We start from the raw sequence: 57671 nt of genomic DNA on the forward strand, positions 1-57671 counted from the left end.
CGCGGCGGCTTTGCGCCGGCGGGCGCGGCGGCTTTGCGCCGGCGGGCGCGGCGGCTTTGCGCCGGCGGCGCGGCGGGCTCGCGGCAGGCTGTGGCCAACACCGCTCGACCCAGCGCTTCGATTCGGTAGGCCACGCCTCCCGCCATCGCGCATGCGGCACCGCATGGATTCGCCGCACGGCGGACCCGGGAAGCGGATCCGGGCGCTTGTTCGCCGGATTGCTCCTCAATGCCGGACAGGAGCGCCGCTATCGCGCGCTTTTCCGGGCCATTTCCGATCGTGCGGCCACACGCTCCGCTATTTGCGATTTCAGGGCTCAATATTGGCGCAATTACGGTCAATAACGGCTCTCATGGCCGCCAAATGCCGAAATCACGCTAATAAGCCGAAATAGCGGATCTCCTGTCCGCGAAAAAATCGCTGGCGTGATTAAGACCGACCATAGCCGAGGTATCGCGCCCGGCTCACAGCCGGCCACATCCTACCCGGCACGCGGCTGGACGCATCGTGCCAGCTCGCGCCAAAGATGCGCCTATCGCGCCCGTCGCGGCTCACTGCTTTCCGTGCCGAGAAGGCCGGCCGCTCGCGGCCGCCCTGTCCCGCCGCCGTCTCAACCGGCAGGCGTGCCCTTCTTGACGCCGGCGAGCAGCTTCTGGATATGCGCTTCGAATTTCTGCGGCTTCGTCGCGGGCGAGTAGCGTTTCACGACGCGGCCCTCCGTGTCTACGAGGAACTTCGTGAAGTTCCACTTGATGGATGAGCCGAAGAAGCCCGGCGCTTCCTGCTTCAAGTAGCGATACAACGGGTCCGCGTCCTCGCCGTTGACATCGATTTTGCCGAGCAGCGGGAACGTCACGCCGAAATTGATCTGACACGTCTCCTGCATCTCGCTGTCCTGTACCGGCTCCTGCTCGCGGAACTGGTTGCAGGGGAAGCCAAGCACGGTCAGCCCCTGCTCCCGGTACTTTTGGTGCAGCTCCTCAAGCCCCCGAAACTGCGGAGCAAGACCGCATTTCGTCGCAGTGTTGACGATCAGCAGCACCCGGCCGCGGTAATCGGCCAGCGGCATCGCTTCGCCGCGGGACGTCTTGACCGTGAAATCGTATACGTTCATCACGCATCACCTCGTTTAATTTTATACAATGTTATTTTAAACAATTCAAAACCGTTTGAAAAGCGGGAATTTCTCCGCGCGCCTTCCTTCGCGGATGGACGCCTCGGACGGTAATCGAAAAGGAGCGCCATCCGCAAGGACGCCGCTCCTAATTATGATGCCTCACACTATCGTATGCCAACCGTCTGCAGCTTATCGGCCTGCAGGTTACGCCGCCAGCCCCGCCGGCTGCTCGAACGCGAAGAGCTTGCCCTTCGCCTGCACGATGACCATCGCGCCAGCCTTCAGCGTCGGCCCGGTCACCTGCGCCTCTGTCCGTGCCCGCAGCAGCGTCCGTCCCGAGGCGAGGTCGACGACCGTCACCACGCCGTCCGTCTGGGCGACGTACAGGCCATGGCCGATGAGATCGAAGCGCGCGATCGGCTTCTCGAGCCCCGCGTTGTACGAGAGGCGCGCGCGGTCCGCCGTCTTCACGCCGTAGACGCCTTCCCCGTCGGAGAACAGCAGCCGCCCGTCGTACGGGCCGCCCGCGTATCGCAATCCTTTCGCCTGATTCGCGACGTAAACGTCGGGCCGGACCTTCGACGGGTCCGCGTTCAGGGGGTAGCGGTACACGACATGGCCGTAGGCGACGAAGACGTCGTCTCCCTGCAGCAGCAGCTGCCCCGGACCGTAATACACCACGGACGCCGGATTGACGCCTTCCGGGTTATACACACGGGTCTTGACGATCTTGCCGGTCGCGAGGTCGATGGCGTCCAGCGTCGTGAGCAGCGCGTGGTCCATGATCGTCTGCTCCCGCGCGGCGTACGCGATCCCGCCGCGCACCTCGATCGGCAGGCTTTCGTTCGCCAACTGCCACGCCTGCTTGCCGCTGCGGACGTCAATGGCGTGCAGCACATAGGAACTGTACGCGCCCGAATCGACGCTCGACGCCAAGAGGTAATGCCCCGCGAACCGCAGCTCGCCGTAGAAGTTCCCTTGCGTCCACAGGAAGGCGCCGTCGGCGAGCCGGAACGCCGTCACCTGTGCGCCCTGCACGTACAGCTGTCCGCCGTTTGCGTACAGCTTCCGAGCGTCCGGCACAAGCTTGCTCGCCGTCCAGACCGTTTTGCCGGTCTTGGCATCCAGCTCGACCGCCCGGCCGTCCGCGGACATGGCGAACACGCGTCCCCCGGAGGTCAGGAGCGGTCCCTTCAGATTCGCGCCGGAAGTCCAAAGCGTCTCGCCCGTGCCGGCCATAACCGCCGTCAGCTTTCCGCGTTCCAGGAAAAACACGCGCTGGCCGTCCGTCACGGCCGTCCCGCTGCCAGGCATCTCCCGGTCGCCCGGGTTATCGACGGCATGCGTCCAGGAGATGGTTGCTTCCGGCGCCTCAGCCGCGCCGGCGGCATCTCCCCGGCCGGACGAGGCATGTCCGCCCGCGCCGTCCGCCAGCACGGTCGTCGCGCTCCCCAAGATCGTTAACGCTAGCACGACCGAAGCCAGCTTCATCAGCCGCATGGCCGGCACCCCCTCTCCGTTCAAGTTGTCCACTAGACGGCTCCCTCGCGCGAAAGGTTTCGCTTTGGGTGTAATTACCTTCATTTTGCACAAATACGTCGACGCCCCGGCGGCCGTCAGACGTTCAGCTGCGCACGCATCGTTTTGCGGTACTCGCTCGGGCTCGAACCCGTGTACTGCTTGAACATCTTGGAGAATTGGTACAACGAGCTGCCAACCCGCTCGGCCGCCTCGGAGACGGACATGTTCGTCTGCACCATCCACTCCTTCGCCATTTCCATCCGCCGCTGGTTCATGTACTGCATCGGCGAACGCCCGGTCGCGGATTTGAAGAACCGGATGAAATAATTCGGATGGAAATGCGCCAGCTCCGCCAGCTGCTCGAGCGTCACGTCGTCCGCCAGGTGATGGTCGATGAAATCCAGCACGCGGCTGACCTTGTCCACGTGGCCGCCGGCCGGCTTGCGCAGGCTCGCGCCCCCGCCCTGCTCCAGAAATTCGCACAGCAGCTCCTGCAGCAGCAGCTTCGACCGCAAATTCGACGTCATCTCGCCGCCGCGAAAATGACGTACCAGCTCGCCGAACGCGCGCGCCGTCGCCGCGGGATCCGCGGCCGTGACGCAGCTCGGCGTCTCGAGCAGCTCGAACAGCTCCTGATCGCCGGATCGGGCGTTGAAATGACATAAATATTGCGGGAACTCGCGGTTGTCTACCGTCCGGACCGACAACGTCGTCCCGGCGGGCAGCACGACGAGCTGACCGGCCTGCGGATACAGCTCCTCTTCCCCGATTTTCAGATGCGCGCCTTCGCCCAAAAAATAATAAAGCCGGTTGAAGTCCGATAACACGTCCGATTGACGCCAGCTCGCCGCACTGTGAAAGTACGCGGCCTCCGATATATGCAGCTGCATGTTCGCGATATAGTTGCTAATGGCTTCCGTTTGCATGATTACCCTTCCCGTCCCCGTCCTATTGCCCCGAAGCGCCGCCGCGTCAACGGCCGGCGAGCCTCAGCTCGCCGCGCTTGCCGTCCCACACCGCCCGTACGCCCAGCTGCCTCAGCAGCCCCGCCGGAATCATCGAGACCCCGGAGAAGCTCCGCCGCACGGGCGCCAGCTCGACCGGCTTGCCGTCGATGGTGCCGCCGCCCTGCGCGAGCACCGCCGTCGAGCCGCCGTACGTCAGCGTCGTCGCGTAATCCGGCGCGACCGCGAAGCTGCCGCCCAGCGCTTGCAGGACTTCCCGCATCGGGACCGAGACATTGCCGTCGTCGATTCGGGCCGGGAACGGAGATAGGAGCCGTTTGCCGTTCACGTAGACGTCGATCGCCGGCTGAATGGGCGTCGGCGCGTACTGCATCCCGTCGCCGGACGGCCGGACGCTGCCCGTCTCGTTCCAATTGTCCGCGCCCCAGCCCCAGACGCGGCCTTTGGCGTCCAACGCGAGGTCATGGTACCCTCCCGACGCAATCGAGACGATCCCGGAAAGCCCCTTGACCCGGCCTACTTGCCCGTTCGGGCCTTTGCCGAACGTCCACACCTCGCCGTACTCGGTCAGCAGGAGGCCGTATCCGCCGGCCTGCACTTCCTTCGCCTTCAGCTGCGGATACAGCCGCGCCGGCTTGCCGTCGACGCGCGCCGCTTTGCCCTCGCGATGGAACGCGGACAGGTCCAGCTTCCACGTCCACGCGCCGCCGATGCGGTCCACGCCGTACAGCCGGCCGTAATTCGCTTGTGCCGACAGCTGCTTCATGGCCGGCAGTCCCGCCAGCTTGAACGGCGGCGCGAGCGCCGCGCCGCCGTTCGCGTCCCGGCGCACGCCGAGCCCCCATACGCCGCCGGACGCATCGAGCGCGAACGCCAGATCGCCGCAGGCGATCAGATTCGTCCATTTGTACGTGCCGGGCACGGCGGTTACGGCCGTCTTGCCGTCGGCGCCGGCATGCGACCAGGTTAGCAGCCGGCCGTCGCCGGTTAGGGCGATGCCGGTTCCCGCTTCCACGGCGGTCACGGCCGTGACATTGGCGAGACCCGGCACCTGCACCGGCAGCGTCGAAGCCCGCGGCGTCGGCTTCAAGCCGGGCACGGAGCCCCATTCCCAGACGGTGCCGTCCGCCTTAAGGGCGACGTTCATGCCGCTGCCGTTCGTCGCGATGGCGGCAATGCCGGACAAATTCGGCAGCCGGACCGGCGCCGCGATGCTCGTCACCGCGTTTTGCGCGAGCACGCCGATTTCGCCGAACAGGTTGCGGCCCCACGACCAGACGGTGCCGTCCGCGCGAAGGGCGGCGGAATAGTAGCTGCCGGCGATGATTTGGCTGAACGCCTTGCCGGCGGCGGGCGCTTGGGCCGGCGCTTGGGCCTGTGCGGGCGCTTGGGCCAGCGGGGCCGCTTGGAGCGGCTGCGCTGCGGATACGGGTGCCGCAGCGACGGCGCCCGACAGCGTCGCCGCCCCGAGCGCGGCCGAGAGCAATGTAGTATAACGATAGGCCATGTGCAGGCGCTCCTTTCGGTAGGTGAACCATCTTTTACACGTTGACGGCGAAGCCAGGAAAAAGGTTGCATGTCTTTCGCCATCCCGCGGCCATGCAGCGATTTGGCACCAACAAAAAGAAGCCCGCGGCGGCTGCGCCGGGGCCTCAAGGCCCGGAATCGCAACCGCCGCGGACTTCGCGGCGCCCCGTCTAGACGGGTTCCTGATTATTAAAATATTGGCACATCAGCAGCGGATTGCCGTCGCAATCCCGAAACGTGAACGCCGAATGAGAGCCATGGCGCGCGAGCGGGCCGACAGTCACGCCGCGGTCTTGCAGCATGCCCCGCGCCGCCTCGATATCATGCGTATCGAACGCGAAAGCCGCGCGTGGCGCCGGCTGCGCGGCTTCGTCCTTGAACAGGTGCATGACGTATTCCCCGCCGAGGCCGAGCTCGACGAAATCGTTCTTGCCGTATCCTCGCAGCTCGAGGCCGAGCTTCTCGCAGTACCAGGCGCTCGCGCGGTCCAAATCCCGGACGTACTGCATCACGCCGAACAATTCCCGCTTCACTAGCGGCTTCATAGGCGATCCCCTCGCTTTCTGCGACCGGTCGCGGGTCGCGCACAAGGCTCCTTCCCCGTATCGCCGCGATGCTACGCGTGCTTCTGCGAATCTGGCACGAGGCCGTGCAGCAGCTTCACCGCTTTGGCCGTGCCCGCCTTCTGCTCTTCCTGCCCCTCGTACTCGACGCTCAGCCAGCCCGTGTAGCCGATGCCCTCAAGCCGCGCGACGATGTCGGCCGCGCCGGCATCCCCTTCCGTCGGTGCGACACCGACGTAGTGCGCCTGGCCGCTTAGCGTGCGATACGTGCCCGGCGTGCCCTCGGGCACCCGCTTGAAATCCTTCGCGTGCACGTGCGAGATATACGGCCGAAGCTCCTCGAAGGACGGCTCCGGCTCCTGATCCACGAGCAGGAAATTGCCCATGTCGAACGTGCTGCGCAGCGCCGGCGAGTCCACCTGCCGGATCAGCTCCAGCACCTGCTCGCTCCGGCCGGCGAACACGCCGTGATTTTCGAGGCACAGGACGATGTCCCGGCTCTGCGCGTAAGCCGCGGCTGCCGTCAGCCCCTCGGCGATCCAGGTCTTGCCTTGGTCGTAGCCAATGCCGTCCTTGACGTCGCCGGCAAACACCCGCACGACCCGCGCGCCCAGCAGCGCCGCCATGTCGACCGAGTGCTTAATATCCGCGAGCGCGGCCTCGCGCTCCGCCTCCGACGGCCGGACGAAGTCGTTGCACGCCCCGAAGCAGGCCAGCGCAAGCCCCGTCCGGGCCAGCGCCTCGCGTACCGCCGGAACGTCGGTCTCGTCGTTCCAGAAGATGCTCAGCAGCTCGACGCCCTGCGCCCCGACGCTTGCCGCGTAGTCGATAAAGTCGGCATTGGTCCACGTGCCGTCCTGCAAATATTTATGGCAGCTCCATACGCTAATCGCGATTTTCATAGCCGCGTTCCCGCCTCTCCGGGCACCTTACCGGTACCGTTTAATGAATTCCACCGCTTTGCGGATATCCTGCTCCGGCTTGTCGCCGACCTCGCGCTCGATCGTCAGGTAGCCGCCGTAGCCGATCTCCTGCAGCGCCTTAAAATACGCGCCGAAATCAACGTCGCCCTCGCCGAGCGGCAGCTCCGCGAAATCCGGGCCGCCCGACGCCATCGCCGCGATCTGCTCGTGCGACATGCCCTCGTAGCCGAGGAAGCCGTACACCTCGCGCGGATCGACGGCACGCATCCGGCGGCCGTCCTTCACGTGCGTGTGCACGATGTAGTCCTTCAGCGTGTAGACGCCCTGCACGGGGTCGTCTCCGGTCACCATGACCATGTTCGCCGGGTCGAAATTGACCGATACGCCGTTCGTGCTCAGCGTGTCGAGGAACCGCTTCAGATGCGCCGCCGGCTCCGGTCCCGTCTCGATCGCGAAGTACGCGTTCATACTCTTCGCGTATTGGCCCAGCTCCTCGCAGGCGCTTTGCATGGCCGCGTAGACCGCGCCCTGCTCGTCCTCCGGCACGATGCCGATGTGCGTCGTGACGATCGGGGTGCCGAGCTCCACCGCGAGATCGAGAATCCGTTTCGACTTCTCGACCTTAAGCGGATTCGCCGCCGCGTCCTGGAAGCCGTGGCCGCCGAGGTCGCCGCACAGCGCCGAGATCTCGAGCCCCAAGTCCGCGATGAAGCCGCGCAGCTCCCGGCGTGCCGCCTGATCCAAGTGCGCCGGGTCCATCTCGCCGGACACCGCGTAGATTTGCACGCCTTCCGAGCCGACGTCCTTCGCCTTGCGCAGTCCTTCGCGCACGCCGACATTGAAGCTGTCGACGATGACGCCGATTTTATTAGTAAGCGGATTCGCCATGTCCATCTTCCTTTCGTCTCTTCGCAAATTACCCGCGCCGCGCCGGGCGGAAGCGAGCCATCTTCCCCGCGGCCGCTCCCGGCGCGCCGCTTGCCCGGCTGCCGGCCGGGCAGCCGGCAATGATACAACCGAACTTAGTCGAACCGAATCTCCCGGCCGGACGCCGCCGATTCGTACACCGCGCTCAGCATGCGCGTCACTTCCAGGCCGTCCTCCACGGGGCTGAGCGTCTCGCAGCGGCCGAGGCTGCTATTGACGAAATGCGCGATTTCCCGGCCGAATGCTTCCGTCGCGTCGAAGCTCGAGTTGTCGATCTGCGGCGTCACGTTGACGATCGTATCGTGCTTCTCCGACATGACGAGGAGCGCCGGCTCGACTTCCGCGCCGCCCTTGTCACCGTACAGCTTGATGTACAGCTCGTCCTTCGCCGCGTGCAGCGTGAAGCTGACGTCGACCATCAGCGACGCGCCGTTCTCGAAGCGGATGACCGCGTTCGCCGCGTCCTCCACGTCGTTGCGCGACGCGTCGTAATCCGCCGCTTTATAGAAGGAGAGGTTCTGGATGTGCGCCCGGTTGCCGAGCCGGTTGTACGTGTTCCCGCTGACGGAGACCACCTTCGGCCGGCCCATCAGGTACCAGCAGATGTCGATGATATGGACGCCGAGGTCGATCAGCGGCCCGCCGCCGGAACGCTCCTTGTCCGAAAACCAGCCGCCGGGATTGCCCAGCCTGCGCAGGCACGAGGCCTTGGCGTAGTAAATCTCGCCCAGCTCGCCCGCGTCGATGAACCGCTTCAGCACGTCGACGCTGCCGGCGTAACGCCGCACGAAGCCGACCTGCAGCACCTTGCCCGAGCGGCGGACCGCCTCCCGCACCCGCTCCGCGTCCTCGACCGTCCGCGTCATCGGCTTCTCGCACAAGACGTGCTTGCCCGCCTCCAGCGCGGCGATGCTGATCTCCGCGTGGGTGTTGTTCCACGTGCAGACGCTGACCGCGTCGATGCCAGGATCGGCCAGCAGCTCCCGGTAATCCGTGTACGTCCGCGCCGCGCCGTACTTGTCCGCCGCCGCTTGGGCGCGCTCCCCGTTCAAGTCGCAGATCGCCGCGATCTCCGCGTCCGGACACCGCTTGTACGCTTCCAAATGCAACCCCGAAATCGATCCCGCGCCGATGACGCCCACGCGCAGCTTGCCGTTCTCCGTCGCCATGATTAAAGGCTCCCTTCCCCTCCGGCCCTTCGCCGGCTATAATGGCCTTGCAAGATATTAGCATGACTATACTAATTAAACCTTTCTCTACCTTACCATGTCTTTTCCAACGGGAGAATGCACATTATGCCAACCTACATGGATAATATGATCAGCCCGCTGCCCATCCGGCTGTTCGGCGGCGTCATCGATTTGAAGAAGCTGCGCGTGCAGTCGCTCGTCATCCACGGCGCCGGCCATTTGCCCGGCCGCATCCAGCGGCGGACCGACGCCCGGTTCGAGCATTGGGCGTTCGTCTATATCGGCGGAGGGCGCGGCTATTACCAGGCGGGGAGCGGCCCGCGGCAGTCCGTGGAGGCCGGCTCGCTGTTCTGCCTGTACCCCGGCGAGACGTTCCAATACGGTCCGGAGGAAGGCGGCTTCTGGGACGAATACTACTTCTCGCTCGAGGGCGCGCGCGTTCAGGAATGGCTGGCCGGCTGGTACGGGGAGCCGGAGATCGTCAGGCCCGTCGGCACCGACGAGAGCTTCTTCGGCAAAATCGAACTCATCTTCCGGCTGCTCGACAGCGCTGTCCCCGCCAATCAGGACCGCGCCGCCCTCGCGCTGGAAGCGCTGCTCTTCGACATGTCGCTGCGGTACAGCCGGACCGAGACGGACAGCCGCGCCCTGTTCGTCCACCGGCTGCTCGACGATCTCGCCGAGGCCGTCTACGGCAAGCCGAGCGGAGCGGACATCGCCGCCAGGCACCACATCTCCGTCCCGACGCTGCGGCGGATCGTGCACGACTACACCGGCTACCCGCTCGGCGAATTCATGCACCGGCTGAAGGTCGCCGAGGCGAAGAAGCTCCTCTTGAACACCGACCGGACCGTCATGGACATCGCGGGGCTGCTGGGCTACTCCGACATGTTCTATTTCTCCCGGATCTTCAAGAAATTCGCGGACGCAGCGCCGACGGCGTACCGGTCGCAGATGGGACGCTGACGGCGCGCAGGCGAAGGCGGTATAGGGCGTCGAAGGGCGTTGGAACAGGCCGGAATAGGCCGGCAAGCAGCAGCGGGCGTTCATGACGCAAAAAAACCGCCCCTTCGCGGACGAAAGGGCGGTCATGGACGCACGCGGCGGATAGCGGACGTTAGTCCCGCTCCACCAGATTGCGCTGCAAGTAGTGCTCCAGCGCGTTGGTAATCTCGAATACCGTATGCGCGAGATCGTAATTCTCGAAGGCGTGCTCGCAGCTCGGCTGGTAGGCGATCGCCGACTCGTACTGGTTCATGCGCGCCTGCACGATGCCGGGCGCTAGTCCTGATTCCTTCAGGCGCTCCTCTACCGTGCGCCTGTCCGCGTAAATGAAAAGCCGGACGAGCCGGTCGCCGTACTGCTCCTTCAGCAGCTGCGCGCCTTCGGGATTGACGATCAGATAGATGCTGCCGCCCATGCCCAGGCGCTGCTCGATGTCGATGCCGCGCAGGCCGTAGCGGTTCCCGTTCAAGGCGATGCTCTCGATGAAATCGCCCGAGCTCTCGAGCTGCTCGTAAAGCTCGGGGGTAATGAAATGGTAATCCTGGCCGTTTACTTCGCCCGGCCGCGGCTTGCGCGTCGCGTACGAAAGCACCTTGGCGATGCCGAGCGTCGTGCCGACGCTGTCCGCCACCGTCTTGCGTCCGGAGCCGTCCGGTCCCGTGAATACGAAAATCAGCTTGCGATCCGGTTGATTGTTCATCGTCCCAGCCTCCCTGAAAATCGTTCGATTTGCGTGTCCGCCAATCCGCGTGACTGAACATCCGGCTTTCTTTCCAGCGATTTACATACTCCGATTATAACGTATGCCGCAAAAATCGGGCAATCCGCATTCGCCTTCCGCTTGACGAACCTTGCGGAATCAGTTATAGTAAATAAAAACATATGTTCGCGTTTCACTTACGACGGAAGCACCCGTAAGCAAAGGCATCCTGCCTTTCTTACGGGTTTTTTGCGTTCTGCCGAAGGAATGCGCGGCAAAGGAGGAAAAAATGTTTATGGTAAAGTCTATGAGAATGAGTGCGGTTTCATCCATCCTGCTTGCCCTGCTTGCCCTCGCCCTGCTGATTCCCGGCACGGCTTCCGCGGCTTCGGTCTCGATCTCCAAGACCGCCCAGACGGCGCTGTCCAAGCATATCGCCGCCGCGCCGGCGCCGACGAAGGACAAGCTGAACGCCCAGTACCTCGCCCTGCAGTCGTACCAGGGACAGGAGACGAGTCTGGACGAGCGCTACAAGTCGCTGCACGCCAGCAACGGCCAGCTGCTGGACGCCGTGAACAAGCGGATCAAGGCGATCGACGCCGAGAAGCTGGCCCGGCTCGCCAACGAAGCGAACGCGGCGCGCGAGAAGTACAAGCCGCTGTTCGCGCTCTACACGTCGCTTAACAAGCAAATCGCGGACGCCCGCAAGCTCAAGCTGAAGGAGTTGACCGCCGTCCTCTCGCGCCAGGCGGGGACGGTCAAGATTGCCGTGCAGCTGGCCCGCGAGGAGATCCGGATGCGCGACGACGCGCTGAAGACCGCCAAGGCGTCGACCGCCAAGACGGTCAAGGCGCTGAAAACGAAGCTCGCGGCGATCGACCCGCTGCACGCCCAGACGAAGACCGCGCAATCCGCCGTCTCCGGCATGAAGAAGAACATTCCCGGCGTCGTGAAGACGATGAACGCCTGCGTGAAGAGCGGCTCCTTCGCCGGCACGCTGGAGGCGCTGAACGCGCTCGTCTCGTCGTCCAAGGGCATCGTCGACTATAAGACCCGCATCGTCGGTTACGAGAACAGCGTCACCGCCGTCATCAAGGGCGTCAACGCTCAAATTCCGGCCAAGTAACGCCGCCTCCCGGCCGGGGAGCCAATTCGCGGTCATGCACGGATGGGCAGCCGAATACGCTAGAAGTGGCGTTCTATGGATTCTCCGGCCGATCAAGGGAGGGAAGCGCAATGCAAATCCATGTCGTCCGGGCCGGCCAAACTTTGTGGCGGCTGTCGCGGACATACGGCATTCCGGTGGACGCGATCGCGTCCGCCAACGAGCTGTCGCCCGAGCAGACGCTGGTGATCGGACAGGCTTTGGTCATCCCCATCGCGGGAAGCTACTACTTCGTCGTTCACGGAGACACGCTGGCGTCCGTCGCGGCCCGGTTCGGCACGACCGCCGCCCGGCTCGCCGGCGTCAACGACATTGCTGCAGGCGCGGCGCTCCAAGTCGGGACCAGGCTGTACATTCCGCCGGCGCCGAACCGGAAGGCGTATGTCAACGCGTACCTCGATCCGGGACCGTCGGCGGTATCCGCCGCGCTGACGGAAGCCGCCCGCGACGCGGCGCCTCTGCTGACGTACTTAGCCCCGTCGAGCTTCCGCATCCAGCGGGACGGGACGTTGAAGCCGCCGCCGCTCGGCGATCTCGCGAACATCGCGGCGCGGCGGCGGACCGCGATGATGATGGCTGTCACCAACCTCGAGGACGATCAGTTCAGCGACGAGCTCGGGCATTCGATCCTGAGCGACACCGCGCTGCAGGATAAGCTGATCGCCGATATCGTCGCGACGGCGAAGCGGCTGCGGTTCCTCGACGTCCATTTCGACCTGGAGCATCTTCTTCCGGCGGACCGCGAGGCGTACAATGCGTTTCTACGCAAGGCAGTCGTGCCGATCCACGCCGCGGGCCTGACCATGTCCACGGCGCTTGCGCCGAAGACGAGCGCGGACCAACCGGGCCAGTGGTACGAAGCCCACGATTACCGGGCGCACGGCGAAATCGCCGATTTCGTCGTCATCATGACGTACGAATGGGGCTACAGCGGCGGTCCGCCGATGCCGGTCTCGCCGATCGGCCCCGTCCGCGACGTGCTGAACTATGCGCTGACCGAGATGCCCGCGAACAAGATCCTCATGGGCCAAAACTTATACGGCTACGACTGGACGCTGCCCTATGTTCACGGCGGGCCGTACGCGAAGGCGATCAGCCCGCAGGCGGCCATCTCGCTCGCGCGGCAGCGGAACGCGGAGATTCTGTACGACGCGGAAGCCCAAGCGCCCTACTTTACGTATTGGGACGACAACCGCAAGGAGCACCGCGTCTGGTTCGAGGATGCCCGATCGATCCAGGCCAAGTTCGATCTGCTGAAGGAATTGAAGCTGCGGGGCATCAGCTACTGGAAGCTTGGCCTGAGCTTTCCCCAAAACTGGCTGCTGCTCGAAGACAATTTCTCCGTCGTGAAGCTGCTGCCTTGATGGGTGCCTTGATGGGTGCCTTGATGGGTGCCTATGGGTGCCTTGATGGGTGCCTTGATGGGTGCCTTGATGGGTGCCTTGATGAAGCTTTTAATGAAATAAAGACTCGCGTCCGCAACGAAAGCAGCCGACGCGAGTCTCTTTTTTTGCCGCGCCGCGCTCTCGGCCTGCTTGCCCGGAGGCGCTTCTTCCCGTGGCGCCAACCTCTCGCGCCGCGTCGGCATGCCGTGATCGCACGTCCGCATTCCGTCCGTTTGGACGGCGATGCGGGCTTTTTCGGGTCCGGCAGGCCGCCTTAGGTCGTAGCCGTTCCCCGCCTTAAGGCCAGATGCCAAAACCGCCGCGGGACCGTTTCGGCGATCCCCCGCTCCCTTTAAGATAAGGATATCGATAACACAGCTGCACAAACGCTCGCAAGCAAGCCTTCCACATAAGCACACACCAATAGAAGGAGAGGATTCGCATGAAAAAGCTGTACCGTTCCACGCTGAACCGTAAATTGACCGGACTCGCCGGCGGCATCGGCGATTGGCTTGGGGTCGACCCCACCATCGTCCGGCTGCTGTTTATCGTATCCGGCGTATTCAGCTTGGGCGCCACGCTGCTGGTCTACGTGATCGCCAGCGTGCTGGTGCCGAAAGCGCCGTTCGAAGTCATGACGCCGGATTATCCGTTCCGGTACTACGGTTAACCGCCCGCCGCGCGAAGCATCGCCGGATGATCTGGACGAACGCCTCATAACGAACGCCAAATTAGAACACCTTACCTAGGAGATGAGCGAAATGGGAATTTTGAACCGCCTGTTCAACATGACGCAAGCCGCCGCCAACGAGCTGCTTGACAAGCTGGAAGATCCAACCATGATGATGAACCAGTACGTGCGCCGCATGCAGGAGGAGATCGCGAACGCGCAGCATGAGCTGCTGAAGCAGGAGGCGCTCGCCAAGGGCGTGCAGCAGCAGGCGCAGGAAGCGGCCATCCTGGCGGAGCAAAGCGAAGCCCGCGCGCTGGACGCGATGAAGGCCGGACAGGAAGCCCATGCCCGCGAGGCGCTGACGGCGAAGCTGCATTACGAGGAGAAAGCAAGGGAATATGGCGCATGGCACGAGAACGCCAAACGCCAAATCGCCGAGCTGACGATCCGGCTGGAATCGGCCAAAGCCGAGCTGCCGCAGCTGCTGAAGAAGCGCGACGAGCTGGTCAACCGCCTGCAGCAAGCTGCCGCCAAATCGCGCACGTCCATGCCGAGCTTCAGCGTCGGCCCGAACATTCTGGATGGCGGCGGCGCGTCCCGCGGCTTCCAGCGCATGGAGGAGAAGATCGCGCAATGGGAAGCCCATATCGAAGCGTCCCGCGGTCCGTACGGCTCGCAAGGCTACGGCGCTTACGGCAGCGGCTCGACGTATGCCGGCATGCCGGGCGCGTCCAAGCCCTCGCTCGTCGACGAGCAGCTGGAGCAGCTCCGCAAGAAGCTGCCGACGGACGGCGAGTAATGCGTGCGCCATGCGCCGACGTTTGAGCAAAGAGCCCGGTCCCGTTCAACCGAACGGAACCGGGCTTTTTGACTATCGCTTTGCTGTCGGCACCGGCCATGCCGGCCGTGCCTTCCGCGCTACACTAGGAAGAACCCTTCCTCGTGCAAATACTGCTCCGCTTCCTCGTACGTTTCCAGCACCATTTCCAGGTTCGCGCCGGCATATACGTACCAGAGGTCGTCCTCGTGCTTCAAGGTGAGCGTCTGCTTGCCCGCGCCGTGCCATACCGTCGCGTTCGCCTTGCCGCCGCGCGCGGAGGCCGCCTGCTTGCGGGACGGCAGAGCCGGTTCGGGCTCGCGGACCGACAAGGAGCGGATCGATTCCGCCACGAGCTTGCGCAGCGCGGCCTCGTCGAAATCACGGACGTTCACGAAGCCCTTATCGTCCGTCTCGTAGCCGGTCAGCAGGCCGGCGAAGATGAAGCCGTTGCCGTTGGGATGCAGGTGGAAGGCCACGTTCTTCTTATCGTAGAGACTCTCCTCGTACTGATAGTTGACGCGTCCGAGCGACACGTCCTTCCGGCTGAGCTCGGGGAAGGACTCCATAATCGAAAGCTTCTGTTCGAAACTAAGCATAATCGCCTCCGGAATAACGGGAATAGAATTGCCTGTGATTATACCACAGCCGCCTTCGCAAGGCCAAAAACTGCCGTTCCGGTACAACGCGTTCTGTCGTACCGGCTGTTCTACACTATAGCTGCGCCAATCATCACGAGCCTTGCCGTTTGGGCATCGCGGGTGGTGGAATAGGCTTATCGGAATGCGTTTGCAAGAAAGGGTTGGTTCCATGAGCCATTTGCACCCGATCAGATGGTTCGACGGTCAGATCAGAGAAGGCCGGTACCGAGCAGCACAAGCGCTCACGGAGCGGTTCGAAATCTCGAGTCGCCAGGCGCCGCGCGACGTCGAGTACTTGGCCTATTCTTTATCAGCCCCCTTGCTTTACGTGGCGAAGCACCGCGGGTATTGCTGCGAGGATAAAACATACGCGCTTCCGCTTCTATATATGACGGATGAGGAGCAGAAGATTTTGAACGATTTATCACAACCCTACAGGAAGTACGATTACGACGGCGCCGCCTCCCTCAACCGGGTCGCCGGCCTGCTGGACCGCTTCGCGCTGGACGGCGGGGAGGGCGAGGTGCAGCGCCGGTGTTCGAAGCGCGGCCGCTGCGTGTATTTTCCCGAATCGGGGTATAGTATAGGAGGCAGCTGGAAAAATCGCGCTCCACATCACGCAGAAAGGCGGGGTTCGCCTATGAAGAAGCGAAACCGGGAGGGATACAGCGAAATGTACAACGAAACCTCGAACACCGTTGCCGGCATCAACACGCCGAAGGACCATGAAGGCTGCGGACCGATCGATATGGTTAGCGATGCGATCGAAGCGATCGTCGACAATGTCCAGCATACGTTCGACCACGGCGGCCGGCGCGACGAACATAGCGCTCTCGACGGCGAGACGGACGCGTACGACCACCACGAGCACATACAGCGGCATCAGCGCCATGACCGGCATTCCTATTGACCGGTACGCGCCGGCACGCAACTAAATCGCCCTCCGCTTAGGCCGAAGACCGGCCAAGGGAGAGGCGATTTTTCTTTTCGACTCTACATTATTCGCCGGGCGGCAGCGCGTTTCATGCCTGCCGCCCCAGACCGCGAAGCCGAGGCGCGAGGCCCGAGGCGCGGCGGCCCCAGCCGCGAGGTTGACCGAGCTCGGCCGAGCGGCGACTGGCACAACCGCGTTAAGCCTCCTCGTGCTGCGGCACCTCGCCCGCGCCGCCGGCCGCCGGACCGTTCAGCCCGAGCGATTCCGCCGCCCGCTCCATGTCCGCGATCAAATCCTGCGGACTCTCGAGGCCGACGTATAAGCGGACGATGCTGCCGTCCTCCGGCGCTTGACCGGCTAAATTGACGGTCACGAGACTCTCGAAGCCGCCCCAGCTCACGCCGATCTTGAAATACCGCAGCCGGTTCGCCCACTCCTTCATGACCGCCGGCGGCCGGCTCGTCAGGAACGAGAACAGGCTGCCGTAGCCCGCCATCTGGGTGCGCCCCAGCTCATGCTGCGGGTGCGACGGAAGGCCGGGATGATTCACCCGCTGCACGAACGGCAGCGAGCGGACATGCTCCGCGACGGTCAGGCCGCTCGCCTCGTGCCGCTGCATGCGCAGCGGCAGCGTCCGCAGCCCCTTGGCGGCGAGCGCCGCGGTTTGCGGCGTCATGATCGAGCCGAGCAGCATGTACTCGTGGTTGCCGATCGCGTCGACCAGCTCCCGAGAGCCCATAATGACGCCGCCGACGCAATCGCTGTGGCCGGCGATATACTTGGTGATGGAATGCACGACGAGATCGACGCCGAGCGCGAGCGGATTCTGGTACATCGGCGTCGCCCACGTATTGTCGATAATCGTCCGGGCGCCGATGCTGCGCGCGAGCGCCGCGCACTGCCGCAGGTCCTGCAGCTCGAAGCGCATCGTCGTCGGACTCTCGAGGTAGAACAGCTTCGTGTTCGGCCGCGCGGCTGCGCGCCAATTGTCGACTAGGCTGCCGTCGATGAACGTCGTCTCGACGCCGAACCGCTTCAGGTAGACGAACAGCAGCTCCCGCGTCGGGCCGTACGCCTGATCGACGCAGACGACGTGGTCGCCCTGCCCGACGGAGCCCATGATGGCCGCGGATATCGCGCCCATGCCGGACGCGAAGCATTTCGCCGCCTCCGCTCCCTCCAGCGCGGCGAGCTTCTGCTCCAGCGCCTCGACGGTCGGATTATTTCCTCGGGAATAAACGTGGTTCCGCATCAAATCCTTGAACGCGTCCTCGAACGCCGCGTACGTCTCGAACGCGAACAGGCTGTTCTGATAGAGCGGCACGTGAATCGCGCCGTGATGCCGGGAATCGAAAGGATCGTGAGCCGCTTGCGTGAATTGCCGTTCGAGGCGGCTCTCTCTGTCTTCGTGAGGTCGCTGGTCTTCGTTGTTCATCCTTTTTCGGCTCCTTGTGTCAGACCTTCAACGATGAAGCGCTGCGCGAATGCGAATATGATCACCGTCGGAATGATCGAAAGCACGACGCCGGCGGACATGGAGCCCCAGTCGACGTCGAACTTCAAGATGAAGGAGTTCATCGCGACCGGGAGCGTCTTCAGCTTGTCATCGTCGATGAACATCGCCGCCAGGAACAGTTCGTTCCAGTTTTGCACGAAGGCGAAAATGAACGTCGACGCGATCCCCGGCAGCATGACCGGAATGATGACGCGCAGGAGCGCCGACCAGCGCGAGCAGCCGTCGATCATCGCCGCTTCCTCAAGGCTGGATGGGATCCGCTGAAAAAAGCCGCGCAGCATGATCGTCGAGAACGGAATCAGGCCGACGGTGTACATCAGCACGAGCGAGAACCGGTTGTTCAGCAGGTCCATCTGGCTCATCAGCAGGTACAGCGGCGCCAGGGCGATGAAGCCCGGCAGCATCTGCGTCGCGAAGAACGCCAGCATGATCTGGCCGTGCCCGCGGAACTTGAACCGGGCCAGCACGTACGCGCTCAGCACGGCGATGACGATGACGACCAGCGCCGCCAGGATCGCGACGGCCAAGCTGTTGCCGATGTAGATGTGGAACTTCGAAATTTTGAATATCTTCTCGTAGTTGTCGAATGTGAAGCGCTCCGGCCAATAGCGAAGCGGAAACGAGAAAATGTCCTTCTGCGGCTTGAACGACGTGATGACGATCCAATACAGCGGGAAGATCATCACGACGAGGTAGACCGCCAGGAAACCGATCTTGAACGCCGAGCCGAACCGCTGCTTCATTAGAAGTCACCCACTTTCTCCGCCTTGGTGACGGACAGGAAGAAGATCGTGTACAGCAGCAGGATGGCGATCATGATGACGCCGATGGCCGAGGCCGCCCCGTAGTCGCCGGCGTAAATGATCCGATCCAGCATCAGGGAGGACAGAATATGGGTACTGCCGGCAGGACCGCCGTTGGTCAAGCCGTAGATGATTGTCGGGTCGTTGAAAATCCAGATCGCCCGCAGCAGCGTGGTGGCGATGATCGTCGGCAAGATGTACGGGAGCGTGACGTTCCACAGCTTGCGGATGCCCGTCGCGCCGTCCATGTCGGCCGCCTCGTACAGCTCCGAGGGCACGGACTGCAGCGCGGCGAGCAGCATGATGGCGAAGAACGCGATGCCGTACCAGACGTTGGCGATAATAACGGAGGTCATGGCCCATTTCGGATTCGACAGGAAGCCGATCCGTTCGTGGATGAGGCCGATGCGAAGCAGCAGATCGTTGATGACGCCGATTTGCGAGTTGAACAGCCACTTCCAGATCATGCCGATCAGGAAGCCGGACAACGCCCAGGAATAGAACGCGAAGCCTTGGAAAATGCCTCTGCCCCGGAACGGCTTCTTCAGCAGAAGCGCGAGCGCCAGGCCGAACAGGAATTGAAAGATGAGCGAGCAAAAGACCCAGTAGCCGCTGTTGGTCAGCGCGTGGAGAAATTTCGGATCGCGGAAGGCTGCCTTGAAGTTGGACAGGCCGACGAAATGGACGTTCCGCAAATCGAACAGCTTGTAGTCCTGGAAGGCCATGACGATCCCCTTCAGGAAGGGATAATACGTGAACGCAAGCACGAGCAACAAGGCGGGGAGCAGCCCCGATAGAATAAAAATCCTGTTTTTCATGTTTTCGCACCGCCTTGCTTCTGGAATGTAGTAAGGGCGGCTGCTGCCGCCCTCCCGGAGTCGATTGAACGCGCGCCGCTTACTTGCTGCCTACCTTGGACTTCTGGTCGGTCCAGTACGCGTCCCATTTCTTGAGCGTGTCGTCGAGGGAAACTTGGCCAAGCAGCAGCGCCTGCCCCGATTCCATCTCCGTCTGTCCCCATTGGCCCGTGCCCGGATAGGCGAACGGCGGCTTGTAGTTCACGAACTTGTCCGGTGCGTTGGACATGTCGATCAGCGTTTTGTACGGGCCGGTCTTGAAGAATTCGTCTTCCGTGGCCGAGGTATGAATCGGAATGAGTCCGAAGTCTTTCGAGAATTGCGTGTTCTCGTCCGGGCTGGACAGGAACGAAATCAGCTTCCACGCTTCTTCCTTATGCTTGGAGTTGGCCGCCACGCCCCAGCCCGCTCCGCCTGCGGCGAGCAGCGCCTTGCCCGACGGGCCGGCTTGCAGCGGCGCCGTCGCCCACGTGCCTTCGGCCATCTTCTCCGTCAAGGATTGGATGACGTCCGGATCCTGCAGCAGCATGCCCGTCACGCCGGACGTAAAGGCCTGCACCTGCTCCTGGAAGCCCCAGTTGATGGAGTCCGGCGGCGAAGCGTCCTTATATAATTTGAGGTAAAGTTCCATCGCTTGCTTGGCTTCCGGCGTCGAGAAAATCGTCTTGCCATCCTTCGTGAACATGGAGTCCTCGAGGTTGACGTTGTCGCCGTTGTAGGCCAGGATCATGGCGTCGGTCGTGCCGTTCGAGCCCGCCCCGCCCCGGAAGGAGAAGCCGTACCGGTTTTGCGACGGATCGGTCAGTTTCTTGGCCGTTTCGTACAGCTCGTCCCACGTAGCCGGCGGGTTCAAGCCTTTCTCTTTGAACCAGTCCGCGCGGTAGAACAGCTGGCGCTCGTAGAGGCCGTTCGGGATGAAGTACAGCTTGTCCCCGATGGAGCCGACCGATTTCGATATCGCGCTGACGGACGCGTAGTCCGGCCACTGGTCGGCGTACGAGTTAAGCGGCTCAACGAACCCGTTGTTCACGAACTCCGCGACGGTCAAATCGCGCACTTCGACGATGTCCAGATCTTCCTTAGCCCCAAGCATCGTTCTGATTTTATTGTCGGCTTGGTCAAATGGGGGCGAGATCAACTCCACTTTGATGTTCGGGTTCGCAGCTTCGAATTTGTCGATGGAAGCCTGAATCAGTTCTGTCCGTTTCGGACTGGTCAAACTTTCAATCATCCGCAGCGTGACTTGCTCGCCGCTGCTTCCGGCGCCGTTGTCGCCGGTCGATTCGTTGTTGCTGCCGCAGCCCGCCAAAAGTCCGGCAGACAAAGCACCGCAGAGCAGTAAAGCCGAGTACTTCTTACGCTTTGCCATATCGATTTCCCCCCATCAGATGTATCATACAGTCATCCTGTCTGATAGGTTTGATTATATTGAAAGCGCTATACGCTGTCAATAAAAAGTTGCGGAATGTTGACGATTTTTGTACTATTTGACGCTTTTCAATTTATTCTCGATGAGATCCATCATCTTGTAAAACTCCTGCATGGCGCCTTCCGTGTTGTGCGTCTTGATGGCGTCGAACATCGTGATGTGATACGGGTACGTGTCGTCGAACAGCTGCTTGTCTCCCAGCGGTTCGTTGAAGAACCGTTCGTACATGACCGAGAAGGAATCCAGCACGCTCTGAAGCACCTGGTTCCCCGTCGCCTTGATCACGAGCTGGTGAAAGGTCAGGTCGATCTGCGACGTGTCGAGACCCGCTTCCTTCTGCCGCTTGTATTCCGCGAGCACCGCTTCGATCTCCGCGATCTGCTTGTCCGTGATCCGCTTGGCCGCCAGCCGGACGGCTTGTCCTTCGAGCGCCCTGCGGACTTCGAGCGTATCCAGCAGGAAGTTGCGCTCCCGCTCGATCTTGACCTTGCCCATGAAGCGGAAGGTGTTGACGTCGCGGACGAAGATGCCTCTGCCGTTCTCTACTTGAATGATGTCCAGCGCCTCCAGGGAGCGCAGCGCTTCGCGCAGCGAGGAACGTCCGACGCCGAACATGTGCGTCATCTCTTCGACGGAGGGAAGTTTGTCGCCTTCGGATAGCTCTTTCTCTTGAATGTAATTCTGGATTTCCTGCGAAACTTGCTCATGCACGAGCACTTTTTGAATTTTTCGCATGATTTCAGCACTCCTCCTCCCAACAGCCTATCAGACAGGTCTAATCGTAATGGAGCCGTATCCAATTGTCAATAAATACTCCCATGGCGTGTAAGGAAGCTTCGGCCCGTCCGGCCAAAGCTTCCCCGCCGCGGGCTACGGCCGCCGCGCGGGTACGACCCGCACGGCGGCGCCTTTGCCGCTCGTTTGGATGCCGGTCTCTCGGCTGCCGCGGCCTTTCAGGTCGGCCAGCAGCCGCTCCAGCAGCGCCTTGGCCTGCTGGCTCTCCTTGCCCTGCGCGCGCACCGTCAGGTCGACGGCAAAGCCGCCGTCCAGCAGCTTCTCCAGCTGCCGCAGCTTCGTCTCGTAGTCATGGTCCTCGATATGCGGCGTGAGCCGGATCTCCTTCGCCTTAAGCGGGCCGTCTAGTCGCTTCTCCGCCTGCTTGCGCGCGGCCGCGTCCTGCTTCGCCGCGCTGCGGCTGATCAGGCGGCACGGCGGCGGACTGCTCAGAAGCGACTCGCAAACGAGGTCGACCTTGTGCTTCTTGGCCAGCGCAAGCGCCTCGTCCCGCGGCACGATGCCGAGGTCCTCGCCGTCCAGGCCGGTCAGCCGCACTTCGGACGCCTTGATCTGTTCGTTCGCGATCACGACGCGCCCGCCTCCTTCGCGAGCCGCTCGACGAGCTGCGGCAGCCAGCCGTCCAACTCGCGGAACGCGAAGCCTTCGGCCCGCGCCTTGGCCGTATCCATGACCCACGGCGCCGGGATGCCGAACGGCGACATGTCTGCCTGCTCCGTCTCGGGCGCGATGCTCGCGCGCTTGCCGGTCGCTTCTTCGATCAGCCGCACGATCGCGCCGGGCGAGATCTCCCCGTTCGAGCAGGCGTTATACGGCCCTTCGGCGTCCGTCCGGCCGAGCCAATCGAGAAATTCCGCCGCTTCGTCGGCCAGAATGAACGACATCGGCACCTCCGGCGCGGGAATGCCGATCGTCCGGCCCTGCAGCACGCGCTCGACGTGAAAATGAAGCCGGCGCGTGTAATCCTCCGTGCCGAGCACGATCGGAAAGCGCGCCGCGGCCACCGGAAACGGCGCCTTCTGCAGCAGCACCGCCTCGACCAGCCGTTTGCCCTCGCCGTAGTCGATGTCGGCCGGGTAGGTCTCGGGCAGCTCGCGGCCGCGCGCGTCGTACATCGCCTCCGTCTTGGCCGGTCCGCCGAACGGATAGACGCTGAGCGACGATGTGACGACGTATTTGCCGATGCGTCCCGCGAACAGCCTCGCCGCTTCCTCCGCCTCCTGCGGCAGGTAGCAGATATTATCGTATACGACGTCGTACGCCGCGTCCCCCAGCGCCTCGCGCAGGGCGGCCGCGTCCCGGCGGTCGGCCTGCAGATGCCGCACGCGGTCCCCGAACGGATTCGGCAGGCCTCCCCTTGTCACGATCGTCACGTCGTCCCCGGCCGCGACCAGCCGTTCGACCAGCTTCCGGCCGAAAAACCGCGTCCCGCCGAGCACCAGTACCTTGCGCATGCGTTCCACTCTCCCTCGTTCGATGTGTGCACTTTATCTTGCCATATTCGGCGCGCGGACGCAAAGTGAAACGTTTACATTTCTTGTTATATCAGCTTGCATCCGGTATGTCGACCACTAATTTCCTCACGCGGATGCCGCTGAGCGAAGGGAAGACGCCGCAGGCGCGACGCGGACTCAGGCGCGACGCCGGAGCGAACGGACGCCGCAGGCGGAGCGGCACGGACACTGGCGCGACGCCGGAGCGAACGGACGCCGCAGGCGCGACGCGGACTCAGGCGCGACGCCGGAGCGAACGGACGCCGCAGGCGCGACGCGGACTCAGGCGCGACGCCGGAGCGAACGGACGCCGCAGGCGGAGCGGCACGGACACTGGCGCGACGCTGGGGTGCCCGTCCGCGCGGCTGTCCGCGGCGCCAAGGCCGCGCGGGCGGACAGGCCGGGCTTCTCAGGCGTCCCTCCGGCGGGGCTGCATCGGCGCCGTCGATTCGCCGGCGACGAGCGCGGCGCCTAGCAGCGTTTTGCGCGGGAGCGGTTCGCCGTCCCGCAGCTTCAGCACGTGCTCGAACGCCAGCGTGCCCATGCCGTGCTGGTTCTGCTTCAGATGCGTCAGCGGGAAGGCGCCGTTGATCTCGGGGCTGTCGAAGCACAGGATCGAGAGCTCGTCCGGCACGGACAGCCCGAGCTCCCGCGCCGCGCGGAACGCCAGCTGCGCGATGTTGTATTCCGTCGCGAAGATCGCCGTAATCTGCTGGTGCCGCTCCAGATGCGCCTTGATCTTCGCGATATCCCGCCGCCGGTTGTCCTCCGCGTTCGCCTGCGGCAGCGAGGAGGCGATGTCCTCGATCCACAGCGCGCGGTCCACCTTGATGCCCTTCTCCGCATGCGCCTGGATGAAGCCCTCGATCCGCTCCTCGATGGCGGTCGTATCCGCCGGCGGCGGCGACAAGAAGGCGATCGACGCATGCCCGAGCCCGAACAAATAATGCGTCCCTTCCTTGGCCGCCTTGACGTTGTCCGTGCTGATCGAGGCGGCGGCCACGCCTTTCAAATGCCGATCGACGAGCACGAGCGGGAACTTCGCGATGACGAGCTTCAGGATCTCCGCGTTGAAATACTCCCCCTGCGCCGGAAACACGATCAGTCCGTCTACGCCGAGCGCGAGCAGTTCCCGGATGGCTTCCTCCTCGAACGCGGGAACGCCGAACGAGCGCCGCAGCACGAGATAGCCGCCGTGCCGCCGGGAAGCCTCCTCCATCCCGTAGATGAGCGCCGTGCCGTAGCTGTCCGCGAAATCGGTGATCACGAGCCCGATCAACGGCTTGCCGTCCTGCCGTGCCGGTCGGCGGCCCCGCGCATGCGGCAGCTGTCCGTCAAAGACGTTGGCAGGCTCCCTCATCGCGGACGGGTCCGCGACGAAGGAGCCGCGGCCGGGCTGACGGACGATGTAGCCCGCGCCCGCCAGCAGCTCCAGCGCCTTCTTGCTCGTGATGCGGCTGACGCCGTGCGCGTCGCCGAGCTCTTTCTCCGAGGGGACGCGGTCCCCGATCTCGTATTGCCCCGCGACGATCGCGCCGCGCAGCGCTTCGAAGATGCGTTCGTACATCGGCTTCGAAGAGGATTCGCTCATTCCGTTGACCTCCAGGCGACAGGCGGCGGAGCCGGCTCGCCGGCCTCCCCGCCCTACGCTATTCTTATATCAATATATGCTTTTCGCATGCCATTTGCCAAGCATCCGGACGGCCGGGAACCGTCCGCGCCGCGCCCGGGGCGATCGGAGACCGGCTCCGCATCGCCCGCTCCTCTGCCCGCGCGCCGCCGCTAAACAAAAAGAAGCGGCCGCAAGGCTGCTTCTCCACGCTTGGGGATTCGATTATCGGTCGATCGTAGCCGGCGGGATTATCGGATGTTGCCGGTGAACGCGGCCAGCCGCCGCGTCGTATCGGCATCCGACGGGTCGGCGGCCAGCTTGACGAACAAGGCCCGAAGCGTCGGCGCGTTCTGCGTGACGGCCCGCCGGTTAACGGGATTGAGCAGGATTTTGCCGAAGCGGTCCAGCGCGACGTCGAGGACGTCATTGCGCGCCTCGAAGCTCGTCTGGCCGGCCAGCGCCGCGGCGGCGGATACGGACGCCACGCACGCGTTGAAGTTCGACTCGTCCTCGTCGAAATCCGTGCCCAGGCTCGAAACCGCCAGGCCGAGCTGCGTCCTGAACGCCTGGTCGATTCGCTGCTGGAGCGCGCTCAGGCTGATTTGGGCCCGGTGCAGCTGCACGGCCCGGTTCGCCAGCAGCGCGGCGAGTATCAATATCGCGACGGAGAAGACGACGGTGCGGCGGGTTGGCATGATCAATGCGGCTGCTCCTCTCGGTCCGGGATGTCGTAGAATGCCCCGACTTGGTGGTGGCTCGGGGGTCTCCGGACGGGCGCGCCCGTTTCGCGGCGCAGGCGCCCACTGCAGCCCCGCTAACCCCTCTTACCCCTTTTGTCCACTTTTCGCACACTTTCTGCACTAATTTGGTCCTCTTGTTGCCCTCTTGTTAATCGTAATCCAACTCCTTGACGAAATAAAGCACCAGCTCGTCGTCGACCGGCACCGTCTGCCCTGGGCGCACTTCCTCGTCCCGGTACATGACGCCGTGCCCGTCCGGAATGTACCCCCGGCGGCAATAGATGCGCTGGGCGGGGCCGTAATCCTTATACAGCCCGACGCCGATCCCGATATGGTTGTAGTGCCGGTTCACGATCGTCTCGAATTCGTCGATGAGCCGGTTGGCGACGCCGTGTCTGCGGAACGCCGGGAACACGTGCAGATCGTTGATCTCGGGGATATGCCGTTCGCGGAAATGCGGGTAGTCCGAGACGTACTTCAAATGCGCGCAGCCCGCGGCCCGCCCGTCGGCGAACGCCAGCAGCGTCACGCGGGTCCCGGCCTGATTCTCCGTCAGGCACCGGTCGAAATACCCCTCCGGCCGTCCGATGCGCTCCTCCCCGAACGCCGCCTGCCACTGCGCCTTCAACGCTTCGTTCTCGACTTGCTTCAGTACGATGTCCATGCTGCTCCTCGCCCCGTTCCGTGTAAGATTATCGTGATGCGCTGCCAGTCCGCGGTCGCCGGCCTAGGAAGCCGCGGGGGCTTCGTCTTCCCCAGGGATGACGTCAGCCCGGTCCATGATGGCCTTCAGCACGCCGTTGTCGTTGAACGCCAGCTCGAAGCTCTGCGCCTTGCCGCCGCTCGTAACGGTCACCTTGGCGACGTTCTCGCGGGTCCAGTCGACGGCCAGATCCGCGGCCGAGATCGGCTTCTCGGACGCGCCGAGCGCGGCGAACGCCCGGTCGGACGTCCGTTTGAAGAACCGGTTCTCGACCTGGTACGCCCGGACGCCCGCCGAATCGCCGCTGCCCGATTCCTCGAGCAGCAGCCGGTACCGCCGGGTCGGCGAGTCGTAATAATAGCGGTTCGCGTTCGATTCGAACAGGTCGCCAAATCCGGCCGCCCGGAATTCGACGTACAGGACCGCCGCGCCGAGCGCAAGCAGGATCCAGTAGAACCTTGCCTGCGCGGCGTACTTGTGCAGGAGCATGGCGGCCACGAGGAGGCATTCCAGGGCGAGCAAGATTTCGATCCCGTCCAGGAGCCGGCCGTCGATCAGCGAATAGCCGTACTTGCGCTCGATGACCGCGATCGCCGTCCTGAACAGCATTCCGAATAACCCGATCCACAAAAGGAACTTGGCCAACATTCTTTTCACTACGAGCGCCCCCCGCCTGGAAGATTTGGCTGCTGCAATTCGCGTGCGAATAGATCGGCATGGCAGGCGCGGCGTCTATCGCCTACGTCGGCGACGGTCGGCGCCGCATATCGAGCGCGTCGGCGCGCATGCGCGTCACGGCTTGTCCTCCCTGCCGCCGATGCCGCCGCGGTTGTCCGCTTGTTCCGCTTCGTAGAGCTCGGCCCGGGCGCCGCGGATGCGCAGCCGCAGCCCGAGCGCGGCGAGCCTCACGTACACCCGCTCGTCATGCTCGAACAGATCCGCGCCTTCGCGGTAATACGCTTCGCAGTCGAACACGGCCGGCGCGCGGCTGGGCAGCGCGAACGTATAGGCGGTGTCCTCCTGCCGCAAGTACCGGTAAAACAATTTCACGCGCACGTAGTACTCGCCGTCCAAGCGAAGCAGCGGGTAGCCTGGCGCGCGGTCCGCGTTCGGGTAAGCGTCGAACAGGCCGGACTCGAACGCGTACGTCGGCGATTGCCGGAGGATCGTCCGCAGCTGGTTCCGCGTCATCGGAAGCCCGAGCGCGCGATGATACGCGCCCTGCGCGCTCTCGGCGATCGTCGCCAGCGACAGCAGGACGAGCCCGATGGTCACGCACAGCACGATGACCGTCATACTGCGCGTGAAGATGCCTACGATCGTGCCAAGCATGAGAATAACCAGTCCAAGCCAGCTCTGAAAGGTCGTCATGACGTTATTCCTCCATATCCAAATGGCAGACCGTACCTGACCCTAATGGTTATTCGTTAATAATAGACCAAATATCCTTTTAATCTTGCAAGGCTTTCAAGTAAGTATAGGGATTGGCCATTTCTCGAATGTCCAGCAACGCAATAAGGCGTTCACGAACGTGTGCAAATTCAGATTCGTCCCTTTTCGGCCCTACCGCTATTTCTTCGAGGAATGCAGCTTCGCTTTCAAAGAACTCGAACCGCTCCAGAAGATAATAATCCTTGATGCGTAATAAAAAGGACAGGAAATCTTTCAAGCTTCCAGCCGCGCGCTTGACCGGCTCTTCGAACTCCATTGGCCGCACGAATAGGATTGGCGCGTTTTCCAAATCTCCAATCTTGCCGGACTGCGTGTCAAATGCAAAATGTTCGCCATCCATGCCCGTCCATGCGAAGCTCACCGCATCCTCGGGCGTCGCATTCCCGTAACCCTCTGCCCCAAAATCCAAGATTAGTCCTAAGTAATGATCAAGCGACCGTTCATGTCTGCTTTCCAGTTCAGCGTCCAATTGTTCGAGGACCATAAACGTAACCGGTTTCGAATAGCTTCCGTTCACGACTCTTTCGCTCCTTCATCTACGCCTAGGATTAACCTCGATGAGACGCTGCTTGCCATACCGTTACGACTTGTCTCGTGCGAAGCTCGCTCCCGATTGTCGGTTTTGCCCGTTTCTTCATCTAGTTTAGCATATTACGGAATCCAAAATCGCCGCTATCGGAAACCTTTTGCCGAAACCGTGCGTCTTATCAGGAAGAGAATAGCAGTACGGCTTTTGGCGCATCCTTACATTCGGACCTTATTGCCTAAAAAATTCCATTGGAGATGAAATCATGTCGTACGTCATCGCGTTTCTCGTCTCGTTCGCCATCGTATACCTGCTCATCCCGCCGCTCGGCCGGCTGGGGTTCCGCCTCGATTTCGTGGACAAGCCCCGCGAGAACGTCGAGCGCAAAATCCACCGCAAGCCGATCCCGCTGACGGCCAGCTACGCCATCTTCGCGGGATTCATCGTCACCTATCTCTGCTATCTGAAGGGCTTTACGCTGCAGACCGGCGCGATCATCCTCGGCTCTCTGCTGCTGCTGGCGATCGGCACGGTCGACGACTGGTACAAAACGCGGGGCAAAGATTTCCCGACGCTGCCGAAGTTCCTCGTGCAAATCTCGGCCGCGGTCGTCGTCTACGCCTCCGGCATCACGTTCAGCGGGTTCTACAACCCGATCAGCGGCGGCTTCGTGAACTTGCCGGAATGGCTGCAGTTCGCGCTGACGATTCTGTGGATCTTCGGCGTCACGACGGTCATCAACTTCTCGGACGGCATGGACGGGCTGGCCGGCGGGCTGTCGGCGATCTCCGCGGGGACGCTGTTCGTGGTCGCGCTGGCCAAAGGGCAGTCCGATTCCGCCATGATGGCGATCATTCTCGTCGGCGTCACGATCGCGTACCTGCGGTTCAACAAGCCGCCGGCGCAGGTGTTCATGGGCGACGCGGGGGCGACGTTCCTCGGCTTCATCCTCGCCGTCATCGCGCTCGACGGCGCGTTCAAGCAGGCGACGGTGCTGTCCATCTTCATCCCGATCCTGGCGCTCGGCGTGCCGATCTTCGATAACCTCTTCGTTGTCGTCAAACGGCTGCTCGGCGGCAAGCCGATCTACCAGGCCGATGCCAGCCAGGCGCATTACCGCCTCCTGCGGGCGGGCCTCAGCCCGAAGCAGGTCGTCGCGTTCCTATACTTGATCAGCGGTTGCCTGAGTTTGTCCTCGATCATTCTGCTGATGCTGCAGATATAGCGGCACGTCTTCGGATAAGCTCGCCAACAATCTAGTCAAAACGCAAACAACCGCCCTAAACGCCATGAATTCTTGACGTTCGGGGCGGTTGTTTTGTTGCGCGGGCTGCGGTCGCTACCGCACGAAGGCAATATAATCCACGTTGACCGGCTCGCCGCCGAGACGGCGCAGCTTGGCGTTCACTTGGCCTCGGTGATACTGGCCGTGCAGCGCCACGTGCGTGAGGATATCCCGGATGGACGTCCGGAACTCGCGGCCCGTCTGGTTCGCGTAGACGATCATGTCGTCCAGCCGTTCGGGCTTCAGCCGCGCCAGGTAGGACGCGAACGCCTCCTTATTATTCGCCGCCAGCTCGACGCAGGCGTCCACGCCGTCCTCCGACCAAATCGGCACGTGCGCGCTGTCCCGCCCCAGCAGCCGGGCATGCCACGCCTGCTCCACGCGCAGCGCGTGCTCGAAGAGCCCCGCCGCTTCGGCGCTGCCGGAACGGTCGGCGCACAGCGCGCCCAAGATTCGCTCGTTCGCCCAGCTCAAATGGTCGAACATCCGTTTGATCGTTTCCATCTTCGCGTTCCCTTCCTTTCAGAGGCTCTCCTTTAGCTTATCCTTGACGGGACAAACCATAACCCGCACGCCGATTGCGAACTATAACGGACGAAGTTTTCCGTTGTCTGGTAAATTGGCTTAATTCCCCTGCATTCATCTAATGACGGAACGGTTCGATTTGCGCCTTCCGATCAGCCCTGCGTACCGTCCGAGATGTTCATACCAGAATAGCACAACCCCAGCTCACGTCACTGGCGCATCTCGGCTTCTCGCGATCGGGATTCCCCTGGACGTTTCCCTCTCGTTCTCAATGATAAGCGACGGCCGCCCAGGCGCAAAGTCCGGCGAGCGCGACGCATGCCCAGAAGATCCGGTACGCCCGGCGGATGAGGCGATGCGCGAAGGCGCGTTTATGGATCAGAATCTCATTGACGACGAAGACGCTCAGCCCGATCAGCGCATAACCGCCATAGATCGCGAGCAGCTTCCACGCGGGCTCGCCGGTATCGTTGAACAAAAACGCGACGCCGAGCAGCAGCAGCGCACCGAGCGTGGCAAGCGCGGAAACCACGCGGACGATATTGGGCAGCACGTTCATGGTGTACCTCCTTCGGATGGCCGGTTCATCGGTTCATTACCCTTTATTCCCCCGGCGGACGCGATGCAATCGGCTTGGACGGAGGGAACCGCGTTCGACGCGCCGCACGCGAGCCGGGCGAAATGCGCGTTACCGATCAGCTCGGAACTGTTGTTGATTGGGTGGTAGTTGCCTATTAACTCGCTCAAAACATGACCTCCGACTATAGATATGGATCGCAGGATGACGGATATGTACGCGCTCCTCGCGAGCGGACTGCCGGAGCAGCGCTTCACTCCAGCCTATATCCTAGCATATATCGGCCGCTGCGGAAGCGTAAAAGATTGTCCGATTCAGCCTCCTGCGCTATAATGACACTCATAGGTCGTGAAGCACACGCCGCCTCGATACGATGCACATCCGGACAACCAACGGATACCATCGGTGGGGCGGCTTTTTTTATGCTATTTTCAGGAGGGCGATGTGGGGATGACGCGTTTCGAACAGCAGTATGATGAATGGATGCAGCGGCAGCTCGAGGAGGAACCGAACGCGCGGCGAAGCGTGATGCTGCGAAAAGGACTCGGGCACGGCACCATCGCCTTCCTCCGCGCGGTCTGGTTCCCGGCGGTCGGCCATTTCAACGACCTGTACGCAGAGTGGGAAGTGCGGGATTTCGGCAACGGGTACCGATACCTGGATCTGGCCTATCTCCCCGGGGACGCGAAAGGCGGCATCGAGATTCAGGGCTACGGGCCGCATGCCCGCGACCTGGACATCGTGCGGTTCAAGGACTTATGCCGCCGCCACTGCCTGCTGGCGCTGGACGGGTGGACGCTCCTCCCCATCGCCTATCCTTCGATCGTCGAGGAGCCCAAGGCGTGCCAGCAGCTGATTCTGGCGTTCATCGGCAAATTTGTAGCGTCGGACGTGCCTGCTTCGCTGTCCTGGCTGGAGGCCGAGACCGTCCGTTTCGCGCGCCGGCTGCTGCGGCCTTTCGCGCCCGCGGAGCTCGAAGACCACCTCCGCGTGAGCGACCGCCAAGCAAGGCGAGTCTTGCACGACTTGGTCGAGCGCCAGCTGCTCGATATCGCGAGCGGTACTCAGCGGGCGCGGACATACCGGATTCGGGTATAAGGCCCGAACTTAGGCGGCCAGGCGTACCGCCTCAGGCCCGCATCCGCGCCGGCCCTCGCCTAGGTGGCCGCCACCACGGATTCGCCGTGTCCACCCCACCTCGGGTGTGGAAGTGAACCGACGCGGCCGTGGCCGCCGAACTTTGGCGGCCAGGAGATCCGCTATTAGCGCCAAAAGCTCCGATAGGCGCTTTTGGCGGCCACAGGAGCGCTTATTCCGCTCTGTCAGCACCGAATCTCGAGGTTTCGGTGGCAATAGCGGCTCTCCTGGCCGCGAAATCGCCCGAATGCCCTATTTCGGCGAAATAAGCGCTGTGGTGGCCGCCAACTGCGTTGGCGGGGTGAATGTTCGCCGCTCGGCCACGGGTTGCCGCACGCGCGACGAACTAGAGCGGACCGAACTCAGCCACACCTCCGGTGGCCACGGGTTGGTCAAGCGCCCCGACGCCGGATCAGGCAGCTTGCGCGGTTACGCGCGGTACCGCTCCCGGCCCGCATCCGCGCCCTGCCCTCGCCTACTCACCCGGCACCACCGCCGCGCCGTGCCCACACCCCGGGTGTGGCAGTGAACCGACACGGTGGTGCCGGATTCGAGCATAGCCGCTAAACTTAGGCGGCCAGGAGATCCGCTATTAGCGCCAAAAGCGCCGATTGGCGCTTTTGGCGGCCACAGGAGCGCTTATTCCGCTCTGTTGGCACCGAATCTCGAGGTTTCGGTGCCAATAGCGGCTCTCCTGGCCGCGAAATCGCCCAATTGTCCTATTTCGGCGAAATAAGCGCTGTGGTGGCCGCCAACTGCGTTGGCGGGATGAGTGTACGCCGCTCGGCCACCGCTCGGCCAGGCGCCCCGGCCCCGGCGCCGCATCGCTTGCGCGGCTACGCGCGGTACCGCCTCGCGCCATCCCCACCGCGCTCGCCACCCTCCCACCCGGCACCGCCTCCGCGCCCTCGCGCCGTCCCCCGCGCCAACGCTCCCCGCGCCGCCCCGCGCCAAAAAAACCCCCGTGCCCGGACGTTCGTCCGCGCGCGGGGGCCCTATGCACCTGCCAAGCCAGCCGCCTACTCCTTCACGCTCCCGAGCACGATTCCTTTCATGAAGAACCGCTGCAGGAACGGGTACACGAGCAGGATCGGCAGGGCGCCGAGGAAGATTTGGGCTGCTTTGGCGGTGCGGTCGTTGACTTCGGCGAGCGACTTCATGTCCGAGGAGGACATGAGCGTCAGGTCGCGGTTGATGACGACGGTCTGCAGGTAGCTCTGCAGCGGGTAATGGTCCGGCGAGTTCATGTAGATGATGCCGTCGAACCACGAGTTCCAGTGGCCAACCGTCGCGAACAGCGTGATCGTCGCGAGCGCCGGCAGCGACAGCGGCAGGAAGATGCGCCACAGCGTCGTCCAGTGGCCGGCGCCGTCCATGAACGCCGCTTCCTCCAGCTCCTTCGGCAGGCCGCGGAAGAAATTGAGCAGCAGGATGACGTTGAACACCGGCACCGCGCCCGGCAGGATCATCGCCCATAAGGTGTCCATGATGCCTGTGTACTTGACCGTCATATACAGCGGGATGAGGCCGCCGCCGAACAGGATCGTGACGACGAACACCCAGGCGTACAGCGTGCGCATCGGGAACTTCTTGACTTCCTTCGACAGCGGATAGGCGACGAGCACGGTCAGCAGCATGTTGAACGGCACGCCGACGGCCACGCGCTTCAGCGTCACGACGATCGATTTCCAGAACGCCGCCTTATGCGTGACGAAATCGTACGAGCTGAGCGTGAATTCGACCGGCCACAGCTTGACGTAGCCCGCCTGGGCGGCGGCACTGGAGCTGAAGGACAGAGCCAGGACGTGGATAATGGGCAAAATGCAGAGGATGCCGAGACCAGCCAGGAAGACGTAGTTGAACGACAGAAACAACCTGCGGCTAAACGTGTAATGCTCCAGCATTCCAACTCGCTCCTTCCTAGAAAATGCGGTATTTGGCGAACCGGTAAGCCAGGTAATACGACGCGGAGATGAACACGAGCGAGACGACCGACTTGAACACCCCGACCGCCGTCGCGACGCCGAACTGCGCATCGACGAGGCCGATCCGGTACACGAAGGTGTCGATGATGTCCCCCGTCTCGTACACTTGCGGGCTATATAAATTAAACACCTGGTCGAACCCGGCGTTTAACACGTTTCCGAGGCTGAGGGTCGTCAGCAGCACGATGATCGGCATCATGCCCGGCAGCGTCACGTGCAGCGTCTGCTTCCAGCGCCCCGCGCCGTCCACGATCGCCGCCTCGTACAGCGACGGATTGATGCTCGTCAGCGCGGCCAAATACACGATGGTGTTGAAGCCGAATTCCTTCCACGTATCCGTGGCCACGAGCACGTACCGGAACCAATCGTTGTCCCCGAGAAAATAAATCGGCTCGATGCCGAACCAGCCCAGCACCTGGTTGACGATGCCGTTCGTCGGCGAGAGAATGTCGATCAGTATGCCGCCGAGAATGATCCACGACAGAAAGTGGGGCAGATAGATGACGGTTTGGATGCCCCGTTTGAACACTTCCTTGCGCACCTCGTTTAGCAGCAGCGCGGTGACGATCGGCGCCGCGAGGCCGACGACGATTTTCATGATGGCGATCAGGACGGTGTTATAGATGATCCGGCTCGATTCCGGCATTTCCAGCACGTAGCGGAAGTTGTCGAGGCCCGCCCATTTGGAGTGGAAGATCCCCTTCGCCGGTACGAACTTCTCGAACGCGATCACGAGCCCCAGCATCGGGCCATAGCAGTAGATGATGACGAGGAGGAGTCCCGGCAAAATCATCAGATGCAGCGGGAGCCGCTCGCTCTTCTTTTTCCATAACATGGCGTTGTTCCTCCCTGCTCCGCTTCATTCGGACGGCAAGACAAGCAGGGGAAGACCGGCTTCCCCCGCTGCCCGCGCGCCTGTTACTTGCTCTTCGCCCACTCGTTAACTTCCTGCGTGATCTGATCGCCTCCGAGCTTCTTCCACTCCGTGACGAATTTATCGAAGTTGTCGAGCGAGTCGCCCATGATGATCTTCGTGAACGTCTCGATCTCGCGCTTCTGCAGGGTGGAATCCTTCTCGACCATCGCCGGCGTCGGCGCGCCGTAGAATTCCGTCATCTTCAGTTGATTGCCGTTGACGTAGCCGTCGATGACCTTGAACGAGCCTTCCTTCGCGAAGATCCGTTCGTACGCCCAGCCGAGCGGATCCTTGCTCGAGCCATCGAGGAACGCGGCGATCTTGGCATAGTTATCCTGCTCCTCGGCGTTCAGCTTCGACGCGTCCTTGCTGTCGATCGCGGCCGTGATGTGGAGGTAGATGTCGAGGTTTTTGCGCGACGGCCACGCCTGGAACGGCATCATCTTGAACTTCTCGAAGCCTTCGCTCGTGAAGTAGGCCGCGTAGTTCTCCGGCGTCGTCGCCTCGCCCCAGCCGGTCTCGACGAACAGGTTCATCGCCTTAATGACGGCTTCCGGATGCTCGGCGCCCTTCTTCACGGCGAAGTACTGCCCCGTCGAGAAGCCGACCTGCGGCGTCACCGGCTGATCGTCGTTCGAGACGAGCGGGAACGACTGCCACTGCGCGTTCGGGTCGTTCTTCTTGTTGTCCACGAGCGGGAAGAGCGGGTTCCACATCTGGCCGAACTCCATGCCGATCTTGCCGGAGGTGGTCAGCTCGGCTTCCTTGCCGCCGTCCTTGACGCCGAACTCCTTGTCGATCTGGCCTTTCTTGTACAGCTCCTGCAGGGCGCCGAGCGCCTGCTTCATCTCCGGCTGCACGCTGCCATACACCAGATTGCCGCTCGCGTCCTTGATCCACTGCTTCGGATAGGCGTGGAAGCCGTTCAGGAGGCCGGTAATATCGGCGAAGCCGCCGTACAGGTCCTTGTTCATCGCGATGCCGTACGTGTCTTTCTTGCCGTTGCCGTCCGGATCCTGGTTCGTGAACGCGTCCGAGATCTTCAGCACGTCGGCCATCGTCTTCGGCGGCTCGAGGCTGAGCTTCTGCAGCCAGTCGGTGCGGATCCAAATCATCGCCGCTCCGTCCATGGAGGAGCCGGTGTTCGGAATCGCCATCAGCTTGCCGCCGAACGTCGCGGCGGACAGGGCCGCCGGACCGTCCTGGTTCAGGATTTCCTTCAGGAACGGAGACGCGTACTTGTCGTAGACCGCCGTCAAGTCTTCCAGCTCGCCCGCGTCCTGCAGCTGCTGCAGCTGTTTCGCGTTGACCGGAATGACTTCCGGCAGGTCGCCCGACGCGATGGAGACGTTCATCTTCTGCTCGCCCTGACCGCCGGGCTGATCGCCGCTGACGACCCAGTCGTACTTGACCTTGATGCCGAGCTTCTCCTCGAGCGCCTTCGTCCACATGTTGTTATCGATCGTCTGGCCTTCCATGAATTTGAACGTATCGTTGATGATCCGCACGCTCGTCAGCGTGATCGGCGGATCGTACTTGCCGAGATACGGATCGGCCTCGGCCGCCGCATTCCCGCCGCTGCCCGTATTCGTCGTATCGGTCGCATTGGTCGTGTTCATTGCGTTCGTGCCGTTTGATTCGGAAGCGTTGCCGGTTTCGTTGTTGCCGGAGCTGCAAGCGGCTGCCAACATCAGCAACGATGCCATCGCCGTCGCCGCCGTCCACTTTACCGTCTTATGCATGCCAGAATCCTCCCCTTCGAATGCTTCTTCTTTCTTTTTCAGTATAAAAGGAAGCGTTTGCAAGAACGATTGAACAATCTTTAGATTTCTTCTCTCTTGTATAGAAGTTGTTTGCGGAAAAGGCCCGGGACTAAGCCCGGGCCCGATATTCCTGCGGCGTGACGCGCAGCCTTTTTTTGAAGAAGCGGTTGAAGTAGCCCGCCGTCTCGAAGCCGACCCGATCGGCGATGTCCTGAATCTTGAGCGGTGTCGTCGCGAGCAGCTCCTTCGCCTTCTCGAGCCGCGCCTCCGCGATGTATTCGGACAAGTTGTGGCCGGTCTGCTGCTTGTACAGCACGGACAGGTAGGCCGGGTTCAAATAGACGACCTCGGAGAGCCGCGTCAGGGACAGGTCGCCGGCCAAGTTGGCCCGGATGTACTGATGCAGACGGGCGATGACCTGCCGCGTGCATTCCGTCTGCACCGAACGGCGCCGCGCGCGGATGTCCGCCGCGACGCGCAGCAGCCGCTGCAGCGCGGCTTCCCGGCTCGGGTGCGCGGAGAGGTTCATCAGCGCGTCGATGGCGCCCCCGTCGTCGTCCGCCCGCTCCGCCTCGTCCGGCGCCAGATGCCCGAGGAGCATGCCGGCGATCGCGTAATACGCTCGCGCATAGTCGGCATAACGGGCCGGCAGCAGGACGTACTCCCGCACGGCTTCGGCGAATGCCGCCTCGCTCCCATCCTCGAGCAGGCGCTCCAGCCGCGAGCCGATGACGCGCGGCGGCGGAAGCGGCGGCGACCCCTGGGCCCGGGGCGGCGCGTCCTCGTCCGGACGCCAGAGCAGCAGCATCCGGTCGCGGGAGCCGAGACCGATCTGGAGCTGCCGCCGCATGCCGTCGTACGCCTCCGGCAGCGCGTCCCACGCGACCGGCCGGACACAGCCGATCAGCGAGACGTCCAGCTGCAGCAGCCGCTCGCAGGTCCGCTGCACGGATTCCATCGTCCCGCGCGCGAAGCCGATCGCTTGCGGCCAGGACTGGTCCGCCTCGTCCGCGGCCCCGGCCTCGTTCGCGGCCCCTGCTTCGGCATTGTCCGCGGCTCCAGCCCCGTTGCGGCTCCTATTTCCAGCCATGTCCGCATCTCCGGTTCCGGCCTCATCTCCGACTCCGGCGATCTCCCCGTCCGCCGCCCGCGGCTGCAGCAGGCACATGAAATGGCTCCCGTCCAGGCTGACCGAGAAGAACGCCAGTGGCTCGTAATACTCGGCGGCGATATTTTGGACCGCGTACAGCAGGAGCGACCGGTCGCGGTAGCCCGCCGCCTCCGGCCAGTCGATCCGGCCGATGAGCGGCAGCACGGGCAGCGCGCGGCGCAGCGGAATGTTCAGCTCCGCCAGCTTCCCGTCCGTCGCGGCCGGCGCCTGCCGCTCCAGCACGGCCTGCAGCCAGTCGCGGTGCAGCAGGGGCATCGCCTCGCTGACGCGCCGTTTGGCTTGCAGCAGGAAGCTTTCGCTCGCCGTCTCCGCGTCCAGCGCCGCGACGGCTTGGCGGATGCTGCGCTCGATCGCCTCGTCGCCCTCGGTCTTGAGAATATAGTCGATGGAGCCCGTCCGCATCGCCGTCTGGGCCGTCTCCAGCTGATGGATGCCAGTCAGGAAAATGACTTTGCACCGCGGCCACTGCGCGACGATCCGCTTCTGCAGCTCCAGCCCCGTCATGCCGGGCATGCGCACGTCGCTCAGCACGATGTCAATTTTCGTCCGGGCCAGCCAGTCCAGCGCTTCCTCCGGCGAGTAGGCGCGATACAGGTCCAGCTCCAAGTCTTCGATCTCCTCGATCATCTCGTACAGTCCGTCCACCGTGAAGCGTTCGTCGTCAACGATTAATAAGCGGTACATGGCCGCCACCTGCCTCTCTCGGAATCGTCATGGTCACCTTGAGCCCCCGTTCCGTGCCGAGCTCGAGCGTCAGCCCGCCCCCGCCGTACCGAATGATGATGCGCCGGTGCACGTTCAGCAAGCCCGTATGCTCGGTCGGCTCGGCCTTGTCCAGCAAACCCGCTTGCATAGTGCGGAGCTTCTCCTCGTTCAGGTCGTCGCCGTTGTCCTCGATGACGATGTCGATCGCGCGCTCCCGCTCGCGGAACCGCACGGCGATGAGCCCGTTCCGGCGCTTGTTTTCCAAGCCGTGGTTGTACGCGTTCTCGATGATCGGCTGCACGATCAGCCGCGGCACCGGAAATTCGCGGATCGCCTCCGGCACCTCGCCGAAGTCCACCGTGATCCGCTCGGAGAAGCGGATGGACTGGATCTCCGCGTACGTGCGGGCATGCTGCACCTCGCTGCGCAGCGGCACCTCGTCGGAGCCGTCGCGCGTGATGTACTGGAAATACTCGCCGAGATGCTTCGTGAAGTAGATGACGTTGTCGTGATCCTTCTGCTTCGCCATCCGGTACAGAATGAAGTAGCTGTTGTACATAAAATGCGGGTTGATCTGCGACTGCAAATGCCGCAGCTCCGCGAGGCGCGCCCGGTACTGCTGCTCGTACACCTCGTGGACCAGCACGTCGAGCCGCCGCACCATGCCGTTGAACTGGCCGTACAGGTAGCCGAACTCGTCCTGCAGCGGGTAATGCACCTCCAGGTTGAACTTGCCCTGCTCGATGCGGCGGAAGGAGCGGACGAGCCGTTTGAGCGGCTGGTGGATGATGAGGTAGATGCTGTACGAGAACAGCAGCACCAGGATGACGGAGACGACCGACAGCACATAGAACCAGAACCGGTAGACCTCGAGCGACGCGTTCACTTTCGCTTCGGGCACGTACATGAGCAGCGACATGTCGAGACGGGGGGAATGGTTGGAGACGAGCAGATACGGCGTTCCTTTCCAGCTGACGGACTGCAGCTGATTATCGGCGGCCCCTTCGCCCTCCCGCTGAAAATCGCGCACGAGCGCCTCGTCGACCGCCGTCTCGCCGCCGGTAATGATGAACGGCTGCTCGATGCCGACGAGCGCCGTCCGGCCGCCCTCGTTGGTAAACTCCTGCAGCGCCGCCTCCAGCTTGGCCCGGGACACCTCCACGGCCAACAGGAATACCGGCTTCTGCCGGCCGGACACCGCCGGGTCGGGATACGGCAGGCTGATGAAGATCCGGTTCTGCCAGACGAGGAACGGCGCCTCGAAGCGGTTCGTCGACTGCGCCAGCGCATCGAACTGCTTCTGGTCGAAGTCGCCGATGATGTTGTCGTTCGCGGAGACGGTCCGGTCCATCACGGGAATGAAAGCGATTGCATCTTCAACGAATTTACTGGACTTTTTGAGCAGGTCGAGTTTGCTCTTGAGGCGGAGCTGGGCTTGCATCTTCTCGATCTCGGTCATGACTTCGGAGGAGGAGGTAAGCTTGAGCAGATCGTCGTCGTTGACGTATTCCTGCAGCTGCCGGATGACGCCGTCGAGGTCGAATTCCAGCATGTTCATATAGAGCGAGGTCCGGGATACGAGCGAATCGGTAATTTCTTTTTGCACGTGGTGCGAGCCGATTTCGTTCATTCGCCAGCCGATGATGTAGAGCGGCGTGAGGGTCAGGAGGAAGGTCAGGACAAGCTTGGGCAGGATGGACAAGGAAGCCAGTCGTTTCAGGATCGTCAGCGCGGACACCCCCGGGACACGGATAACTTTCCCTCACTATAGCAAAAATAGGGGGTAAATCATATGGCCGTTCCTGCCATTTCGCCCGGTATTTCGACAGCCGCGGCGCGGGTTGGGCGGGGCGTTTCCGCGGAAACGGAAAGGAGGAATGCCGCGCCGAAAATGCGGGATGGCGCGTTGTCTGAGATGGAGGGTGCGGCCAGGTGCGGTCAGGCGCAATCAAGCGCGGCCAGGCGCGGTCAGGCGCGGGCGGGCGCAGGTCAGGTGGAGGGCTTGGACTATGCACTAACAAAAGGTTAGCTGCTTGCTATTTACCCCGCCCCTGTTCCATAATAGGAGCGTACACTTTCATAGTCGTCTTACTGTCGTTGAGATAGAGGCTGAGCAGCGCGGTGCAGCGGATCGGAGGCCTCGGCCGCCGCTCTTCCCACCGCTGATCTCGCCGGATTCCCGGCTGCGGGCTTCGCCCGCAAAAACTTAGCCGATGCTTCCGATGCAGGTTTTGCTTATCTTGCCGGATTCCCGGCTGCGGGCTTCGCTCGCAAAAACTTAGCCGATGCTTCCGATGCAGGTTTTGCTTATCTTGCCGGATTCCCGGCTGCGGGCTTCGCTCGCAAAAACTTAGCCGATGCTTCCGATGCAGTTTTTGCTTATCTTGCCGGATTCTCGGCTGCGGGCTTCGCTCGCAAAAACTTAGCCGATGCTTCCGATGCAGTTTTTGCTTATCTTGCCGGATTCCCGGCTGCGGGCTTCGCTCGCAAAAACTTTTAGGAGGTTTTCCCATGCCCCTTGAACGTTCCGTTCCGCTTTCCCTGCTGGACCTGGCGCCCGTCGTGGAGGGCGGGACGCCGGCGGAATCCTTCCGCCATACGCTGGAGCTCGCGCGGCTGGCCGAGCGTCTCGGCTACAATCGCTATTGGCTCGCCGAGCACCATAACATGGCCGGCATCGCCAGCTCGGCGACGTCCGTCGTCATCGGCTACGTGGCCGGCGGCACGAAGCGGATCCGCGTCGGCTCGGGCGGCATCATGCTGCCAAACCACGCGCCGCTCGTCATCGCGGAGCAATTCGGCACGCTGGAGTCGATGTACCCCGGCCGAATTGATCTCGGCCTCGGCCGCGCGCCCGGGTCCGACCAATCGACCGTGCGGGCGCTGCGCCGCGACCTGCGGACGCACGGGGAGGATTTCCCCGAGCTGCTGAGCGAGCTGAGGCACTACTTCAACCCGCCCGAAGGCGAGTACATGCCGGTCCGGGCCACGCCGGGCGAAGGGCAGCACGTGCCGATCTGGCTGCTCGGCTCGAGCGGCTTCAGCGCCAAGCTGGCCGGCGAGCTCGGCTTGCCGTTCGCGTTCGCGAGCCATTTCGCGCCGGAGTACCTGATGCCGGCGATTCATCTCTATCGCAGCAACTTCCAGCCGTCCGACGCGCTGGAGAAGCCGTACGTCATGATCGGCGTCAACATCGTCACGGCCGACACCGATGAAGAGGCCCGGTTCCTGGCGACGTCGCAGCAGCAGCAATTCCTCAGCTTGATCCGCGGCCGTCCCGGCAAGCTGAAGCCGCCGGTCGCCGACATGGACGCGCTGTGGCAGCCGCATGAACGCGAAGCGCTGCAGTCCAAGTTCCAATTCGGCGTCATCGGCGCCAAGGCCGCCGTCGAGAACCGCCTGCAGGAGATCCTCCGGGATACGATGGCCGACGAGCTGATCATCACGTCGCAGATCTACGATCACCAAGCCCGGCTGCGCTCGTTCGAAATCATCGCCGAAGCCGGCGGACTGCAAGCCGCCGACTGATATCACACGAAAAAGCACTCCCGAACCGCCGTCACGGCCGTTCGCGGAGTGCTTTTTTGTACCATTACCGCCGGTGCGGTCAGCGCCGCCGCCGTCAGCTCATCAGCCGTTCCAGCCCGATGGCGCTGATCAGCAGCCGTTCCTTCTTATTGCCGAGGAGCCGCTGCGTCCAATCGACGAACCCGCCGTCGCCGATCGTCAGTTCCTTCCCTGCGATCGTCGTCTTAATCGTGAACTGCAGCCCTGCGTAATACCGGTGATCCGGCTTCGCTGCTCCGATCGTGAGGCGGATACCGCCGGCGCCGCGCGCCTCGCCCTCCGCGACGATCCACGCCAGCAGCCCTTCGGCGTCCGAATATCCGCCGCGGGCGCTCAGGATCACCTCGATGTCCGCGTCGAAGCGCTCGCGGAAGATCGCCCGGTAGAGCGCGATGTGCTCCCAGAACGCCGGCTTCTCGAAGCCGTACGAGCCGGTGTCGCGTCCCGCGGTCACCTGGCCGAAGAGATGGAAGTGCGGCAGCATGCCCGGCGCGTTCCCCCAGAACTGCGCTCGCACATGCCGGTGCGTCGTGCACAGCCGCAGCCGCTCTTCCTTCCGGCGCGATGCTCCCCGGGCCCGGATCAGCTCACACGCATGCAGCGCCAGCAAATTGGTCGCGTCCGACACGACCTCCGTCCCCCGCAAGGCGGAGACGACGTTGTTCTGGTCGACCTCCGCGATGACCGACGCCGTGCCGAGCGGCGCGACCGGCGAGAGCTGTACCGGCGCGGCGCCGTGCCGAACCGCGATCGACAGCAGCGCGAGCTCCAGCCGTCTCAGCGCGATCGGATCGGCGGCGGCCGGCTGCACGAAGCGGTTCTCCCGGTACCGGCGCAGCAGGTCGGCGGCGGACGAGGCCGCGGTCCGCGCGCGGAACACCTCCAGCAGCAGCGTGTTCAGCTCGCTGCCGGACAAGTCTTCCGCCAGCAGCCGGATGACGTCCGCCCGGTTCGGACGGCCGGGAATCGACTCCAGCTCCGATTGCAATTCGTCTCCCATCGGCTAACGCCTCCCGTTCCTCTTGCGATTAATCCGCCGATTCCAGCAGCGCCGCGCACTGCGCGATGCTAGCCAGCGTTTCCGTCCGCTGCCGGCGCAGCTGCTCAGGCGACCACTTGGCGGGCAGACCCGCGTCCCGCCGAAGCGCCGCGAGATCCTTCTCGATCAGCAGCAGCATCCAAAGCGAGAACACGGCGGCGAACCGGGCATACTCCCGCTTGAACGCGGCCCCGTCCGCCGGCATGCCCCAGCGGGCCGCCTCGGAAGCGTAGACGTCCAGCAGCCGCCCCCGGACGTCCGCGTCCATCGTCTTCGGGAATACGGGATGGGACAGATCGATCAGATGGTACAAGTCCCAGTAGGGGCTGTTCAGATGCGCATGCTCCCAATCGAGCACTTTCAAGCCGCCCTCGGCGAGCGCGTAATTGCCGAGATGCAGGTCGCCGTGCGACAGCACCCGCCGGGACCAGCCCGGCGGCGAGGCATGAAGCGCCCCGCCGGACCGCAGCGGCGCCAAGACCCGCTCCAGCAGGGCCTCCCCCTCCGGCAGCGCGGCGGACAAGGCGGCGCGCAGCGCGTCTTCCCGGTCCAGCACGTCCGCGAGCAGCGCTTCGATCAGCGGCTTCGGGCCGAGCAGCGGAGCATCCCGCAGGTCATCGACGGGCAGCGCGTGCCACTGCGCGATATACGGCACGAGCGCTTCGGCCGCATCCGCGTCGAAAGCATGTGAAAGGGTGCCTAAGTCCTCGAACAGGCACCAGCCTCCGTCCTCACCCGCCCCGCCGTACCCGGCCGAATCCGCAGCCCCCGCCGCGATGTCCAGGCCCGCGTGCTCCGCATTTGGCATCGCGATGCCCGAGAACGCCAGCAGCTTCGGATAGATCGGCGGCAGCATCGGAAGCACGCGGGCGTACACCCACGCTTCCCTCCCCAGCTGGCTGTCGTTGGTCAGCGGCTTATAGATGACCCGCTCCCCCGTGCTCAGGAACAGCCGCTCCACCCGCTGCCCGTTCATGCCCGTATATAACGTTTCCCGTCCCGCGACCAACGCTTCGTTCAGCGTGCCGTCCGGTTTCTTGAAGTCGCTTGCTGCCCATTCGCTCATCGACCAATCGCCCTCTCCGTTAGCTTCCTTGTGCCGTCATGGCCGCCGCGTCAGATGACGATCGGCGCGCCTCCCGTCTGGGATCCGCCGCCACCCGGCCGCGCGCCGCCTTCTCCGGCCTGCGCCGCGGCCGTTTCGCCCGTCTGCAGCTGGTACATTTTATAGTAGCGCCCTTCCAGCGCCATCAGCTCGCGGTGATTGCCGCGCTCCACGATTTCGCCGCGATGCAGCACCAGGATCTGATCCGCCTCGCGAATCGTGGACAGCCGATGCGCGATGACGAGCGTCGTCCGTCCAGCGCTCACGACCTTGAGCGCCCGCTGGATCAAGCCTTCCGTCTCGCTGTCGATGTTCGCCGTCGCCTCATCCAGAATGAGGATCGACGGGTCGAACGCCAGCGCCCGCGCGAACGAGATGAGCTGCCGCTGGCCCGAGGACAGCGTGCTGCCCCGCTCCACGACCTGCTCGTCGTAGCCGTTCGGCAGCTGCTCGACGAACGCAGACGCGCCGACCTCCCGCAGCGCCGCCTTGACCCGCTCGAACGTGATGTCTTTATTATAAAGGCTGACGTTGAATTTGATATCCCCCGCGAACAGAAACGGATCCTGCAGCACGATGCCCATATGCTTGCGCAGCGCCTGCTTGGAATACGTCCCGATATCCCGGCCGTCGATCGAGATCGTGCCCTGCTGCGGCTCGTAGAAGCCGAGCAGCAGATTCAGGATGGAGCTCTTGCCCGAGCCGGTATGCCCGACGAGCGCCACCGTCTCGCCCTTGCGCGCCTCGAACGAGATGCCCTTCAGGACGTTCTCGCCTTCCTTGTAGGCGAATGTGACGTTGTCGAACTTCACGGCTCCCTCCGGGCGCGGCGTCCCTTCCGATTCCTCCACGTCCTTGCCTTCGAGATCCATGATGGCGAACACCTTCTCGCCGGACACGAACGCCCGCTGCGCGTTCATGAGCTGGTCGAAGATGCCGATGATGGGGTTGAAGATCCGGCCCAAATAATCGATGAACGCGTAGAAGACGCCGAACGAGATCGACGCCGCCGACAGCGACTCGTTGCCGAAATACCAGATGACCAGCGCCGTCAGCAGTCCGCCGATCGTGCCGACGATGTTGCGCGAAGAGAGCGAGAACACCCGGAACTGCTTCACTTGGTTCACGTACCGGTCGTGGTTCAGCGTCTCGAACTCGCGGATCGTCATCTTCTCCCGGCGGAACGCTTGGATAACCGGCATGACGTTGATCGTCTCGTTGAACATCGCGTTCATGTCGCTCAGCCGGGCGCGCATGATCGTGATATAGATTTTGGAATATTTCAGGTGGACGTACATGATGGCGACGAAGAGCGGCGGCAGCGCCAGCGTGATCAGCGCGAGCCGGGCGTCCAGCACGAACAGGGCCACGTAAATGCCGGCGAGCTGCACGAAGCTGACGACGAACGTCGCCATGAAGCTCATGAACAAGTCGCGGATCGCCTCGGTGTCGTTCGCGATCCGCGAGACGACCTGGCCTATCGGCGTATTGTCGAAGTACCGCACCGGAATGCGGGAGATGTGCTTCATGAGGTCCATCCGCATGTTCTTAATGATCCGGAGCGCCGTCGTCTGCAGCAAATACGATTGCGAGAAATTGCACACGCTCGCCGTCAGCAGCAGCCCCATGTACAAGGCGAGCAGCCGGAGCACGGCGGCGATGTCGTCTCTGCCTTGCGAGAGATGGTTATCGATAATGGTCTTGGCGATGTACGGCCCGCCGAGCTCCGCGCCGACGGCGCAGCAGAGAATGAGCATGGCCGCGATAATGCGGTGTTTGTACGCGAGGGCATAGCGTGCCAGCCTGCCCGCGGTAGTTGACTTCATCGTGTCCGACCTCCTGTGCCTCCAAGGGCGCTTGTCATGGCTACTCCTCCAGCCCGGCTTCCATCTGCTGGCGGTCCCACTGCTTCCGGTACCAGCCGCCGAAGTGCATCAGCTCTTCATGCGTGCCTTCCTCCACGATCCGGCCTTCGTCAAGCACGAGGATCCAGTCGGCGTGGCTGACGGCGGACAGGCGGTGCGTCGCGATGAAAGTCGTCCTGCCCGCGCGCTCCTGCCGGATTTGCTGCAAAATCCGGGTCTCGGTCCGCGCGTCGACGGCCGAGAGCGAGTCGTCCATGACCAGAATTTCGGCGTTCATCAGCAGCGATCGCGCGATCGCGAGCCGCTGCTTCTGCCCGCCGGAAAGCATGACGCCGTTCTCGCCGACGACCGTGCCGAGCCCTTCCGGCATGAGCGCGACGTCCGCGGCGAAGGACGCCATTTCCACCGCCTTGGCGACCTCCGCGTCCGTGGCGTCCGGCTTGCCGAGGGCGATATTGTCGCGGATGGTCTTCGACAGCAGCAGATGCTCCTGCGGCACGTAGGCAACCCAAGCCTTCACCCGGTTGAGCGCGATCGCTTCGACGGGCACGCCCGAGAAGAAAAGCCGCTCCGGCTCGAGCGGATACTGCCGCAGCAGCTGCTTCAGCAGCGTGCTCTTCCCGCTGCCCGTGCGCCCGACGATGCCGAGCGTCTGCCCGCGCTCGAGCCGGAACGAGATGTCCCGCAGGCTCGGATGCTCCGCCGACGGGTACGTGAACGAGAGGCCGCGCATCTCGATGCGCTCCGGCACCTCGACGTCGACCGGCCGCTCGGGATCGGCGAGATCCGGCTCCTGGAGGAACGACCGCTCCACGCGGTCGGCCGAGGCGTTGCCCCGCTGCAGCACGTTGATGAACTCCCCGAACGAGATCATCGGCCAGATCAGCATGCCCAAGTAGATATTGAACGACACGAGCTGCCCGAGCGAGATGTCATGGGAAAACACCAAATACGAGCCGTAGCCGATCCCGATCGAGTAGCTGATCCCGACGATGAGCGAGATGATCGGCTGGAACAGGGCGTTCAGCAGCGATACCTCGCGGTTGCGGTCCATGACGCCGGCCGTGACGGCGTCGAACGCCTCGAGGTCCCGGTGCTCCTGCACGTAGGAACGCAGCACGCGGATGCCGGAGATCGACTCCAGCGCGTGATCGTTCATCTTGCCGAACGCGTCCTGGGCGGCGAGGAAGCGGACCCGCACCTTGCGCCCGAGATAGCCGATCGCGACCGCCAGCAGCGGCAGCGGCACGAGCGCCGCCAGCATGAGCCGGTAGTCGATGAGCGAGATCATCGTGATGATGACAACGGACGCGCCGACGAGCGTGTTAACGAGCGTCATGACGCCGTAGCCCGCCGTATTGCCGATGGCGAGGATGTCGTTGGTGGCGAGCGCCATCAGCTGGCCCGTGCTGTTGCGCTGGAAGAAGCTCGGCGTCATCCGCGTCAGATGCGCCATGAAGCGGCCCCGCAGCAGCTTCTCGAGCAGCACGGAATTGCCGTAGAGCGTCGTGATCCAGACGTAGACGAGCACGTACATGATCAGCGCGAGCCCGGTCAGCAGCAGAACCGTATGGCTGAGCTCCGACGCGGTCAGCCGGCCGCGCTGAATATGGTCGATCGTGTTGCCGATCATTTTGGGCGGAATCGTCTGTAGCAGGTTCACGGTCGCCATCAAGACGATCGCCACCGCGTAGTACCCCCATCTCGTTTTGAAAAACCACTGCAGCCGCGTTACGAACGACACGCCGATTTCCTCCGTTTCGATTCGAATGCGGGAACGGTTCAATGAAGCGGTCCCCGTCGCTCCGCACCGTTCCCCGCTTGCGGCGGGAACCGGCGCCTTTCTTGCCTTTCTTGTCTTTCTTGTCTTCCTTAGCCTTCGCTTGCTTTCCTTTACTTTCCTTTACTCCGGGCGCTCCGGCGCGTCCGGCACATACAGGTACTCGTCCAAATCGACGACGCCCGCCGGATTGACGTACACGCCCTCTTCTTCCAGCAGCGCGCGCTGCAGAAACCGCCCTTCGTCGCTGCTGATGGCGATTTCGCCTTTCGCGTTGATGACCCGGTGCCACGGCAAGCCGTGCTTGTCGCTCATGGAATGCAGCACGCGGACGACCTGCCTCGCGGCCCGGGGGCTGCCCGCCAGCTCCGCGATGCCTCCGTAGGTCATGACGCGCCCCGCCGGAATGTTCGAGATGATCTTCAAGACGTCTGCCGTAAACGGCGTCATGGCCGTGCCCATCCTTTCGCGCCGCAGCCCCGAACGGGAACGGCCGCCGATCGCGCGGAGCTGGCCGTTCATGGGCCGGATATCCAGATTTCTTCCTATTATAGCCTAACCTTTCGGTTTACGCCGCATTTATGCGAAAATATGTTCGTAAAAATTTTCGTCTGTTCGCTTGCGCACCGGCTCCGCAGCCGTTCTCGACTTCGAGCGAAGCGGCGCGGCCGCGCGCGAATTTCTCCGCCCTCCGCTTTAGGGTTTGGCCGCCTTTTGTGGTAAAATAACGCTATCCGGATGTAAGGAGTGTTTATTCAATGATCAATGATTTCGAAGCCAAACTCGAACGCTACGCGGCGCTCGCCGTCGAGGTCGGCGTGAACGTCCAACCCGGCCAGACGCTCGTCGTCACCGCCGGCATCACCTCCGCACCTTTCGTGCGCAAGGTCGTGAAGAAGGCGTACGAAGCCGGCGCCAAAAACGTCCACGTCGAGTGGAGCGACGACGTCGTAACCCGCACGAAATACGAGCTTGCCCCGGACGAGGCGTTCAACGAATACCCGCAATGGCGCGCCAAAGGCTGGGAGGACATGGCCGCGGACAACGCAGCGTTCCTCAGCATCGTCGCGGCCAACCCCGACCTGCTGAAGGGCATTCCGCCGGAGCGGATCGCCAATGCCAACAAGGCGGCGGGCATTGCGCTGAAGACGTGGCGTACATACACGATGTCGGACAAGGTCAGCTGGTCGATCGTCGCCGTGCCGTCGCCCGACTGGGCCGCGAAGGTGTTCCCGGAGGTCGCTCCGGAAGCGCAGGAGGACGCGCTGTGGGATGCGATCTTCGCCGCGACGCGGATCAACGAGCCCGACCCGGTCGCCGCTTGGAAGACGCACATCGACGTGCTCGACCGCAAGGCGTCCATCCTGAACGAGAAGAAATATTTTGCGCTCCGCTACACCGGTCCGGGCACGGATCTGACGCTGGAGCTGCCGCAAGGCCATATCTGGATCAGCGCAGGCAGCGAGAACGCGAAGGGCGACATCTTCGTCGCCAACATGCCGACGGAGGAAGTGTTCACCGCCCCGCAGCGCGGCGGCGCGAACGGCACCGTCACCAGCACGAAGCCGCTCAGCTACGGCGGCAACCTGATCAAGGATTTCGTGCTGACGTTCAAGGACGGCAAAATCGTCGACATTCAGGCTGAGGAAGGCCTTGAAGTGCTGCGGAACCTGATCGGCACCGACGAAGGCGCCGCGTTCCTGGGCGAAATCGCGCTCGTGCCGCACCGCTCGCCGATCTCGGACACGAACCTCACCTTCTACAACACGCTGTTCGACGAGAACGCCTCCTGTCACCTCGCCATCGGTAAAGCGTACGCCTTTTGCGTCGAGGGCGGCAAGGCCATGACGGAAGAGGAGCAAATCGCTGCGGGCCTGAACTCCAGCCTCGTGCACGTCGACTTCATGATCGGCTCCGCCGAGCTCGACATCGACGGCATCCGCGCGGACGGTACGGCCGAGCCGCTGTTCCGCGGCGGCAACTGGGCGATCTGATCTGCGAACGCTACAACGAATAATGAATGGCCGTACGGGGACGATCCCCGTACGGCCATTTTTATCACGATAGACGGCTCAGCCAGGCGCGAAAGGCCCGCGGATCAAAGCTCTCACAGGTACAGCGGCAACGTCGCCAAGCCCCGGAACAGCAGGCTGGGGTGCCAATTCGGCTCGGCGTCCGCGAGGCGCATTCGCGGAAAGCGCGACAGCAGCGCGGACAGCGCGAGCTCGCCTTCCATGCGCGCGAGCGGCGCGCCCAAGCAGAAATGCGGACCGGACGCGAACGCCAAATGGCGGTTCGGCGTACGCGCGACATCGAAGACGTTCGGACGCTCGAACTGCGCGGGATCGCGATTGGCCGCGCCGAGGATCACGTTCACGGATTGGCCTTGACGGATCGTCCGGCCGCCGATCGCGTAATCGGCGGCCGCGAGGCGCGACGTCATCCTCACGGGGCTTTCGAAGCGCAGCGCCTCTTCGACGGCGGAGGCGGCCAGTTCCGGACGCGCGAGCAGGCGGGCGAGCTGATCGGGATGCCGGAGCAGGCAGTAGACGCTGTTGCCGATCAGATTGACGGTCGTCTCATGGCCGGCGACGAGCATCAGCACGCAGGTCGCGACGAGCTCCTGTTCCGTCAGCCGCTCCCCCTGCTCGTGCGCCGCGATCAGCTCGCTGATCATGTCTTCGCGCGGAGCGGCCTTGCGTTCCGCGATCAGGTCGCGGAAGTAGGCGGAGATCTCCTCCGCGGCTTGCTTCGCCTGCTGCGCGAACCCTGCCGGCCGCTCGCCGCCCTCGAGCACGCCCGCGAAAACACGCGACCACGCTTTGAACAGCTCGCGATCCTCAGACGGCACGCCGAGCAGCTCGGCGATGACGATGACCGGCAGCGGGAACGCGAACGACGCGATCAGGTCGGGCCGGGACGCTTCGGCCATCTCGTCAGCCAGATACTCCGCGACCGCGCGGACCCTGGGCTCGAGCCGCTCCATAGACCGCGGCAGGAACGCATGGCTGACCAGCCTTCTCAGCCGCGTATGCGCCGGCGGATCGCGGAACAGCATCCAATTATCCAGCAGCTCGCCGACCGGCTTCCATTCCTCGGAAGGCGGCGGCAGCTCCTGCCGTTGCTGCTCCGGCAGCGCGTTCCGGTACTCGCGGACAAATACCGGATCCTTCAGAATCCGGTTCACGTCCTCGTACCGGGACACAACCCAGAACCCGGCGCCCGTGACGTCGCACAGCGGCTCCTGTTCCAGCAAATACGCGTAAAAATCGTCCGGATTGCCGTGCAATCGGGGCGAATACGTTCGGAACCACGCTTCAATATCGGCTGTTTCGAAGGCTGTCGGCAATTCTTGCATTGCGATCACGCTCCCGGATAATGGAATGATTCGTATGGATGATTCGTCAAGCCAACCCTTCCTGCGCTTGTAACGCCTCGTACATCTCCTCGATCATCTTCGTCGCTTCCTCGACGTCGAGCTCCAGCGCCCCAGCGTTGATCATCGCGCCCATGCCGATCCAGAACATCGCCAGCTTCAAAAACAGGCGCCGCAAGCGGGCTTCCTCCATCCCGCCGAACCGGCCGTCGAGCTGCAGAAATGCCGCGCGCATGGCTTCGTAGAGCTTGTTATTGTCGTACGCCCCGTACTCGGACAGGAAGATCGCCCGGAACAGCCGCTTCTCGTGCTTCGCGAACAGCAGGCAGCCGATCGCCATGTTCATGACGGGCTCGTTGTTCGCGTTCTCGTACGTCTCGATGCGGGCCAGCGCGAACCGAACCGCCCGGTCGAACACGTCTGCCTTGACGGCTTCCATGCTGCCGTACACGCTGTAGATCGGCTGCGTCGAGCAGTTCAGCCGCCGCGCGACGCGGCGCGTCGTCAGCCCTTCGAGCCCTTCCTCCCGTACGAGGTCGAAGGCCGCGTTCAGGACGCTTTCCTTCGTGATTTCTGCTTTTGGGGGCATCGGCATCTCTCCGCGTCGTTAATGGCATGGATCATTAAAATGGTGAATGGCAATCGTTAAACGCATAAATAATGACATCCGTTATATAACGTATGTTATATGGTTATTTTTTACATGTCAACGACGGATTTCAGCGACCGTTCGCCGGGTCCCGCGCGCAACAAAAAAGCCGCGCTACGAAGGTCCGACGGTCCCCCATGCGCGGCTGGCTTTATTCGTGTGCCCCTACAATACCTTCGACAAAAACGCCTTCGTCCGTTCCTCCCGCGGCCGCTCGAACAGATCCTCCGGCGGTCCTGCCTCGACGACGCGGCCCTGCTCCATGAACAGCACCCGGTCGCCGACCTCGCGGGCGAAGCCCATCTCGTGCGTCACGACGACCATCGTCATGCCTTCCTTCGCGAGCTGTTTCATCACGCCGAGCACCTCGCCCACCATCTCGGGGTCGAGCGCCGAGGTCGGCTCGTCGAAGAGCATGATCTTCGGCTCCATCGCCAGCGCCCGCGCGATGGCGACGCGCTGCGCCTGTCCGCCGGAGAGCGAGGACGGATAAGCATCCGCCTTGTGCTCCAGCCCGACCTTGCGCAGCAGTTCGAGCGCCTTCGCCCGCGCCCTCTCGGCCGTCCATTTGCGAATCTTGATCGGCCCCAGCGTCAGGTTGTCCAGCACTTTCAGATGCGGGAACAGATTGAATTGCTGGAAGACCATGCCGAGCTCCGCCCGCATCGCGACGATGTCCGTGCCCTTGGCGAGCAGCGGCGTGCCGTCGACGATGATCTCGCCGCCCGTAGGCTGCTCCAGCAGATTGAGGCAGCGGAGGAACGTCGACTTGCCCGAGCCGGACGGCCCGATTACGACGAGCACCTCCGACGGCGCCACGTCGACCGTGACGTCCTTCAGCACTTCGTTCTTGCCGAACGCCTTGGCCAATCCCTTCACTTGTATAATCGGTTTCGCCGCCATCGTCATTGCACCCGCCTTTCGATCCACATCAGCAGCTTATTGAGCGTATACGTCAACACGAAATATACGAACGCCGCCGTCAGGTACGGCTCCCAAACGCGAATGTACTGCGCCTTCATCGCGTTGCTCCAGTACATGATCTCGGGCACCGTGATGAACGTCAGCAGCGACGAATCCTTCAGCAGCACGATAAATTCGTTGCCGAAGGCCGGGATCATGCGTTTGATCGCCTGCGGCAGCACGACGTAGCGCATCGCCTGCCAGTGCGTCATGCCGATGGACAGAGCGGCCTCCGTCTGCCCCTTGTCGATCGACTGGATGCCGGCCCGGTAGATCTCCGCCGTGTACGCCGCCGCGTTCAGCGACAGCGCGACGACCGCCGCCGCGATCGCGTTGGTCTTGCCGTAGACGAGCGGCACGAACGCGAAGTGCACGATGAAGATTTGCACGAGCAGCGGCGTCCCGCGGAAGAAGTTGATGTAGGCTTGCATCGGCCAGCGAAGAATCCGGAAGCGCGACATTTTGCCGAGGCCGACGCCGAGGCCGAGCATCGAGCCGAGGATGATCGACGCGAACGAGATACAGATGGTGTATAACGTCCCTCGCATGATCAAGGGGAAGTAATCTCCGATGATATCGAATCTAAAATCCATGCCGATTCGCCCTTTCTCCTGCATTGTAACGATAAAAAGAGCATGCGCAACGTTCGACTACGCATGCTCCGCTATTCGTCCGTTATTTCGTTTCCAACAAACCGGCCGTATTCGGCTCCTCGTCAAACCATTTCTTGTAGAGCTCCGCGTACGTGCCGTTCTCGATGATCGCCTTGATCGCCGGATCCAGCTTCGCCTTCAGCTCGCTGCCTTTCGGATACGCGATGCCGTAATACTCCGGCGTGAAGTTCGTGGTATCCTGCACTTCCTTGTACTTCTTATCCGGATTGCTCTTGATGAAATCCCGCACGATCGCGATATCCGCCACGACGGCGTCCGCCCCGCCCTTATCCATCTCCAGCAGCGCCACCGCGTTGCTGTCGAAGCGCTTCAGGTCGGTGTTGCCCTCGCCCATGATCTTCGTCATCAGAATGTCGGCGGTCGTCCCGCTCTGCACGGCGACCTTCTTGCCCTTGAGGTCCGTCGCGCTCTTGATGTCGCTGTCTTCCTTCACCATGATCACGTTCACAGATTCGAAGTACGGCATGGAAAAATCATAGGTCTGCGCGCGGTCGTCCGTAATCGAAATGCTGGACAGGCCCGCTTGATATTCGGTGCCTTGCTTGACGCTCTCGAGCATCGCGTCCCAGCCGACGTTGCTAACTTTATACTTCAGCCCGGCCTCCTTCATGACAGCCGCGATAAAATCGATGTCGAAGCCCTTGAGCTCGTCCTTGTCCATGTATTCCATAGGGCGGTAACTAGCGTCGCTGGCGAATTGGTACGTCGTCTCGTCCCCTCCGCCGGCCGTGCTGCCGTTGTTCGCTGCATTATTAGCAGGCGCTTCGTTCTTCGCGCCGCAGGCCGACAGCAATACGGCAGTTATCAACGTAACAATACCTAACGTTACTCGTTTCTTCATGGTGGTTCCCCCTCTAATATTCGGATTCTGTTACGATTCTACCAAGAAAACAGGGAAAATATCAAATTAAATTTTTTATTTTGTTATGTAACCTAACATTAGTTCCATGAATTTACGGATTATGCGCTTTCATGGAAGGTTTAGAGCTGCGCGGACATAAAAAAAGGGTACGCCTTCCAATTAGACGCACCCTTCCCCGTCGCATGCTCGCCGCATTTATGGCCGTCTTGCCGTTATCGCGCTGGCCGCGGACCGGACAGCTGCAAGCGGAACCGTGGCCGCATGGGACGGAGGAAGCCTATTCTTCCTCTTCCCCGAGCGCCATGTTCGGATTGAAGTCCGCCACCACGAGCACATCCATATGCCGGCCTTCCCGCAATATCGTATCGATGACCGGCGTGCGCGTCATGCGCTGCCAGAAGCCGGGGCGGGACTGTCCGAGGATGATCTGCGTGCTCTTCAGCTCGTTCGCCTTCGCGAGCAGCGCGTCGGCGACGTGATTCCCGGACACGCCGCTCTGCATCTCGAAACGTCCGCCGAGCCGGCCGACCAGCGCCTTGATCTCCTCGATCCGCTTGGCGCACGTCTCGGAGCGGTCGCCTTCGGTCCGCACGTAGTGGACGTGCCAATCCGCCTTCAGGCGGTAGGCGATGCGGAAGCCGCGGCGAATGAGGCGCTCCGCGTTCGGGCTCGTCGTCACCGCGACGAAGATCGACTCGTGGCGCCGCCACGGGCCGCGCAGCGAACCGTTGCGCTCCCACGACTCCAGCCGCTCATCCACGTCGTCGGCGATCTCCCGCAGCGCCAGCTCGCGGAGCGCGATCAGGTTGCCCGTCTTGAAGGGGCCTGCGAGCTTCTCCTTGACCATGTCGGGGCCGTAGATCCGGCCTTCCTTCAGCCGCTCCTGCAGCGCGCTCGGCGCGACGTCGATCAGCTCCATCTCGTCCGCCAGGCGGAGCACCTGGTCGGGTACCGTCTCCGTCACGGTCGTGCCGCAAATCTTCTCGATCGAGTCCTTCAGGCTCTCCAGATGCTGCACGTTCAGCGTGGCGATGACGGAGATGCCCGCATCCAGCAGCTCGCGGATATCGTCGTAGCGGTGCGCGTTGCGGCTTCCCGGCGCGTTCACATGCGCCAGATCGTCGATCAGCACGACCTCGGGATTGCGCGCAAGAATCGCGGCGACGTCCATCTCCTCGGCCTCCGAGCCGTTCGCCCCCGCCTTCAGCCGCGGCATCGCGGTCAGCTTGCCGATCTGGGCTTCCGTATCCGGTCTGCCGTGCGTCTCCGCGAAGCCGATGACGACGTCAATGTCTTTGCGGAGCAGCGCGTTGCCCTCGCGGAGCATCATGTACGTCTTGCCCGCTCCCGGCGCGGCGCCGATATACACCTTGAACCGGCCGCGCCGGATGCGCTCGATCTTCTTCTCGAGCTCCTGCTCGCTCAAGCGGCGGTACGGCTCGGATGGCTTCAGCACGGCGCGCTTCGTCGGCAGCACCCGTTCGCCCTCGTGCTCCGCGCGGTCGGCCATGAAGAAGACGTCGATGTTGCGGACGTGCTTCAGCAGACTGCGGGCGATGGAGCCCTGCCGGAGCTCCTCCGTGCGGGTCTGCTTGGAATGGCCCATGACGATCCTCGTCGCGTTGATGAGCATGGCGTAGCGGATCAGCGCGCGCGGCACCTGTTTGCGGCTCGTGATCGCGATTTCCCGAAAGCCCGCACCCACCTTCTCGACGAGCTTCAAAATCGATTTCTTGAACGCTTCCCGTTCCTTGGTCGGCTCCTGCGACGCGTCCGTGAAGACGACGACCTGCAGGTCGCCGCCGAGCCGCTTCGCAATCTGCTGCCCGCGGCGAATGTAGAGCGATCCGTTCACGTGGTACTGCGCCGCGACGAGAATCCGCTCGGACGCGCCGGACGGCCCGATGAATCCCTGCTCCTCGCGGTATTTCTCCAGCGACTCGTTCACGCCCTCCGCCATGAGGCGAAGCGCCAGCTCGCGCAGCTTGCCGACGTTGCCGCGCTTCAGCAGTTCGGGGTCCTTCACGTTATTCAGCCGGCCTTCGCTCAGCCGGTTCAGGATCGTCTCCGGCGACACGTCGATCAGCCGCACCTCGTCGGCGAGCTCCAGCAGATCGGCAGGCACCGTGCATTCCGGCTCGATGCCGGTCAGCTTCTGCGCCTGCTCCTTCACGCCTTCCAGCTCATAGACGTTGACCGTCGTGATGACGCTGATGCCGCGGCTGAGCAGAAACCGGATATCCTCGCGCCGCGTCGGAAACCTGGCGCCGGGCCGGTTCTCGTGCGCGAGCGAATCGACGAGCAGCACCTCCGGGTTGCGGTCGACGATCGCATCGAGGTTCAGGTCCTTCTTCTCGGCGTCGCCCTTCATCCAGTGGATGCTCGGAATGCGCTCCAAATCCGCCAGCTGCTCCACGGTCTCGGGCCGCCGCATCGTCGACACGGCGCAGACGGCCACGTCGATGCCTTGCTCCTTGAGCGCCTGGCCCTCGCGCAGCATATGATAGGTTTTGCCCGAGCCGCTGACGGCGCCCACGTAAATTTTCAGCCGCCCGCGGTGGATTTTGGAGATGGATAACAGCAGTTCCTCCGGAGTTTGTCGCCGGTAGCCGGCCATAACGTTATACCCCTTTCATGCCCATACATATAAATTTTCATGTTGCCCGGAATCTTATGCTCGCCACGAAAACGGACATCAAAAAAGAAGCCAGCAAAAGACGGCCTCCAATTCAGAGAACGCCTCTCGCGGCTTCTAGGCACACTGTATCTGTAGTGGCTGTTCGCACGCATATTCGTCGCCTCTCTCGGTCGCTTACGAGGTTAGCTGTCGGATTCGGACATGAGAGCCGCCCTACCCGGGACGCGAGGCTATGCGCCTCCGCCCGGGATTCACCCCTGATGGCAAGTCCGGAAGCGCGCGGCTTCGGACAGACTTGTCATGTCGTTGGTTCCCCCGTTTTCCTGTTCGGAAATTCAGCGTTGTCGATTACGTTGTTAAGCATGACTCATGTTACGCCGAAGCTTGACTTTTGTAAAGGAACTCCGTGCGCACTCCGTCCCGCTGTACGTGCAACGGACGCAAATATAGCGCTTACAAAGGCGGCGCGCTTCAGGAATCTCGCGCTACCTCACTTTATGACCCGTTTCCGTAATTACCGGCGAATGCCAGGGGCCGCCGGCGGCCTGGCCCCGGTACGATCGTCCGGGTTCCGGCGCGCTGGCCGCGGGCGGCCGGGAATCAGACGTTCCCGGTCGCCATCTCGATGCCCCGCAGCGCGAGGCCGATCAGGAAGCCGCAGAGCGCGCCGTTGACGCGGATCCATTGCAGGTCCTGCCCGACCTTGTCCTCGATCAGCTCGACGAGCTGGTCGTTGTCGAGCCGGTCCAGATTCTCCTTCACGAACGAGCCGATCCGGGCATGGTTGCGCTCGATCAGCGCCGCGGCCTGCTTCTTCAGCCAATGCTCGGCGTCCCGCACCAGCGCCTCGTTCGCTTCGATCCGGTCGAGCATCCCCTCGACGGCCGGCCACGCCTTCCCGGCGAAGTCCGGCGCGCTCAGGAATTCGAGGACCTTCTCGCGCAGCCGCTCGAACAGCTTGCGCAGCTCCCCCTCTACGTCGAACGCCTGGAGCAGCTCTTCGCGCATCAGGTCCAGCCGGCCGGATTCCGCTAGCTGCGTCACGAGCGTATCGAGCGCCTCGCGCAGCTTGCTCATGACGATCCGGCGGCGCTCCGTGCCCGGAAGCTT

At 63.0% G+C, this 57671-nt stretch carries 53 protein-coding genes and 1 riboswitch (1 of these 54 running past the window's edge); of the genes, 11 read left to right on the top strand and 42 right to left on the bottom strand.

What is annotated here, in order from left to right:
- Positions 1-344 (top strand): hypothetical protein (locus tag ACFPB1_RS19270; RefSeq protein WP_379227740.1); only part of this gene is annotated, 344 nt, incomplete at its 5' end.
- Positions 345-610: 266 nt separating this feature from the next.
- On the opposite strand, the gene ACFPB1_RS19275 is transcribed toward ACFPB1_RS19270, so the two are convergent.
- The 8 genes from ACFPB1_RS19275 to ACFPB1_RS19310 all read right to left on the bottom strand — a co-directional run bounded on the left by ACFPB1_RS19275 (position 611) and on the right by ACFPB1_RS19310 (position 8712).
- Positions 611-1114, bottom strand: a complete 504-nt coding sequence (locus ACFPB1_RS19275; protein ID WP_379227741.1) for a glutathione peroxidase — start codon at positions 1112-1114, stop codon at positions 611-613.
- Positions 1115-1321: 207 nt separating this feature from the next.
- Positions 1322-2650: a PQQ-binding-like beta-propeller repeat protein gene (locus ACFPB1_RS19280; RefSeq protein WP_379227742.1), complete on the bottom strand. Its 1329-nt coding sequence runs from the start codon at positions 2648-2650 to the stop codon at positions 1322-1324.
- Positions 2651-2733: 83 nt separating this feature from the next.
- Positions 2734-3564, bottom strand: a complete 831-nt coding sequence (locus tag ACFPB1_RS19285) for a helix-turn-helix transcriptional regulator (protein WP_379227743.1) — start codon at positions 3562-3564, stop codon at positions 2734-2736.
- A gap of 46 nt (positions 3565-3610) precedes the next feature.
- Positions 3611-5110, bottom strand: a complete 1500-nt coding sequence (locus ACFPB1_RS19290) for a stalk domain-containing protein (RefSeq protein WP_379227744.1) — start codon at positions 5108-5110, stop codon at positions 3611-3613.
- A 190-nt stretch (positions 5111-5300) separates the two neighbouring features.
- The gene (locus tag ACFPB1_RS19295; protein ID WP_379227745.1) at positions 5301-5675 is read right to left on the bottom strand and encodes a VOC family protein; all 375 of its coding nucleotides are present in this window, start codon (positions 5673-5675) and stop codon (positions 5301-5303) included.
- Positions 5676-5746: 71 nt separating this feature from the next.
- On the bottom strand, positions 5747-6595 hold the full coding sequence (locus tag ACFPB1_RS19300) for a sugar phosphate isomerase/epimerase family protein (protein WP_379227746.1): 849 nt from the start codon (positions 6593-6595) through the stop codon (positions 5747-5749).
- Between the two features lie 27 nt (positions 6596-6622).
- Positions 6623-7504 carry a sugar phosphate isomerase/epimerase family protein gene (locus ACFPB1_RS19305; RefSeq protein WP_379227747.1) on the bottom strand — a complete coding sequence of 294 codons (882 nt, stop codon included), beginning with the start codon at positions 7502-7504 and terminating at the stop codon, positions 6623-6625.
- A gap of 134 nt (positions 7505-7638) precedes the next feature.
- Entirely contained in the window at positions 7639-8712 is a 1074-nt protein-coding gene (locus ACFPB1_RS19310; RefSeq protein WP_379227748.1) for a Gfo/Idh/MocA family protein, read from the bottom strand.
- Between the two features lie 126 nt (positions 8713-8838).
- Between ACFPB1_RS19310 and ACFPB1_RS19315 the strand changes: the two genes are divergently transcribed.
- The gene (locus tag ACFPB1_RS19315) at positions 8839-9699 is read left to right on the top strand and encodes a helix-turn-helix domain-containing protein (protein WP_379227749.1); all 861 of its coding nucleotides are present in this window, start codon (positions 8839-8841) and stop codon (positions 9697-9699) included.
- Positions 9700-9850: 151 nt separating this feature from the next.
- Here ACFPB1_RS19315 and ACFPB1_RS19320 read toward each other — a convergent pair whose 3' ends face one another.
- Positions 9851-10438, bottom strand: coding sequence for a guanylate kinase (locus ACFPB1_RS19320; protein WP_379227750.1), 588 nt, complete (start codon positions 10436-10438; stop codon positions 9851-9853).
- 295 nt (positions 10439-10733) lie between these two features.
- On the opposite strand from ACFPB1_RS19320, the gene ACFPB1_RS19325 reads away from it, so the two are divergent.
- The 4 genes from ACFPB1_RS19325 to ACFPB1_RS19340 all read left to right on the top strand — a co-directional run bounded on the left by ACFPB1_RS19325 (position 10734) and on the right by ACFPB1_RS19340 (position 14460).
- Positions 10734-11564 (top strand): hypothetical protein, encoded by an 831-nt coding sequence (locus tag ACFPB1_RS19325; RefSeq protein ID WP_379227751.1) that lies wholly within the window; start codon positions 10734-10736, stop codon positions 11562-11564.
- Between the two features lie 110 nt (positions 11565-11674).
- Positions 11675-12967 carry a LysM peptidoglycan-binding domain-containing protein gene (locus ACFPB1_RS19330; RefSeq protein ID WP_379227752.1) on the top strand — a complete coding sequence of 431 codons (1293 nt, stop codon included), beginning with the start codon at positions 11675-11677 and terminating at the stop codon, positions 12965-12967.
- Between the two features lie 463 nt (positions 12968-13430).
- Complete coding sequence (locus ACFPB1_RS19335; protein WP_379227753.1) at positions 13431-13658, top strand: PspC domain-containing protein; 228 nt, start codon at positions 13431-13433, stop codon at positions 13656-13658.
- Between the two features lie 91 nt (positions 13659-13749).
- Entirely contained in the window at positions 13750-14460 is a 711-nt protein-coding gene (locus ACFPB1_RS19340; RefSeq protein ID WP_379227754.1) for a PspA/IM30 family protein, read from the top strand.
- Between the two features lie 119 nt (positions 14461-14579).
- On the opposite strand, the gene ACFPB1_RS19345 is transcribed toward ACFPB1_RS19340, so the two are convergent.
- Complete coding sequence (locus tag ACFPB1_RS19345) at positions 14580-15077, bottom strand: hypothetical protein (protein ID WP_379227755.1); 498 nt, start codon at positions 15075-15077, stop codon at positions 14580-14582.
- A gap of 682 nt (positions 15078-15759) precedes the next feature.
- Between ACFPB1_RS19345 and ACFPB1_RS19350 the strand changes: the two genes are divergently transcribed.
- Positions 15760-16029 carry a hypothetical protein gene (locus ACFPB1_RS19350; RefSeq protein ID WP_379227756.1) on the top strand — a complete coding sequence of 90 codons (270 nt, stop codon included), beginning with the start codon at positions 15760-15762 and terminating at the stop codon, positions 16027-16029.
- A 220-nt stretch (positions 16030-16249) separates the two neighbouring features.
- Here ACFPB1_RS19350 and ACFPB1_RS19355 read toward each other — a convergent pair whose 3' ends face one another.
- From ACFPB1_RS19355 to ACFPB1_RS19415, 13 genes are all read right to left on the bottom strand, one after another.
- Complete coding sequence (locus ACFPB1_RS19355) at positions 16250-17488, bottom strand: trans-sulfuration enzyme family protein (RefSeq protein ID WP_379227757.1); 1239 nt, start codon at positions 17486-17488, stop codon at positions 16250-16252.
- The gene (locus ACFPB1_RS19360; RefSeq protein ID WP_379227758.1) at positions 17485-18312 is read right to left on the bottom strand and encodes a carbohydrate ABC transporter permease; all 828 of its coding nucleotides are present in this window, start codon (positions 18310-18312) and stop codon (positions 17485-17487) included. Before ACFPB1_RS19360 ends, ACFPB1_RS19355 begins: the two co-directional genes overlap by 4 nt.
- Positions 18312-19190, bottom strand: a complete 879-nt coding sequence (locus ACFPB1_RS19365; protein WP_379227759.1) for a carbohydrate ABC transporter permease — start codon at positions 19188-19190, stop codon at positions 18312-18314. The genes ACFPB1_RS19360 and ACFPB1_RS19365 overlap by 1 nt, the downstream gene beginning before the upstream one ends.
- A gap of 79 nt (positions 19191-19269) precedes the next feature.
- Complete coding sequence (locus ACFPB1_RS19370) at positions 19270-20598, bottom strand: ABC transporter substrate-binding protein (protein ID WP_379227760.1); 1329 nt, start codon at positions 20596-20598, stop codon at positions 19270-19272.
- Between the two features lie 114 nt (positions 20599-20712).
- Entirely contained in the window at positions 20713-21393 is a 681-nt protein-coding gene (locus tag ACFPB1_RS19375) for a FadR/GntR family transcriptional regulator (protein WP_379227761.1), read from the bottom strand.
- Positions 21394-21528: 135 nt separating this feature from the next.
- A complete protein-coding gene (gene infC / locus ACFPB1_RS19380) occupies positions 21529-22023 on the bottom strand; it encodes a translation initiation factor IF-3 (protein WP_379227762.1) in 495 nt (164 codons plus the stop codon).
- Entirely contained in the window at positions 22020-22907 is an 888-nt protein-coding gene (locus ACFPB1_RS19385) for an NAD-dependent epimerase/dehydratase family protein (RefSeq protein WP_379227763.1), read from the bottom strand. The genes infC and ACFPB1_RS19385 overlap by 4 nt, the downstream gene beginning before the upstream one ends.
- Positions 22908-23355: 448 nt before the next feature.
- A complete protein-coding gene (locus ACFPB1_RS19390) occupies positions 23356-24537 on the bottom strand; it encodes a GntR family transcriptional regulator (protein ID WP_379227764.1) in 1182 nt (393 codons plus the stop codon).
- 269 nt (positions 24538-24806) lie between these two features.
- Positions 24807-25259, bottom strand: coding sequence for a hypothetical protein (locus ACFPB1_RS19395; protein WP_379227765.1), 453 nt, complete (start codon positions 25257-25259; stop codon positions 24807-24809).
- 187 nt (positions 25260-25446) lie between these two features.
- Entirely contained in the window at positions 25447-25962 is a 516-nt protein-coding gene (locus tag ACFPB1_RS19400) for a GNAT family N-acetyltransferase (protein ID WP_379227766.1), read from the bottom strand.
- A gap of 63 nt (positions 25963-26025) precedes the next feature.
- Entirely contained in the window at positions 26026-26658 is a 633-nt protein-coding gene (locus tag ACFPB1_RS19405) for a hypothetical protein (RefSeq protein WP_379227767.1), read from the bottom strand.
- 135 nt (positions 26659-26793) lie between these two features.
- Positions 26794-27372, bottom strand: a complete 579-nt coding sequence (locus ACFPB1_RS19410; RefSeq protein ID WP_379227768.1) for a hypothetical protein — start codon at positions 27370-27372, stop codon at positions 26794-26796.
- 79 nt (positions 27373-27451) lie between these two features.
- Complete coding sequence (locus tag ACFPB1_RS19415; protein ID WP_379227769.1) at positions 27452-27970, bottom strand: hypothetical protein; 519 nt, start codon at positions 27968-27970, stop codon at positions 27452-27454.
- Positions 27971-28244: 274 nt separating this feature from the next.
- Here ACFPB1_RS19415 and ACFPB1_RS19420 point away from each other — a divergent pair, with 274 nt between their 5' ends.
- Complete coding sequence (locus ACFPB1_RS19420; RefSeq protein WP_379227770.1) at positions 28245-29204, top strand: MraY family glycosyltransferase; 960 nt, start codon at positions 28245-28247, stop codon at positions 29202-29204.
- A 114-nt stretch (positions 29205-29318) separates the two neighbouring features.
- Here the strand turns inward: ACFPB1_RS19420 and ACFPB1_RS19425 are convergent, their stop codons facing one another.
- Together ACFPB1_RS19425 and ACFPB1_RS19430 are read right to left on the bottom strand one after the other, a co-directional pair.
- Entirely contained in the window at positions 29319-29768 is a 450-nt protein-coding gene (locus ACFPB1_RS19425) for a DinB family protein (protein WP_379227771.1), read from the bottom strand.
- Positions 29769-30057: 289 nt separating this feature from the next.
- Positions 30058-30348 carry a hypothetical protein gene (locus ACFPB1_RS19430; protein WP_379227772.1) on the bottom strand — a complete coding sequence of 97 codons (291 nt, stop codon included), beginning with the start codon at positions 30346-30348 and terminating at the stop codon, positions 30058-30060.
- Positions 30349-30816: 468 nt separating this feature from the next.
- On the opposite strand from ACFPB1_RS19430, the gene ACFPB1_RS19435 reads away from it, so the two are divergent.
- Complete coding sequence (locus tag ACFPB1_RS19435) at positions 30817-31464, top strand: transcriptional regulator (RefSeq protein WP_379227773.1); 648 nt, start codon at positions 30817-30819, stop codon at positions 31462-31464.
- Between the two features lie 1058 nt (positions 31465-32522).
- Here the strand turns inward: ACFPB1_RS19435 and ACFPB1_RS19440 are convergent.
- The 5 genes from ACFPB1_RS19440 to ACFPB1_RS19460 all read right to left on the bottom strand — a co-directional run bounded on the left by ACFPB1_RS19440 (position 32523) and on the right by ACFPB1_RS19460 (position 39781).
- Positions 32523-33407 carry a carbohydrate ABC transporter permease gene (locus tag ACFPB1_RS19440; RefSeq protein ID WP_379227774.1) on the bottom strand — a complete coding sequence of 295 codons (885 nt, stop codon included), beginning with the start codon at positions 33405-33407 and terminating at the stop codon, positions 32523-32525.
- Between the two features lie 16 nt (positions 33408-33423).
- Entirely contained in the window at positions 33424-34323 is a 900-nt protein-coding gene (locus tag ACFPB1_RS19445; RefSeq protein WP_379227775.1) for an ABC transporter permease, read from the bottom strand.
- An 83-nt stretch (positions 34324-34406) separates the two neighbouring features.
- Positions 34407-36146, bottom strand: a complete 1740-nt coding sequence (locus ACFPB1_RS19450) for an extracellular solute-binding protein (RefSeq protein WP_379227776.1) — start codon at positions 36144-36146, stop codon at positions 34407-34409.
- A 130-nt stretch (positions 36147-36276) separates the two neighbouring features.
- Positions 36277-38022 carry a response regulator gene (locus tag ACFPB1_RS19455; protein ID WP_379227777.1) on the bottom strand — a complete coding sequence of 582 codons (1746 nt, stop codon included), beginning with the start codon at positions 38020-38022 and terminating at the stop codon, positions 36277-36279.
- Positions 38000-39781, bottom strand: a complete 1782-nt coding sequence (locus ACFPB1_RS19460; RefSeq protein ID WP_379227778.1) for a sensor histidine kinase — start codon at positions 39779-39781, stop codon at positions 38000-38002. Before ACFPB1_RS19460 ends, ACFPB1_RS19455 begins: the two co-directional genes overlap by 23 nt.
- A 773-nt stretch (positions 39782-40554) precedes the next feature.
- Between ACFPB1_RS19460 and ACFPB1_RS19465 the strand changes: the two genes are divergently transcribed.
- Positions 40555-41571 carry an LLM class flavin-dependent oxidoreductase gene (locus ACFPB1_RS19465; protein WP_379227779.1) on the top strand — a complete coding sequence of 339 codons (1017 nt, stop codon included), beginning with the start codon at positions 40555-40557 and terminating at the stop codon, positions 41569-41571.
- 94 nt (positions 41572-41665) lie between these two features.
- Here ACFPB1_RS19465 and ACFPB1_RS19470 read toward each other — a convergent pair whose 3' ends face one another.
- From ACFPB1_RS19470 to ACFPB1_RS19490, 5 genes are all read right to left on the bottom strand, one after another.
- Positions 41666-42610: a hypothetical protein gene (locus ACFPB1_RS19470; RefSeq protein ID WP_379227780.1), complete on the bottom strand. Its 945-nt coding sequence runs from the start codon at positions 42608-42610 to the stop codon at positions 41666-41668.
- Positions 42611-42638: 28 nt separating this feature from the next.
- On the bottom strand, positions 42639-43715 hold the full coding sequence (locus tag ACFPB1_RS19475; protein WP_379227781.1) for an aminoglycoside phosphotransferase family protein: 1077 nt from the start codon (positions 43713-43715) through the stop codon (positions 42639-42641).
- A 50-nt stretch (positions 43716-43765) separates the two neighbouring features.
- Positions 43766-45580, bottom strand: coding sequence for an ABC transporter ATP-binding protein (locus ACFPB1_RS19480; RefSeq protein ID WP_379227782.1), 1815 nt, complete (start codon positions 45578-45580; stop codon positions 43766-43768).
- Positions 45581-45620: 40 nt separating this feature from the next.
- Positions 45621-47363, bottom strand: a complete 1743-nt coding sequence (locus tag ACFPB1_RS19485) for an ABC transporter ATP-binding protein (protein ID WP_379227783.1) — start codon at positions 47361-47363, stop codon at positions 45621-45623.
- Positions 47364-47522: 159 nt separating this feature from the next.
- Positions 47523-47849, bottom strand: a complete 327-nt coding sequence (locus ACFPB1_RS19490; RefSeq protein ID WP_379227793.1) for an MGMT family protein — start codon at positions 47847-47849, stop codon at positions 47523-47525.
- A gap of 311 nt (positions 47850-48160) precedes the next feature.
- Here ACFPB1_RS19490 and ACFPB1_RS19495 point away from each other — a divergent pair, with 311 nt between their 5' ends.
- Positions 48161-49393 carry an aminopeptidase gene (locus ACFPB1_RS19495; RefSeq protein WP_379227794.1) on the top strand — a complete coding sequence of 411 codons (1233 nt, stop codon included), beginning with the start codon at positions 48161-48163 and terminating at the stop codon, positions 49391-49393.
- Between the two features lie 113 nt (positions 49394-49506).
- Here the strand turns inward: ACFPB1_RS19495 and ACFPB1_RS19500 are convergent, their stop codons facing one another.
- The 7 genes from ACFPB1_RS19500 to ACFPB1_RS19530 form a co-directional block, all read right to left on the bottom strand.
- A complete protein-coding gene (locus ACFPB1_RS19500) occupies positions 49507-50757 on the bottom strand; it encodes a cytochrome P450 (RefSeq protein WP_379227784.1) in 1251 nt (416 codons plus the stop codon).
- 46 nt (positions 50758-50803) lie between these two features.
- On the bottom strand, positions 50804-51364 hold the full coding sequence (locus tag ACFPB1_RS19505) for a TetR/AcrR family transcriptional regulator (protein ID WP_379227785.1): 561 nt from the start codon (positions 51362-51364) through the stop codon (positions 50804-50806).
- 225 nt (positions 51365-51589) lie between these two features.
- A complete protein-coding gene (locus tag ACFPB1_RS19510) occupies positions 51590-52312 on the bottom strand; it encodes an amino acid ABC transporter ATP-binding protein (RefSeq protein WP_379227795.1) in 723 nt (240 codons plus the stop codon).
- Between the two features lie 17 nt (positions 52313-52329).
- A complete protein-coding gene (locus ACFPB1_RS19515) occupies positions 52330-52980 on the bottom strand; it encodes an amino acid ABC transporter permease (protein ID WP_379227786.1) in 651 nt (216 codons plus the stop codon).
- Positions 52981-53062: 82 nt separating this feature from the next.
- Positions 53063-53902: a basic amino acid ABC transporter substrate-binding protein gene (locus ACFPB1_RS19520; protein WP_379227787.1), complete on the bottom strand. Its 840-nt coding sequence runs from the start codon at positions 53900-53902 to the stop codon at positions 53063-53065.
- A gap of 298 nt (positions 53903-54200) precedes the next feature.
- Positions 54201-56540 (bottom strand): histidine kinase, encoded by a 2340-nt coding sequence (locus ACFPB1_RS19525; RefSeq protein ID WP_379227788.1) that lies wholly within the window; start codon positions 56538-56540, stop codon positions 54201-54203.
- A 177-nt stretch (positions 56541-56717) separates the two neighbouring features.
- Positions 56718-56912: riboswitch (cyclic di-AMP (ydaO/yuaA leader) on the bottom strand.
- A 249-nt stretch (positions 56913-57161) separates the two neighbouring features.
- Positions 57162-57671: the end of a DUF445 domain-containing protein gene (locus tag ACFPB1_RS19530; RefSeq protein WP_379227789.1), read on the bottom strand. It continues 750 nt past the right edge of the window; the window shows 510 of its 1260 coding nt (coding positions 751-1260); the start codon falls outside the window, past its right edge; it ends in the stop codon at positions 57162-57164.

This window comes from Paenibacillus sp. GCM10023250 (genome assembly GCF_042653205.1).
GTDB lineage: Bacteria > Bacillota > Bacilli > Paenibacillales > Paenibacillaceae > Paenibacillus_Z.

Coding starts and splice junctions, on each gene's coding strand:
- ACFPB1_RS19475 (WP_379227781.1), bottom strand. CDS start 43,715: ATGAGCGAATGGGCAGCAAGCGACTTCAAGAAACCGGACGGCACGCTG.
- ACFPB1_RS19400 (WP_379227766.1), bottom strand. CDS start 25,962: ATGGACATCGTACTGAAGCAAGTCGAGAACGAAGCGTTGAAGGCGCAG.
- ACFPB1_RS19445 (WP_379227775.1), bottom strand. CDS start 34,323: ATGTTATGGAAAAAGAAGAGCGAGCGGCTCCCGCTGCATCTGATGATT.
- ACFPB1_RS19470 (WP_379227780.1), bottom strand. CDS start 42,610: ATGGGAGACGAATTGCAATCGGAGCTGGAGTCGATTCCCGGCCGTCCG.
- ACFPB1_RS19330 (WP_379227752.1), top strand. CDS start 11,675: ATGCAAATCCATGTCGTCCGGGCCGGCCAAACTTTGTGGCGGCTGTCG.
- ACFPB1_RS19290 (WP_379227744.1), bottom strand. CDS start 5,110: ATGGCCTATCGTTATACTACATTGCTCTCGGCCGCGCTCGGGGCGGCG.
- ACFPB1_RS19515 (WP_379227786.1), bottom strand. CDS start 52,980: ATGGATTTTAGATTCGATATCATCGGAGATTACTTCCCCTTGATCATG.
- ACFPB1_RS19505 (WP_379227785.1), bottom strand. CDS start 51,364: ATGCCCCCAAAAGCAGAAATCACGAAGGAAAGCGTCCTGAACGCGGCC.
- ACFPB1_RS19365 (WP_379227759.1), bottom strand. CDS start 19,190: ATGAAAAACAGGATTTTTATTCTATCGGGGCTGCTCCCCGCCTTGTTG.
- ACFPB1_RS19325 (WP_379227751.1), top strand. CDS start 10,734: ATGGTAAAGTCTATGAGAATGAGTGCGGTTTCATCCATCCTGCTTGCC.
- ACFPB1_RS19305 (WP_379227747.1), bottom strand. CDS start 7,504: ATGGCGAATCCGCTTACTAATAAAATCGGCGTCATCGTCGACAGCTTC.
- ACFPB1_RS19315 (WP_379227749.1), top strand. CDS start 8,839: ATGCCAACCTACATGGATAATATGATCAGCCCGCTGCCCATCCGGCTG.
- ACFPB1_RS19435 (WP_379227773.1), top strand. CDS start 30,817: ATGACGCGTTTCGAACAGCAGTATGATGAATGGATGCAGCGGCAGCTC.
- ACFPB1_RS19390 (WP_379227764.1), bottom strand. CDS start 24,537: ATGAGCGAATCCTCTTCGAAGCCGATGTACGAACGCATCTTCGAAGCG.
- ACFPB1_RS19295 (WP_379227745.1), bottom strand. CDS start 5,675: ATGAAGCCGCTAGTGAAGCGGGAATTGTTCGGCGTGATGCAGTACGTC.
- ACFPB1_RS19500 (WP_379227784.1), bottom strand. CDS start 50,757: ATGCAAGAATTGCCGACAGCCTTCGAAACAGCCGATATTGAAGCGTGG.
- ACFPB1_RS19450 (WP_379227776.1), bottom strand. CDS start 36,146: ATGCATAAGACGGTAAAGTGGACGGCGGCGACGGCGATGGCATCGTTG.
- ACFPB1_RS19360 (WP_379227758.1), bottom strand. CDS start 18,312: ATGAAGCAGCGGTTCGGCTCGGCGTTCAAGATCGGTTTCCTGGCGGTC.
- ACFPB1_RS19375 (WP_379227761.1), bottom strand. CDS start 21,393: ATGCGAAAAATTCAAAAAGTGCTCGTGCATGAGCAAGTTTCGCAGGAA.
- ACFPB1_RS19490 (WP_379227793.1), bottom strand. CDS start 47,849: ATGACGCCGTTTACGGCAGACGTCTTGAAGATCATCTCGAACATTCCG.
- ACFPB1_RS19430 (WP_379227772.1), bottom strand. CDS start 30,348: ATGAACGTGCTGCCCAATATCGTCCGCGTGGTTTCCGCGCTTGCCACG.
- ACFPB1_RS19350 (WP_379227756.1), top strand. CDS start 15,760: ATGAAGAAGCGAAACCGGGAGGGATACAGCGAAATGTACAACGAAACC.
- ACFPB1_RS19385 (WP_379227763.1), bottom strand. CDS start 22,907: ATGCGCAAGGTACTGGTGCTCGGCGGGACGCGGTTTTTCGGCCGGAAG.
- ACFPB1_RS19355 (WP_379227757.1), bottom strand. CDS start 17,488: ATGAACAACGAAGACCAGCGACCTCACGAAGACAGAGAGAGCCGCCTC.
- ACFPB1_RS19320 (WP_379227750.1), bottom strand. CDS start 10,438: ATGAACAATCAACCGGATCGCAAGCTGATTTTCGTATTCACGGGACCG.
- ACFPB1_RS19345 (WP_379227755.1), bottom strand. CDS start 15,077: ATGCTTAGTTTCGAACAGAAGCTTTCGATTATGGAGTCCTTCCCCGAG.
- ACFPB1_RS19285 (WP_379227743.1), bottom strand. CDS start 3,564: ATGCAAACGGAAGCCATTAGCAACTATATCGCGAACATGCAGCTGCAT.
- ACFPB1_RS19520 (WP_379227787.1), bottom strand. CDS start 53,902: ATGAAGAAACGAGTAACGTTAGGTATTGTTACGTTGATAACTGCCGTA.
- ACFPB1_RS19425 (WP_379227771.1), bottom strand. CDS start 29,768: ATGGAAACGATCAAACGGATGTTCGACCATTTGAGCTGGGCGAACGAG.
- ACFPB1_RS19465 (WP_379227779.1), top strand. CDS start 40,555: ATGCCCCTTGAACGTTCCGTTCCGCTTTCCCTGCTGGACCTGGCGCCC.
- ACFPB1_RS19440 (WP_379227774.1), bottom strand. CDS start 33,407: ATGCTGGAGCATTACACGTTTAGCCGCAGGTTGTTTCTGTCGTTCAAC.
- ACFPB1_RS19335 (WP_379227753.1), top strand. CDS start 13,431: ATGAAAAAGCTGTACCGTTCCACGCTGAACCGTAAATTGACCGGACTC.
- ACFPB1_RS19410 (WP_379227768.1), bottom strand. CDS start 27,372: ATGACGACCTTTCAGAGCTGGCTTGGACTGGTTATTCTCATGCTTGGC.
- ACFPB1_RS19370 (WP_379227760.1), bottom strand. CDS start 20,598: ATGGCAAAGCGTAAGAAGTACTCGGCTTTACTGCTCTGCGGTGCTTTG.
- ACFPB1_RS19480 (WP_379227782.1), bottom strand. CDS start 45,580: ATGAAGTCAACTACCGCGGGCAGGCTGGCACGCTATGCCCTCGCGTAC.
- ACFPB1_RS19420 (WP_379227770.1), top strand. CDS start 28,245: ATGTCGTACGTCATCGCGTTTCTCGTCTCGTTCGCCATCGTATACCTG.
- ACFPB1_RS19525 (WP_379227788.1), bottom strand. CDS start 56,540: ATGGCCGGCTACCGGCGACAAACTCCGGAGGAACTGCTGTTATCCATC.
- ACFPB1_RS19310 (WP_379227748.1), bottom strand. CDS start 8,712: ATGGCGACGGAGAACGGCAAGCTGCGCGTGGGCGTCATCGGCGCGGGA.
- ACFPB1_RS19455 (WP_379227777.1), bottom strand. CDS start 38,022: ATGTACCGCTTATTAATCGTTGACGACGAACGCTTCACGGTGGACGGA.
- ACFPB1_RS19340 (WP_379227754.1), top strand. CDS start 13,750: ATGGGAATTTTGAACCGCCTGTTCAACATGACGCAAGCCGCCGCCAAC.
- ACFPB1_RS19275 (WP_379227741.1), bottom strand. CDS start 1,114: ATGAACGTATACGATTTCACGGTCAAGACGTCCCGCGGCGAAGCGATG.
- ACFPB1_RS19300 (WP_379227746.1), bottom strand. CDS start 6,595: ATGAAAATCGCGATTAGCGTATGGAGCTGCCATAAATATTTGCAGGAC.